The following is a 57,671-nucleotide window of genomic DNA, read 5'->3' on the forward strand; positions in this document are numbered from 1 at the left end:
GAAAACGGGCTTGCGTTTGGAGTCAAATGTACTTGCATTTTAGGTGAAACGTCCTTGTGTTTGGGGGTAAACGTTTCGGCGTTTGAGATGAAATGTACTTGCGTTTTTGGGATGTATGGTTTTTGAGGGGAATTTGAGGGGGGGTAGTGGATTTAGATGGTTGTTTGGGTGGGTTTGTTTTCTAGTTGGTTGAATTTGGTGGATTGTTTTGGGATGTCTTTTTGAGGGGTTTGCTTTGGGATTTTTTGGGTGGTTGTGTTGGGCTTGCTTTTTTTACTTGCTTTTAGTGTGGGTGTTTATACTATTATGTTTCTTTTTGGAATTTGGTAAGTGGTTCTGCTTGCGGATTTTGAGCGGATGGGCGGCGGGGCGAGAAAATAATGTGGTTTTGGAGAGGGAGTGGGGGAGGTGACATTTTGGTAGAATTTACATCTTAGTAGATAGTGAGGGGGAAGATATGACGAAAGTTTTCTATGGAAGTATTTCCGAGTATATTAAAAATCCTCATCAGCATGCTTTTTGATATGCAGATGAGGATTGAATATTTTGTTTGAATCAGTTATCCTTGTCGATAATCCGGCCAAGGAATGTATCCGTATATGTGTGATTGATGTTTAGACGAATAGGATGATAGTCGGGTAGACTTTCTAAAAATTCCAGTTCGAAGACTAATCTTGGATCTTTGTCGTTGCTTTCAGGGTGGATTTCTGCTTTGGTCCCAATTCTTGCAATACGGATCAGATACAAGTCTTTAACCCCTTTCCCTTTTATGTAAGGCATGAAATAGTACAACTTGTTCAATGCAATGGTAGAAGGGAATGATTTCGTCTTACCGGTATAATATATTTTTGTCGGTTCTTCATTCAAGAAATAATCTTGATTGTCTTCCTTGACAAATCCTATCAACAAACGTTTGTTCCTGTCGAGCACATAATTCTTTTTAGGCTTATTGAGAATCAGTTGTTCTTTTTCAAAAGCAAACAGGTCTAAATCCAATGTCGGGCGTGATTCGCGTAAAGTATGTATCGGTCGTGAGGATACAGGTGCTTCATCATACATGAAACGGTATAAACTCTTCCCAATCAGTTCGACGATTCCGCAAACCAATGCATTTCCCATGAGGAAGGCTCTGCGTCCGTCTGATACTTCCGGATGATAAGTGTGATTGTCCGGAAACATGTTGAGCCGTTCTAATTCTATGGGAATCAGTCGGCGGTATCTTCCGGAGGGGGTCAGCACCACATGTTTGAAACGAGAAGGAGCGTTTCCGCCCTCTCCTGTTATCATGGTTCTTGAAGGTTTGTCAAGTGGGTCGGGAAAAGCCATTCCACCTTCTGAGAAAGTATATTTGAACCCTTCTTTAGAAACGCGGTCTATTTTTTTTGCTCCTTTCTCATAAATCCATTTGGGCAAATCTTTTTCAGAAATGAAGAACTCCTCTGGAATAAAGCTTTCGTTCACAAGAATATCACCTAGGGTTTGATTCGTCCCTGTATAAACAGGTGAGGCATCCACAGAAAAAACCTGACGATGCGTCATCATGCCTGCGTTTCCAAACGGGCTTGCCTTTCCTTCTTTGTTGAAGTTATCTGAAACTTCTTTTATGGAACCTTCTATTTCAAAATCCGAGATTCCCGACTTTTGTTCAAAGGGGAAAGCCTGTGCCATTACTCCGTCGTACAGAACCCAGTCTTTCATTTTTTGGATGCGGTTGGCTATTGGAGAATTCTCAAGATAGCCTACAATGTAGATTCTTCTTCTTCTTTGTGGCATCCCGTAGTCGGCAGCATTTATGACTCGCCATTCTACAATATAGCCTAAGTCGGCTAATGAGGCTAGAATAATGGCAAAGTCGCGTCCACGCTGGGAGGCTGGAGAGTTCAATAGGCGGTCAACGTTCTCAAAAAATATATAATTGGGTTTTGCATCTCCCTTTTCTTGCAAGATGCGGTAGATTTGCCACCATAGCACTCCCTTTTTACCTTCAATACCTCCCGAGCGGCTGAGTGAAGCGGCCACAGAGTAGTCTTGACAAGGAAATCCACCGACCAGCAGGTCATGGTCTGGAATTTCAGCTGTTTTTACAAGATTAATGTCCTGGTTTGAATGTCCTTTTTTCCCAAACCGGGCCTGATATACTAAAGAGGCATCTTGATGTTTGGTAGAAGGTTCCCATTGGTTGTTCCAGATTGTTTCGTAAGCGTCGGACGCTCCTTCCAGGCCGATACGGAATCCACCTACACCAGCGAATAGTTCTACTACACGAATTATATGATTATTTTGAGCCATTGTTGTTTACTATTTGTTTTACGTAATCATTATTAAACCAGTAACAGAACTTTTTAGCCCACTTTCCGCTGGGAGTTGGAGCTAAATCTGTTGATCTTTGAGCTTTTGGACGTACATGGAATTTTTTCTTGTCCTGTCCTTTCCACCAATATTCCTCAGATATATGGTCTTCCAATATGTTCTTTTTTATGTGCATCCAGTATGTCTCTGCCCATTCCAGATCCTCTGGAGGCATTGTCCAGAAGAATACATTGTCTAGTATATAATCTCCTTTATTGGCTGTCTGTTCTTTAAATATTACAAACATGAAACGGCTTGAAAACAATTCATACAGCCGGGATTCATACCAGTTGTCACATTCCGCGACTTCCATGTAGTCAATGTTTTCAAAAGACATCGCTTCTTTTATATTTCCGTTATGTTGGACACGTATTGTCTTCATTGTCAATCCAGCCTTCATGAACTCTTCAGAACGGTTGACATTGGCACATTTCCCGGTTGCGGCGATAGCATTGGCTATTATCGCAAATTTGTTTTTGGGATTATTGGAAATGTCTATTTTTTTTCCTTTGGCGATTACCTGGTAGTTTTTGCCAAGGTAAGGTTTGAACCGGTTTAATATGATTTCTTCAAAATTATGTTTGTCAAGCTCCCTTTCTGAAACAATTTGTCCGGTAGGAAACTTGAAATTGGAAACCGCCTTTTTACCGCTATCCGTTACATATTGCAGGATAGTCCGCATATAAGACATCTTCAAGCTGAAAGCCCTGCGGGGTGCTCCTTCTTCTGAAAAAGGCTGTTTCATCAGGCTGTCGCCTTTTTGGCCTTTCCTGCATGCACCGAGGTACATAGTGTCTCCTTCTGAAAGTAAATGGGCTTTGCCACATTTGATTTTTTCCAGTATGGTTTCGTAGTCATGCTTGATGATAAGCAAGTCTTTCTCAGGAAGCTTCCAAAGAACGGAGAAAATAAATTTCAGATCGAGGTTGTCACAATTTTTCTTGTATAAATAAAAGAGCAGCAACATCAACTGACACTTCAGATAAAAGTGTGATTGTTCAAAATCTTCCTTTACGACCTCGCAGTAATTTATCATATTACACACCAAGCGTTCCTTGATGAGGTAAGTGTCGTTTTTACCCAATTTGAGGGGAGTACATTTTAATTCCATACCGGCAGACGAGAAATCTGCTTCCGGATTGTTGTTGGTTTCCAGAAGAAAATAAAGGTTCTCCACCATCTGGCCGATGCTGCCTTTTCCTTTCTTTGGTGAATAGTTCTCTTTGACGAATTCGCGCAAACTTCTGCCTAGCAATCCTTTGCTGTATTCAAATATACTGATGGCGGAAGTCTTGTCGTATGATAAGTTATTTATAGGGTTTGCTATTTTATTTGTTTGGTCCATTTTGGGTCTTTTATTTGATATATTTCTCCGAATATTTTCATGTATGGAGAAAATTATTTTAATTTTTTTCTTCAGCCTCTTAATCGGTTGTTTAAGGCTTTGATTCGTTCTTAATTAAAATTCAATTAATATCTTCCGTCTTCATATTGGTGTGCAAAATAAATAAAATGGGGGCAAATAAAAGAGGAATTTCTTAAGTTTGTTTCTGAAGAATTCTGAATTTGATCAGACGGTTTTGTCTGGTAATGTCAGATAAATATAGCATTGTTTATACGCTAGAACCTGTGGCAGATTAGTTTAGGAGTATAAATTCTTAAGGAATCGATTCTTTGTATGCTAAATCTCTGTATCTTTATCCTGAATTTAGGTAGTATGGCTACGACGTTTTAATTTGAAGACAAGATTGGCGTATGGACAAACTGACGAAGGAACAACGGCACCGTTGCATGTCGGCAATACGTGGCAAGAACACGAAACCTGAGATAGTGGTGCGTAAGTTCTTGTTTGGACGGGGTTTCCGTTACCGGCTGAACCATCCGCGTCTGCCTGGACATCCGGATATTGTGCTTCGTAAGTATCGTACGGTCATTTTTGTCAACGGCTGCTTCTGGCATGGACATGATAATTGCAAATATTATCGCCTACCTAAAACGAATGTGGATTTCTGGCGGAAGAAAGTGGAACGGAACAAGAAGCGTGATGTGGAGGAACAGCGTCAGCTGGCCGCAATGGGATGGCATTGCATTACAATCTGGGAATGTCAGTTAAAACCGAAGTTTTGTGCGCAGACACTTGAATCATTAGCTTTTACATTAAATCATATTTTCCTGGAAGACCGCAAAATCAAAACTTATAACACATCGGAAGATGAGGATATGCCGATGGCTGCTGAACCTGAGGTGGAATATACGAATGGTTGAGATTGTCTTTCAAGATAAAGAATACTATTTATCGGTTGGAAAGAGATAATAGGTTTCGATGTAGAATCTTGTATGAAGTTCTCACTACCATCAATGATTTCAGAAGACATATTGAAAGTAACCACTTTTCTAACTCAGAAAATTGGGGAACGTTCCCAAATCAAGGTCTATTTCTTTGTTCGTAGACCAAATTCCCAACTAACTGCTTGCAGATATCGAGATATTTTGCGAATATTGTATATAAGGATTGAGGAACTCAGCCCGAGGTACAAGCATAGCCAGATAAAGGCAGCAACCCATGTGAACAGTGAAATGCTGCAATTTTACTGGTCGTTGGGAAAGGATATTGTTGCACTTCATGCGGAGAGCCGATGGGGCGAAAAGTTCCTTGTAAACTTGAGTTCGGATTTGCGTGTTAAACTTCCGGGGGTAAAGGGACTTTCGGAAACGAGTATTGAATACGCTAAGAGATTTTATCTTCTTTATAATATAATAAGTATTTTACAATTCACCCTCAACTTGGGGGTGAATTACAGGATAGCGCTATTTCAGAATATGAACTGTCCAAGCTCTATCCGGCAGACTTTAAGGGTACATTGCCAAGCATCGAAGAGATAGAAAATGAATTAAAATAGCCTCACGAGCGGATTAGTTTCCTATCTCAATCACCGAAGAGACAGGAAGCTGCTTTGTTCCGTTTCTTCTCCCACAAGAGAGACAAGAGCAGAGCGGAAACTCATCGTCAAGATGTGAAAGAAAGGGGGGTATCCGAAAGCTATCTTTTAGAATCCCTTGGAGAAGGTGGATGAGATAACAACAATAGAAATGTCGGTTTAAATGACGGTATAAATGTCGGTATAATACAAATTTCCGTATCTTTGCTAACTAACCCACAAAACCTCAAGAATTATGGACATACAAACAATACTATCCAACCTGAAGATTGACCAGTTGAACGCCATGCAGGAGGCCGCCATCGACGCCTGGAAAGACGGCAGCGGCCTGATCCTGCTTTCGCCCACCGGTTCCGGAAAGACACTGGCTTACCTGTTGCCGCTGGTGAGCTCGCTGAAGCAGGGAGTGGAAGGCGTACAGGCCGTGGTGCTGGTACCTTCGCGTGAACTGGCTTTGCAGATTGAGCAGGTGTTCAAGGCCATGGGAACCGGTTTCCCGGTGATGAGCTGCTACGGCGGACGTCCGGCCATGGAGGAACACCGCACCATGAAGGGCATCTCGCCGGCCGTGATTATCGGTACGCCGGGACGTATGAACGACCACCTGAACAAGGAGAATTTCGAGGCCGGTACGGTGCGTACGCTGGTCATCGACGAGTTCGACAAGTGTCTGGAGTTCGGCTTCCAGGACGAGATGGCCGAGGTCATCGGAAAGTTGCCTTCGTTGCGTCGCCGCTTCCTGTTGTCGGCCACCGATGCGGAGGAGATTCCGCGCTTCACGGGGATGAACCGCACGCAGAAGCTGGACTTCCTGAATTCGGAGGAGACGGTATCACAGCGGTTGAGGCTTTATCGGGTGACCTCACCGGAGAAGGATAAGCTGGAAACGCTCTACAAGCTGCTGTGTACGCTGGGCAACGAATCGACGCTGGTGTTCTGCAACCACCGGGAGAGTGTGGACCGGGTAGGGAAGTACCTGCACTCCATGAAGGTGTATTGCGAGACGTTTCACGGCGGCATGGAGCAGGACGACCGCGAACGGGCGTTGTATAAGTTCCGTAACGGGAGCTGCCACATCTTCGTATCGACTGACCTGGCGGCCCGGGGACTGGATATTCCGGACATCCGCAATGTGGTGCATTATCACTTGCCGGTGGCCGAGGACGGGTTCATCCATCGCAACGGACGTACGGCGCGCTGGGAGGCGGATGGAAATGCCTTCCTCATTCTGCATGCCGAGGAACGTATCTCCGACTATGTGCCGCAGCCGCTCGAGGAGTTCGTGTTGCCTGAAAAAACACCGCAGCCTGCCTTGCCGGAATTTGTCACCTTATATATAGGAAAGGGCAAGAAGGATAAAATCAACAAGATTGACATCGTGGGCTTCCTCTCCAAAAAAGGCGGACTGGGCCGGGAGGACGTGGGTCGTGTGGACGTGAAAGACCACTATGCGTTTGCGGCTATTTCGCGGAAAAAGGCCAAACAAACGTTAAAACTTATACAAAATGAAAAGATTAAGGGGATAAAAACTTTGATAGAACTGGCAAAATAATAACTTTGTGTCACATCAGCCCTCCGGCGGTGAGGGCTGCTTCGCATTTTGCTATGTCGCGCGAGTGTCCTCCCTGCCATGGCTTTCCATTCTCATGTCAATATGTTATCAAAACGACCTTTACTTGCATAATTTGAAAGTTAAAATCCGATAAGTGTGTAAAATTATCACGAATTCTTTTGGAAGTCTCAAAATAATCACTAAATTCGCAAGTGTTACCTAAAAATGAATGTTTAACCAAAACAAACTTCCAATGAAGAAACATAATTTTAATGCGGGACCGTCTATTTTGCCTCGCGAAGTGATCGAAAAAACAGCTCAGGCTATTCTTGATTTTAATGGTTCAGGACTTTCGTTGATGGAAATCAGTCACCGCGCGAAAGACTTCCAGCCGGTGGTAGACGAAGCGGTTGCGCTGTTCAAGGAACTGCTGCATATTCCGGAAGGATACTCGGTACTGTTCCTGGGTGGAGGTGCAAGCTTGGAGTTCTGTATGGTTCCCTATAATTTCCTGGAAAAGAAAGCGGCTTACCTGAACACGGGTACATGGGCAAAGAAGGCCATGAAAGAAGCCAAGGCTTTCGGCGAGACGATTGAGGTGGCTTCTTCCGAAAAGGATGGCTACACGTATATCCCGAAGAATTACGAAGTGCCGGCGGATGCGGATTATTTCCATATCACGACGAACAATACAATCTATGGTACGGAATTGCATGCCGACCTGGATGTGAATGTGCCGATGGTGGCCGATATGTCGTCGGATATCTTCTCTCGTCCGGTGGATGTGTCCAAGTATATCTGTATCTACGGAGGTGCGCAGAAGAATCTGGCGCCTGCGGGTGTGACTTTCGTCATCGTAAAGAACGATGCGCTGGGCAAGGTGTCCCGTCATATCCCGACCATGCTGAACTATCAGACACATGTAGACAAAGGTTCTATGTTCAACACGCCGCCGGTAGTGCCTATTTATGCGGCTCTCCAAACATTGCGCTGGCTGAAGGAGCAGGGCGGTGTGGAAGAAATGCAACGCCGTGCCAAACAGCGTGCCGACATGCTGTATGCGGAAATCGACCGCAACAAGTTGTTCCGTGGCACTGTGACCGTGAAGGAAGACCGTTCGTACATGAACATCTGCTTCGTCATGGCGGATGAATACAAGGACTTGGAAGCCGACTTCCTGAAGTTCGCTACCGAAAAAGGTATGGTGGGCATCAAGGGTCACCGTTCGGTAGGTGGCTTCCGTGCTTCTTGCTACAATGCCATGCCGGTAGAAAGTGTGCAGGCACTTATCGACTGCATGCAGGAATTTGAGAAAATGCATTAATTGTTGTTATATCTGAGAATAAGGGCGTGGGAGATACCAAAAACACGTCCTTGTTTTCTTTAAAATCGAATATTATGAAAGTATTGGTTGCGACAGAGAAACCGTTTGCCAAAGTGGCAGTCGACGGTATCCGGAAAGAGATAGAAGGTGCAGGCTATGAATTGGCTTTGCTGGAGAAATATACCGACAAACAGCAGTTGTTCGATGCGGTGAAGGATGCGAATGCGGTGATTATCCGCAGTGACATCATCGACAAGGAGGTACTGGATGCGGCAAAAGAACTGAAAATCGTGGTGCGTGCCGGCGCGGGATACGACAATGTGGACCTGGAAGCGGCTACGGCGCACGGGGTTTGCGTGATGAATACCCCGGGTCAGAACTCGAATGCGGTGGCCGAACTGGCTTTCGGTATGATGGTGATGGCGGTGCGTAATTTCTACGACGGCAAGTCGGGCACGGAGCTGAAGGGCAAGAAGCTGGGTATTCATGCGTATGGTAATGTGGGACGCAATGTGGCCCGTATCGCCAAGGGATTCGGCATGGACATCTATGCGTACGATGCGTATTGCCCGAAGGAAGCGATGGAGGCCGACGGCGTGAAACCGGTGGATTCAGCCGAAGAACTGTATGCCACTTGCAACGTGGTGTCTCTGCACATTCCGGCTACTGCCGAAACCAAGAACTCGATTAATTATGCGCTGGTGAACCGGATGCCGAAAAACGGTCTGCTGGTGAATACGGCCCGCAAGGAGGTCATCAACGAGGCGGAACTGATCAAGCTGATGGAAGACCGTCCGGACTTGAAATATGTGACGGACATCATGCCGGTGGCCAATGAAGAGTTTGCAGCCAAATTCCCGGGACGTTATTTCTCTACGCCGAAGAAGATGGGTGCACAGACGGCTGAGGCGAATATCAATGCCGGCATCGCAGCGGCCCGTCAGATTGTAGGCTTCCTGAAGGATGGTTGTGAGAAATTCCGTGTAAATAAAAAATAAGGCTTTATGCGTTTCGGACGTTAGTATTGTTTTTCAAACGAAATTTCAAGCATTATGGCAATAGTAAAACCATTTAAAGGGATTCGTCCGCCGAAGGAACTGGTGGAGCAGGTGGCTTCCCGTCCTTACGACGTGTTGAACTCGGCGGAAGCGCGCGAAGAGGCGAAAGGCAACGAGAAATCATTGTATCACATCATCAAGCCGGAGATTGACTTCCCGGAAGGTACCGACGAGCACGACCCGCGGGTGTACGACAAGGCGGTGGAGAATTTCCGGATGTTCCAGGAAAAGGGCTGGCTGGTGCAGGACGACAAGCCGTGTTATTATATTTATGCCCAGACCATGAACGGCAAGACGCAGTATGGCCTGGTGGTGGGGGCTTACGTGCCCGACTACATGAACGGAGTAATCAAGAAGCATGAGCTGACGCGACGCGACAAGGAAGAAGACCGCATGAAGCATGTGCGGGTGAACAATGCGAACATCGAACCGGTGTTCTTCGCTTACCCGGAAAGCAAGGTGCTCGATGCGGTGGTGGCGAAATATACGGCGCAGAAGCCGGTGTATGATTTCGTGGCACCGGACGACGGCTTTGGCCATCAGTTCTGGGTGATTGACGACGACAAGGACATCGCCACAATCACGGAGGCATTCAAGGAGATGCCTTCGCTCTACATTGCCGACGGACATCACCGGAGTGCGGCAGCGGCGCTGGTGGGGGCTGAAAAGGCGGCCCAGAATCCGAACCACCGGGGCGACGAGGAATACAATTACTTCATGGCGGTGTGTTTCCCGGCCGAGCAGCTCACCATCATCGATTACAACCGCGTGGTGAAGGACTTGAATGGACTGACGCCGCAGGAGTTCCTGGAGGCGCTGAAGAAGAACTTCGTGGTGGAGGAAAAAGGAACGGACATCTACAAGCCGACGGCCCTGCACAACTTCTCGCTGTACGTGGACGGCAAATGGTACAGCCTGACGGCCAAACCGGGCACGTACGACGACCACGACCCGATTGGGGTGCTCGACGTGACGATCTCCTCGAACCTGATTCTGGACGAGATTCTCGGCATCAAGGACTTGCGTTCGGACAAGCGCATCGATTTCGTGGGCGGTATCCGCGGACTGGGTGAACTGAAGAAACGGGTGGACAGCGGCGAGATGAAGATGGCGCTGGCGCTCTATCCGGTCTCCATGAAGCAGCTGATGGACATTGCCGATACGGGCAACATCATGCCGCCGAAAACCACTTGGTTCGAACCGAAACTGCGTTCGGGATTGGTGATTCACAAACTGGAATGAGATGCATAAGCTGGAGTGGTGAGATGCTCCTTCAGAAAGAAATCAAGGGCTGTAGCCTCGTGAAAGAGGAACAGCCCTGATGATATACGTTATCATTTTTATAAATCCTCTTGTTTTTAGTCTTGTATCTTATGCAGACGGCTAAAACAGGAGGATTTTTTTGCGGATATGCGGGAGAGAATCCGTCGGAAAGGCGATGAAAAAAACGCACTTGCGTTCGGGTTGAAACGTAAGTGCGTTTTGTCTGAAACTCTTTGGCGTTTGGATTGAAACGCAAGTGCGTTTGAGTCGAAACGTCAAGGTGTTTTTTAGGGTCGGGAAAGTGAGCCTCACGTGGTTTTGGGGAGGCTCTTCTTTTTCAAGATAGTCTTATTTCGGCAAGGTCACAGGGAACAGGTCGTTCGGACGGTGTTCGCGCAGGATGACCTGCTTCATCTGGTCTACGAGCTCCGGATGCTGGGCAGCCACGTCGTGGTCTTCGTGGATGTCGTTTGCTAAGTTATAGAGATGAGGCACGCCCTTCTTGACCACCATCTTCCAGTCGCCCATGCGGAGACCAATCTGGTCGGTTTCGTGGAACTCCCAGTAGAGGAAGTCGTGCGATTTCTGGGCTGCGTCATTACCCAACAAGGTGGGGGCGAAGGAGATGCCGTCGAAGCAGTCGTCTTTCAGTTTCTTGTTCAGGTATTTCTTCGGGAAACGCTTGTCGCCCACCAGCTCGCAGAACGTCGGCATAATGTCGTAAAAGGCCAGCTGATGGTCGTTCACGGTACCGGCTTTCACCTTGCCCGGCCAGCGGACGATAAACGGGATGCGGATGCCGCCTTCGTAGCACTGGCGCTTCAGGCCGCGCAGCTTGCCGTCGCGTCCGAAGAATGTCGGGTCGGCTCCGCCTTCTTCGTGAGGACCGTTGTCACTGCTGAAAATCACAATCGTATTCTCGTCGAGACCTTTTTCCCTCAGTTTGGCCAGGATTTCGCCCACGTAAGTATCCAGTCGGTTGATCATGCCGGCAAACTGGGCATGGGTGTGTACGGTGGCGTTGTAGCGCGAACCTTCCTGTCCGCCCCAGGTCTTGTCTTCAAAAAACTTCTGCTTGTATTTCTTCAGAAGAGAATCGTTGGGCTGGGTCAGCTCGGCATGCGGTAGGGTATAAGTGAAGAAGCCGTAGAAGGGCTGGGAAGCGTCCTGCTTGTCGAGCCATTCCATCGCCTTGCGGTGGATGAGGTCGGCCGAGTACTGGGTGCGCTTGAAGTAGTCATCACCGTACATCGGGTAGCGGATGTTGTCTTCCAGGATTATGCGGGTCACGGCCGTATCGCCTGCGGCCCGACTGTAACTGTTCAGGAAGTTCGGGTAGTAGAGGTGAGCCTGAAACTGACACATGTAGCCGAAGTATTCGTCCACGCCGCGTTTGTCGGGAGTGGAGGTCGAGCCTTCGTAGCCGCCTGCCCATTTGCCGAACATGCCAGTGGTATAGCCGTTTTTCTTCATGATTTCCGGCAGGATGATGTGCTGCGGGTCGTACGGTTCCTGTCCCGTCACGGCATATTCCTTGTTCTGTCCGTACCACACTTCGCCGCTCCAGTATTCCTTGTTGCCTCTCACGTGGCCGTGTCCGCTGTGCTGGCCGGTCATCAGACTGGCGCGCGACGGCGCACTCACAGGACTTCCGGCATAGGCCTGGGTGAAGCGCATGCCTTCGCGGGCCATCTGGTCGATGCAGGGAGTCTGGATATAGGGTTGTCCGTAACAGCCTAAATCGCCGTAGCCCATGTCGTCGCAAAGAATAAAGATAATGTTGGGTTTTTCAGAAGTGGGGTTTGCTGCCTGTACTTGAGGAGCTGCCAGAGCCGCCAGCCCCATGCAATACGTCAGTCTTTGTAATTTTTTCATGCAATTAGTTTCTTAAAGGGGTTAATGTTGTGACAAAGATAGTGTTTTCGGGGCAAAAATGAGCGAAAAAACACTAAATTTGCGTCCTGAAAAAGAGAAAAAGCCATGCAAGACGATACCTATAAAACGATTGGAGCGCAAGCCGAGGCCATTTATACCGAGAAGCGCAGTAAGTTTATCGCCATCGCGCTGCCGGTGCGCACCCTGACCGAAGTCAAGTCGCTCCTGGAAGAGTACCAGAAGAAATACTACGACGCCCGCCATGTGTGCTATGCCTACATGCTGGGACCGGAGCGGAAGGATTTCCGGGCGAACGATAACGGGGAGCCTTCGGGAACGGCCGGCAAGCCGATTTTAGGGCAGATCAACTCGCACGAGCTGACCGATGTGCTGGTCATCGTGGTACGTTATTTCGGAGGTATCAAGCTGGGCACGAGCGGACTGATTGTGGCGTATCGTACGGCGGCAGCATTGGCGCTGGAGGAGGCTCCGGTGATGGAGAAGACCGTCGACGAGGAGGTGGCCGTGGCGTTCGAATATCCTTTCATGAACGACATCATGCGCATCGTCAAGGAGGAATCGCCCGAGATACTGGAACAGTCGTACGACATGGACTGTCTGATGCGGCTGCGCATCCGCAAGTCGATGATGGGCAAACTTCGTGCGCGGTTGGAGAAGGTAGAGACCGCCCGTTTCGTGGACGAATGACCGTCTGGATGCGACTTCGCACCCGTCCGTCGATAAGGAGGAAGCTCTGCGCCCGGCGGAAGGAAATCGAAACCATCCGTTTCGTGGACGAGTGAGTTGTGGAATCGTAAGAAAAGCACTTTTTGCTGTGGCTAACGTATTGATTTTTGGCTGTTTTCTGCGTTTTTTTAATAAAATTTATTACCTTTGTTCAAACCTTATAATCTTCCCTTATGAAACGTCTGGTCGGTCTTATCTGCTTGGTGTGTCTCCTTTTCAGTTGCAAGGAGGAAGCAGACCGTGGACTGGAGCCGCAGTCTGCCCAGCCGTCGATGGTGGCGGAAGAAGCTTCGCCCGACAGTGTGGCCACCGTCCTTCCGTTTGAGCGCAAACCGTTGACGAGTGCCGACATTATTCTGGTCAAAGAACTGCTTTTCGATAAATATACCCTGAAGGATGAATATCCGTATCAGGACACGGTGCGGTCGTTCAAGTGGGAGGTGATGCGCAAGTGTCTGGCCTTCATTGAGAATCTGCAATACGAGGCTGCCCGCTGGGCCGTTTTCCAGAACTACAAGAACCGGAATCAGGAAGCGCCGCTGGTGCGGAGCTATGTGCGCAACGTGTACCGCCGCATTGCCGATACGCTGGGCGTGGAACGCTACCAGTCGGTGCCGCTTTACCTGCCCACCGATACGCTGGTGCCAGAGCGCTACGGGCGCGACGGGGCCTTGGTTTCCATGCGGGGCGAGAGCGGAGGATTCTACCGGGTGTCGCCAGTGAGCATCGAAGGAGAATGGCTGGTGCCTCGACGCTATGTCAAGCTGTTGGCCGACAGTACGGCGTTTCATCACGTGGTGGTGGTAGATAGGGGCGACCAGAACATTGCCACGCTGGAACGGCTGGAAGAGGGTACCTGGGCCATCCGCAGCATGAATCCGGCCACTACGGGCATGCATCGTCCGCCGTATGCGCAGGAAACCCCTCTCGGCATGTTTGTGTTGCAGGAGAAGAAGTCGCGTATGGTCTTTCTGAGAGACGGTTCCTCGGCCACCGGAGGCTATGCGCCTTACGCGAGCCGTTTCACCAACGGGGCCTATATCCACGGCGTACCGGTCAACGTGCCGCAGACCGCCATGATTGAATACAGCTGGTCGCTGGGGACCACGCCCCGTTCGCACATGTGTGTGCGGAATGCCACCTCGCATGCCAAATTTATCTACGACTGGGCCCCGACGGAGCGGGCATTGGTCATCGTAATCGAGTGATTTCTATAAAATTAACTCTCTTTCTGGGAAAACGTGACCGAAAAATCCGTACCTTTGCGGCCAAATATTCTTAAGTGGTCACAATCATGCGAAATCCGATATTGAAATTTCTTTTCTCCGCACTTTTCTTGTCTTTCCCTTGCGCGTATTTCACGGCGGAAGGGGAGTCTGTGTCTCCTGAAAACCCGGCAGCTGCGGTGAAGGCGGCCGACGAGGTGACGTCGCTCTACCATGCCATGCAACTGGAGGGAGTGGTCAACTGGAAGGCGTTCAAGCAGGCCGTGACGGGCTACAACCGCATCAAGGGACGGAAACGTGAGGTGCTGACCCTGATTGATTTCTCGAAACCTTCCACGGAAAAACGGCTGTACGTGTTTGACATGAAGCATCGTCGGATGCTCTATTCATCGGTCGTATCGCACGGCAAGAACAGTGGAGGGAATTACGCCACTTCGTTCTCCAACGAATATGGCTCCTATAAAAGTTCCTTAGGTTTCTACCTGACGGCCTCTACCTATCAGGGGAAAAACGGTTATTCGCTGGTGCTCGACGGACTGGAGAAAGGCATCAACGACCGGGCCCGTGAGCGGGCCATCGTAGTACACGGGGCTGCCTATGCCGACCCGTCTGTGGCTAAGCGCGGCGGTCGTCTGGGGCGCAGTTTCGGCTGTCCGGCCCTTCCCACCGCGTTGGCACGTCCCATTATTGATACAATAAAAGGGGGCAGCGTCATGTATATCTATGCCGAAACCCCCTCTTACCTGGCCCAGAGTTCGATTCTGAACGACTCCGATGTTATCGTAAATCAATGATTTCTGCTTGCGGATATTTCTGCTTGTTGAAGCGGAACGTCGCATCCGGCAGGTTCACGCCCGTTTGGTACGACGAAATCTGAAACTCCTGTTTCTCGCCGTTCTGCAGCTGGATGGCAATGTAGACTGGCGAACCGTTTTCCTTCACATTCAGGGTGATGCTCTTCACGTCCTGTGAAGCCTTCGGAGTGAGCACAATCTCCTGTCCGCGTTTTCCCTGGCGGGTCTTGGCCCCCACATAGCGATAGTTGAAACTCTTCTTGTAGGAAGTCAGCAGAGCATACGGATTGATGCTCTGCACTTCCTCCGGGGTAGGGGTGGACACGTTCACCTCTTCGTTCTGTGCCACATAGCTCCACTGCGTCTTGCCGTCGAACCACGTCTGGATACCTCCGCTTTCCAGATAGAACTTATTGCCTTTCAGCAACAGTTTGCCGCGTTGCGTACCTCCGAACGTCAGGCTGATGCCGCCCGCCTGTCGGTAGGTAGCCGCCATCTTATTTAAAATGCTTTCCGCTTTGGCATCCTGCTGAGCTACGGCCTGTAGCAGTGCGGTGCCTAAGAGCAGAACAATCAGAAAAATCTTTTTCATATCCAGTCAGTTTATAGGTTGTACGAATCAGGCAGCCCGTCAGTCTTTCAGGCTACTCATTCTCATTTGCAAGTCATTTTCGTCCAGGCAAAGTACCTCGCGTGCCTTGCTGCCGTTAGCCGGTCCCACGATGCCCGCTTTCTCCAGCTGGTCCATGATACGTCCCGCGCGGTTGTAGCCGATGGAGAACTTACGCTGAATCAGGGAAGTAGACCCCTGCTGGTGATAGATAAGCAGACGGGCCGCTTCTTCGAAGAGCGGGTCGAGGCGGTTCATGTCCACATCGGCCGAACTGCCGCTCGCTTCTGCATTCTCGTCCACGTATTCCGGCAGCATGAAGGCCGTAGGATAACCCTGCTGCTTGCCGATGAAGGCCGCGATGCGTTCCACTTCCGGTGTGTCGACAAAGGCACACTGCACACGCACCGGATCGTTGCCTTGCAGGTAAAGCATATCACCCTTACCAATCAGCTGCTGGGCACCCGGACGGTCGAGGATGGTACGAGAGTCCATCATGGAAGCCACACGGAAGGCCACACGCGCCGGGAAGTTCGCTTTGATGGTACCCGTGATGATGTTCGTGGTCGGACGCTGGGTGGCGATGATGGCATGGATACCCACCGCACGGGCCAGCTGGGCGATACGGCAGATTGGCAGTTCCACTTCCTTTCCGGCCGTCATGATCAAGTCACCGAACTCATCGATGATGATGACAATGTAAGGCAGGAAGTGATGTCCGTTCTCCGGATTCAGCTGTCGGTTGATGAATTTCGCGTTATATTCCTTGATGTTACGGCATCCCGCACTCTGCAGGAGTTTGTAACGGTTGTCCATTTCCACACACAGCGAGTTCAGTGTCTGCACTACCTTGGTCACGTCGGTGATGATGGCGTCGCTTGCATCCGGCAGTTTGGCCAGAAAGTGACGTTCAATCGGCGCATAGATGGCAAATTCCACCTTCTTCGGGTCGATGATGACGAACTTCAGTTCGCTCGGATGCTTCTTGTAGAGCAGGGAAGTCACGATGGCATTCAGACCGACGGACTTACCTTGACCTGTGGCACCGGCCACCAACATATGGGGCGCTTTGGCCAGATCCACCATGAATACCTCGTTGGTGATGGTCTTACCTAATGCTACCGGCAGGTCGTAGGTGGTTTCCTGGAACTTCTTGCTGTTCAGGATAGAACTCATCGGTACAATGTGCGGGTTCGCGTTTGGCACTTCGATACCGATGGTACCTTTGCCCGGAATCGGCGCGATGATACGGATACCCAAGGCCGAAAGGCTCAGGGCGATGTCGTCTTCCAGGTTACGGATTTTGGAGATACGCACGCCTTCCGCCGGGGTGATTTCATACAGTGTGATGGTCGGACCCACACTCGCCTTGATGGAACTGATTTCAATGCCGAAGCTGCGCAGCACCTTGATGATGCGGTTCTTGTTGGCATTCTGTTCCTCCATGTCGATGTCCGGCTCGTTGTTCTGGTACGTGTTCAGCAAGTCGAGGGTAGGGAAGTGATAGAACTCCAGGTCCAGTCGCGGGTTATACGGCTGGGTGATGTCCCCTTTATATTCCTGGTCCTCTTCTTTCGTATCGTTGCTCACCTCAAACGCCGGCTCTTCTGCTTTTTCCTCCTTCCGAACCGGCTCCACCTCAAAAGGGTGATCTTCTGCTTTTTCTTCCGGTTCAATGGGCAGGTCGATGGCTTTGGAAGTTTCTTCCTTCACTGGAGCCGCCGGTGCCTCCTTTGGGGTCTCCTTTGCAGGAGTCGGTTCCGGTTCTGTGATCGTATCCTTTTCTTCTGTCGTTTTTTCTTCTTTTTCCGGTTCTTCTTTATGCTTCCGGCGCGTCCAGCTCTTCCAGAAACTTTCTTTCTTTTCCTTTTTCTCCTCTTCGGTCTGTTCCGCGTCCGTCAGGGGTACTGTAATGGTTTCTGCAGCCACTTCCTCTTGGCGGGATACGTTGTCCGCCTTCGGTGTTTCTGCCTGGGCAGAAGCCCCTTCCGTTTTCAAGGTAGGATGCAAGGCCTTCCGCACTACCCCCATGGTCTGTTGCGTAAGCGCTACCCCGAAGAGAATCGCTACTGCCAGCAGTACCAGAATCAGTCCCGGTGTACCGATTTGCGAGCAGATCCAGCGGCTCACATTGTAGCCGTGCAGTCCGCCCGGATAAATATAGGAGTCCTCCATCAGTCCCCCAAAGGCGAATCCCAAGGTGACGGAGAACCAGATCATCACCGTGGCACAGCCTAAGAACCAGTTGCGGATGCGGAACTGATACGCCTTCATCAGCTTCATGCCCGTCACCACCAGGAAAATGATGATGCAGAAGGCCGAAAATCCAAAACAGTCGTTGATGAGGAACTGTGCAAGCTGCGCCCCTCTGGCCCCCGCATAGTTTTGGATGCGGTTGCCCGTCTCCAGCAGTTCCGAGGGATTAGGATGCGTCAGGATGCTTTGGTCATTCCCTCCCGTAAAGAAGAAAGAAATAAAAGCCAACAGCATGTACACCCCGAAAATGACGCACAGCAGCCCTATGATGAATGAAGTAGTTTCACTTTTTAATGCAGTCCATGTTTTTCCGGCCATGGCTACCGCTTTTTCACTTTTGCTTGTATCGTTTTTTTTTGTTTGCATGGTGATTCATTTAGCTAAACATTCATGCAAATGTACGAATAAAAGTAGAACTGAGAAATTTTTTTTGTACCTTTGCGCTTCAATTAGCGTGAATATGGAAGAAAAGAACTCTCAAGTGATATTCGATAAAAATGCGGTCGAGTTCGTGACAGTGGCCGCCGAGTTTTGTGGATTTATGGAGCGGGTTTCCGACCTGAAACGCCGTGATTTTGTCGACAAGTCCCTGAAACTCTTACCCCTTTTATACCTGAAAGCCTCGTTGCTTCCTGCGTGTGAGCGGATGGACGAGGCCGATCCTGAGACTTTTGTCACCGAAACCGATTACGAAGTGCTTCGCGGGTCGATTGCTTCGCTCTTGGGCGAATACGACGATTACCTTGAAGTCTTCCTCGACGATATGGCTTACAGCGATACCCCCATCCATCAGAACATTTCCGAGAACCTGGCCGACATCTACCAGCCCCTCAAGGATTTTATCTGCGTGTTCCAGTTAGGATTGGAGCAGACCATGAACGATTCGCTGGCCATCTGCCGCGAGCTGTTTGCCGAGTTTTGGGGACAGCGTTTGGTCAATGTGATGCGAGCCTTGCACGATGTGAAATACCGTCAGATGCGTCACGGAGAGCCCGAAGAAGACTCATCTTCCCTCTACGAAGATGATTGTACCGAAGAAGAACTTTATGAAGGCCTGGACATGGGCGAGGAGGAATAACCCTTAAATGTGAGAATGGAAATGGTAGAACTACAGAGCAAAATAGACAAGAAAGAGGTTGCCGAACTGCCCAAAGTGTCCTTCCCGGGTCGCATTTTTGTGATACATACCGAGGCCGATGCCCGTAAGGCCATTGATTACCTGAACACCCACGTGCTGGTGGGCGTGGATACCGAAACCCGTCCCTCGTTCCGGAAAGGTGCCGTCAACAAGGTGGCCCTGCTGCAAGTGTCTACCTACGACACCTGCTTCCTTTTCCGCCTGAACCACTTGGGACTGCCCGATTTCCTCGAAGAGTTCCTGCAGAACGACGTGTTGAAAATCGGTCTCTCGCTGAAGGACGACTTCGCCATGTTGCGTCGCCGCAACCGCAAGGACCCGCGCACCGGCAACTGGGTAGAGTTGCAGGACTATGTCACCGCCTTCGGACTGGAGGAGAAGAGCTTGCAGAAAATCTATGCCCTCCTGTTCCATGAAAAGATATCCAAGAGCCAGCGTCTCTCCAACTGGGAAGCCGATACCCTGACCGAGGCACAGCAGCTGTATGCCGCCACCGACGCCTGGGCCTGTGTACGCATCTACGAGTACTTGGAAGAACTTCGCCGGACCGGAAAATACCGGGTGATACGCCCCGAGGCCCCCGAAAATATTCTCGACGATTAACAACTTAAACCATACAAATGAGCTATAAGAAAGTATTTCTCAAACCCGGAAAGGAAGAATCGCTCAAGCGTTTCCATCCCTGGGTTTTCTCCGGTGCCATTGCCCGCGTGGAAGGAGAGCCGGAAGAAGGTGAGGTGGTCGATGTCTATACCTCCAAGAAAGAGTTCATTGCCTGCGGACATTTCCAGATAGGCAGCATCGCCGTACGTGTGCTGTCGTTCCGCCAGGAGCCCATCGACCATGACTACTGGGTACGCCGTCTGCAGGTGGCCAAGGACCTCCGCTGTGCGTTGGGCCTGATTGGCAATCCCCGCAACAATACCTACCGTCTGGTACACGGTGAAGGCGACAACCTTCCCGGACTCATCATCGACGTATACGACCATACCGCCGTCATGCAGGCACACTCTGCCGGTATGCATCTCGACCGCATGGCCGTAGCCGATGCCCTCGAAGAAGTGATGGGCGATGTCATCCAGCACATCTATTATAAGTCAGAAACTACGCTGCCTTTCAAGGCCGACCTGTTAGCTACCGAAAACGGCTTCCTCAAGGGAGGCAGTCCCGAGAACGTGGCGATGGAAAACGGACTGAAATTCCACGTAGACTGGCTCAAGGGACAGAAAACCGGTTTCTTCGTTGACCAGCGTGAGAACCGTGCCCTGTTGGAGCGCTATGCCAAAGGCCGCAACGTGCTCAACATGTTCTGCTATACCGGCGGCTTCTCGTTCTATGCCATGCGTGGTGGAGCTAATTTAGTACACTCTGTGGACAGTTCCGCCAAAGCCATCGACCTGACCAACGAGAACGTAGCCCTCAATTTCCCCGGCGATACCCGTCACCAGGCGTTTGCGGAAGATGCCTTCAAGTACCTCGACCGCATGGGCGACCAGTACGACCTGATCATCCTCGACCCGCCGGCCTTTGCCAAGCACCGTGATGCCCTCCGCAATGCCCTGCGCGGCTACACCAAGCTCAACGCCAAGGCCTTCGAGAAAATCCGTCCGGGCGGCATCCTCTTCACCTTCTCCTGTTCGCAGGTAGTCAGCAAGCAGGATTTCCGCAATGCCGTGTTCACTGCCGCCGCACAGAGCGGACGCAGCGTGCGCATCCTTCACCAGCTCACGCAGCCCGGCGATCATCCGGTCAATATCTACCATCCCGAAGGCGAATACCTCAAGGGACTGGTACTTTACGTCGAATAACCCTCTTACAGAGAGATTCACCCCTATATCAGAAGCTGTTTCCTGCCGGGAGTGCCGTGCCGGAAACAGCTTTCTTTTTGGGTCTCCGTGAGGTCGGCCGTAATAAGAAATCGCCCTGACCGGTCTGTGGTATTCCGGTCAGGGCGATTTCCTATTTTCTTTTTCCGCTGCGAGCCTTTTATCCGTCAGCCGCAGGGAAGTATCAATATGCATTCTTTTCGCCGTGCAGGGCGTTCGCTACGGTCTTGTAGATGATGAACAGGTCCAGTCCGAAGCTCCAGTGCTCGATGTACCAGATATCGCCTCTCACGCGGCCTTCCATGTCCTTCAGTTCCTTCGTCTCCCCACGATAGCCGGTCACCTGGCTCCAGCCCGTGATACCCGGTTTCACGAAATGCCGTACCATATATTTGTTGATCAGCTTCGAGTACTCCTCCGTATGCTTCAGCATGTGCGGACGCGGTCCCACGATGCTCATATCCCCCTTCAGTACGTTGATGAACTGCGGCAGCTCGTCGATGTTCGTCTTTCGCATGATGTTTCCCCAGCGCGTCTTGCGTGGGTCATCCTTGGTGGCCTGCAAAGTATCCGCCTGTGCATTTACCTTCATGCTGCGGAATTTGTAGCAGTAGAATTCCTTGTCGTTGAGCCCGTTTCGTTTCTGTTTGAAGAACACCGGTCCCGGCATGGTCAGTTTCGTGATAATCGTCACGATGATCAGGATGAACGGGAACAGCGTACACAGGAAAAGCAGTGAGAACACGATGTCGAACGTCCGTTTCAGGATCTGGTTGCTGATCTGGTCCAACGGGTCCTCCCGCAGGCTCAAGTACGGCACACTGCCCAGCATGTTGAAATACATCCTTCTGTGCAGGTACGTACGGATGTTCGGCACGCTATAGAAATGCACCAAGTGGTTTTCGCAATAATCAATGATCGGGCGGATAATGTCGTGCTCTTTCGAAGGCAGACAGCAGAACAGATAATGGTTCCTTCCGTTCTTCTCCAGATAGTTGATGACCTCTGTCGGAGTGCCCAAGTACGGACATTCTTTGGGAAAGTTCGGATTCGGCTGGAAGTCAAAATACCCGTTCACCCGGTAACCCGCCCAGGTCTGGTCCGTCAGTTCGTGATACAGTTCCAGGTTATTGTCCGCACTTCCCACCAGTACCACGTATCGTACGTTCCGGCCTTTCTCACGGTATTTCTTCAGTATCCTGCGCAAGATAATTCGGAAGTTACCGATGCAGAAAAATAAGATGCCTAAATACGACAGGTAGAAATACGACCAGACATCCATGAAGTTTCCTACCTCCAGCACCACTCCCGAGAGGATGGCAAACATCACCATGGTCTTGAATACCCGGGTTACTATCTGGTAGGTATAGATTTTTCGTTTGTAAAGAATAACCCCGATTTGCCGTGACGAAATGAAATAGCAGAGCATTATGGTGAGCAGAACCTGGTAGGGGGGTACATCTAAGATTTTGTGCCATGCCGTGTCTTTCACCAGTTCAAAGAAAAGATAAAAGAGTCCTCCCGCCAGTAAAGTCTCGCAACATGTCACGAAAAAGCTTACCCAGTCGTTGTATGAATCATACTTTGTTTTCATATTGTTTAGTTAGTTTAAGGATGTAGTTTGTAAATTAAGACCATTTTTTCCTTTTTTCCAACTGTCAGGATGAAAATTTTCTGAATATTCTTAGAATTTTGTGAGTTCCAGGCGGGCATAGTCCGATTCCAGCGTCATCTTCTTTCCGTTGCACTTCACAATGTCGAACACCGTCTCCTGCTGGTTGTCGATGCCGAAGTGCTTCAGCTGTTCCACGGGCGCATTCTCCCCGCTGTCGCCCGTCGACTGTCTCACCTTGAAATCCTTCACCACCAATTGCGTCTCGTCGTTCCGATACTCCGTCCGTCCGATGTAGGCCCCATAGCCTTTGCTGCCCTGCTTCTCGGCCACCTCCGTCACCATGCGCGTAATGCTGTAGTACAGCCGTTCGCACTTCACGGTCTCTCCCGTTTCCTTCACGGTGAACTCGTCCAGTATCCAGAGCCCTTCCACGTCCGTATTGATGGGCGCTTTCTTACATCCGCTCAAAGAAGTGACCATTCCGAGGGCCACCATGATTATGTAGATCCATTTCTTCATTTTCCCAGTCCTCCTGTCTTTCTGATTGTAATCATTCCTCCGGTACTGTTTCCCAAGTAATTTCCCCGGTCCATTCCGAAGGTCGCACTCACGCTCCATCCTTGGGCCCATTGCGGCAGATAAGTCACCTCTGCCATGCTGCTGAACTGCTTCCGTACCTTGTCCAAAGGAGCCTCATAGGTTCCCCAGTGACGTGCATACGAGGCTAAGATTCGCCATTTCCATTCGTCCGAGGGCTGGCCGGAGATACCCACATGCTGCGCCTTCATTCGGTTGCTTTTGAAGGTGATGCTTCCATCCGCATTGTAAGCCGGTCCCGCCAAGAGCGGATTGCCGATGCCCTGGCCGTAGTGCTGCCATGCCTTGTAGATGTAGTTGTTGTAGTAGCTGTCGCCGCCGCTCATCTGCAAGTCCGAGAACGAGCCCCAGAAACCGTCATACAGAATCGGGCCGGAAGAGTCCTTGGTGCTGATGCCTTCCCAGAGCACGGCCGACACCCATTTGTTTTTCGGCAGATACAGTTCGATGCCCAGTTGTCCGTCCTTCCATCGTCCGTACTCCCAGAACATCTGCGAGTGGTCCTCAAAGTAATGGTCCAGTGTGGCCCGGATTTTCCAGTCGCCCCAGTAATAGTTCAGGGCAAAGTTCCAGCTTCCCAACATGTTTCCCTCCACGTTCACCTGTTCGCCTGCCGGCGTGTCGCTGCCTCCCGCTGTCGGGAAGAAAGCATGCCAGTACGCCTTCACGCCGTCGGGCATGTCCACCGTCAACTGGGAAGTTCCGTCCGGCAGTTTCTGGTATTGGTCGCCGCCGAACTGGGTCGCCATGAACAGGCCGAACTCAAATTCTACGGGTAGTTTCTCCTTGTTTCCTAAACGGAACATCAATGATTTGCTGTGATACAATGCGTTCTTAGTATAAGTTTGGTTCACCCCGCAGAAATCCTTTTGCCAGTAGCTGTCCGTAAAGCTTCCGTAAGCCAGATGCCCTTTGAAGGCCACCCAGTTCCGTGTGCCCGGAATGGACAGGTAATCCTTGATTTCCGCCCTTACTTGTGGAATCGGCCGCATGTTCGGTCCTTCCGCCATCCATCCGCTGGTCAGTTCACTGTTCTTTTCCAAGGGGAATCCCATGCGTTCCTTGCTTCCGATGCTCAGGGTCAGCATCTTCCAGGAGATGTCCGCATACGCCTGCTGAATCCAGAAGTCCGATGTCTGTTTCACTCCTCCTGCCAAGTCCAGTCCGGCATCTATCCGCCATCCCCTGCGCAGCTGTCTGTGCCATTCCAGTCCGGCCCGCAGGTAGCCGCTGTTCGGCTTTTCACTCTCCATGCCGAACCGGTTGGCCGTCAGCCAGAGCGGGGCATACGTGCCCGACGACACTGTCCCCGCCATCTCCACGCGGTATTGGAAATCCTTGGCACCCTCTTGTGCCAATGCCGGCGTTGCCAGAGAAAGAAGTATAAATGTTTTTAATAAGTTCATGCTTTATTCAATTTTAACGGCAAAGGTAGGAAAGAAAGCTGTATAAAGTGTGCTTTTGTACGGAAAACTTTAGTCTCTTCTGAAAATATCCCGGGTATACACTTTTTCCTTCACGTCATCCAGACACGGGTCGTAACGGTTGGCCAGGATGGCTTGGCTTTGCTGCTTGAATGTCTCTAAGTTGTTTACCACCTTCGAGCCGAAGAACGTGCTTCCATCTTCCAGTGTCGGTTCATAGATGATGACCGTGGCCCCTTTCGCCTTGATACGCTTCATTACCCCTTGGATACTGCTCTGACGGAAATTGTCACTGTTCGACTTCATGGTCAGTCGATACACCCCGATGATGCACTGCTTCTCTTCTGAAGGGTTGAAATCCCCGTTGTTGAAATAATCGTAATACCCCGCTTTCTTCAGCACCTGATCCGCGATGAAATCCTTGCGCGTGCGGTTGCTCTCCACAATCGCCTGAATCAGGTTCTCCGGTACATCCTGATAGTTCGCCAACAGCTGCTTCGTATCCTTCGGCAGACAGTAGCCCCCGTAACCGAAGGAAGGGTTGTTGTAGTGCGTGCCGATACGCGGGTCCAGACAGATGCCCTGGATGATGGCCTGTGTGTCCAGTCCCTTCACCTCCGCATACGTGTCCAGCTCGTTGAAGTACGATACCCGCAGCGCGAGATACGTGTTGGCAAACAGCTTCACCGCCTCCGCCTCCTTCATGCCCATGAACAAGGTATCAATGTTTTCCTTGATAGCCCCTTCCTGCAAGAGTGCGGCAAACTCGTGTGCTTTTTCTTCCAAGTTCTCTCCTGCAATGGCCTTGATAGCTTCATTTTCCTTGTCCCGTCCGTTTATCAGTTTCGGATAGCCCACGATGATGCGGCTGGGGTAGAGGTTGTCGTACAACGCCTTGCTTTCGCGCAGGAACTCCGGCGAGAACAGCAGGTTGAATTCCTTTCCGGCGAGGGCAGGAGTGGTGCGGTATTTCTCCGCATACTTCACATACAGGTTCCGGCAATAGCCCACCGGGATGGTACTCTTGATCACCATCACCGCATCCGGATTCACTTCCAGCACCAGATCGATGACTTCCTCCACGTGCGAAGTGTCGAAATAATTCTTCACCGGGTCGTAGTTCGTCGGTGCTGCAATCACCACGAAATCCGCGTCACGGTAAGCCGCAGCCCCGTCCAGCGTAGCCGTCAGGTCCAGCTCTTTTTCCGCTAAATATTTCTCGATGTATTCGTCCTGAATCGGGCTGATACGGCGGTTGATTTTCTCCACCTTTTCCGGGATGACATCCACTGCCGTCACGTGATGATGCTGTGCCAGCAAGGTGGCGATGGACAAGCCCACGTAGCCTGTACCGGCTACTGCGATATGTAGGTTTTTCATGATCTTGTAAGTTAGTTATGGCACAAAGGTAGTTAAAAATTTATTTTATACGCAATCATTCCTATTCCTTCGTGTATCAGCCGCATCCAGTCGTCCATCACGTGGAAGTCCGGAATCCACGACTGCCACGTCCATTTTCTTGAAATGTTCACGTCGGTGGCATAATACGCCGGGTAGAAATTCAGTTTGCGGCAGCTCAGCAACGTTCTGCGCATGTAGATGGCCGAATTGATTACGATTGTGTTCTCGCTGCGCATGTCCGGCACTAATTTTAGCGAATAGTCGATGTTCTGGAAGGTATTCAGTGCCTTTGGTTCGATAATCACATCCTTCCTGCTTACGCCCCACACCTTTTCCAGTTGTTCCAGATACACTTCTGCGTTTCCCTCTTCTCCAGAAGCTCCGTCGCCCGTTATTACCAGTTTCTCCACTTTGCCTGACTTGTATAACTCGATGGCATCCACCTGACGGTCTGCGGCAAACCCGTAATCCGTCCGTTCACGTATCTTGTCATAATCTGTGAACCCGCCAGGCAGTAACGCATATTTGTAGTGCCCGATAGAATCAAACTCCGAAATGTACGGCTTCACGTATGCCGTAAGACAGAGGTTGTAGAAGTATCCGTTACTCTACAGTTTGTTGTATCGTGTCGCAAATCCTAAAATCTCAGCAAAACAGACCAATGGAACAATGAACCCCGTCGCCATGGAGATATGGTCTGCAATGAACCCCATCAACATGGGGGCTATCGCTCCTCCTACGATGGACATAATCAAATAGGAAGAGGCCTGTTTTGTCTTTTTGTCAACGTGCCGCAAAGATAGTGAAAAAATTGTAGGGAACATAATCGATTCACACAAAAAACAGAGCAGGAGGAAATACCATCCTACTTTGCCGGGCAGGAAAATCACCGCGGCCATGCAAATCAGGCCTCCTGCCGCACAGGCTGCGAGTACCTTTTCGCCCTTCACGAACCGCATCAGCCAGCTGCCGCCCATGCGTCCGAGCATGAACAACCCCATGCCGCCGAACGAGAGCCACACCGAAGCCGTCTGGGCGGTAACCCCTGCATTTTCGGTGGCATAGTTGATGAAGAAACTGTTGATGCCCGTCTGTGCCGCCACATAGAGGAAGAGCGACAGTAGTCCCATGGTGAACGAGGCCGTTTTCCAGAGCGAAGTCCCGCTTTTCCCGGTCTCTGCCTCTTTCTTTTCCGCTTCCTGACCGATTTCCGGCAGTTTCACCCGCGAGAAAACCACGGCGATGAGGAGCACTACCGTACCCAACACCGCATAGGGAGTCGCCACGTCGCCATCTCCGGCAAAGAGGAAGAAACCGCCAATCAGCGGTCCGCAAATCCAGCCCAGTCCGTTGAACGACTGCGCTAAGTTGATACGCCGTTCGCTGCCTTCCGGTTCGCCGAGCACCGTGACATACGGGTTGGAGGCCGTTTCCAGACAGGTCAGTCCGCAGCCGATGACGAAGAGGGCCAGGAGGAAGAACTCAAACGACTGAATCCGTCCGCCCGGAATGAAGAGCAAGGCCCCGATGCCATACAGCACCAGTCCCGTCAGTACCCCTGTGCGGTAACCGAAGCGGCGGATAAGCCGTCCGGCGGGCAGGGCCATTACGAAATACCCTCCGTACACCACCGCCTGAATCAGGGCCGAGCGTGTACGGGTAATCTCCATTGTATCCTGAAAATGCTTGTTCAGCACGTCTAAAATGCTGTGTGCCACTCCCCACAGAAAGAAGAGCGACGTAATCAAAATGAAAGGAACCAGGAAACTTCTTCCGTCCCTGGTTCTTACTAATCCAATCTTTTCCATATCAGCTTCTACTGATTTCAAGTCCTTTGTTCGACAAACTCATCTCTACGAAGCGTGCCCGGCCGTTGGGGCGGTTCTCCGTCAGTATCCGGCGGATTTGTAGGGCCGCATCCGGATCTTTGGCCACCATGTAGAGGTAGCCCCCTCCGCCGGCACCCGGCAGCTTGTAACCCAGACACAGGTCGTCAATCCGTTCCGTCAGGGCCTGTACGGCCGGCGGATTCGTACCCTCGTCGAGCAACTGGTTCTGTTTCCAGGTCTTCCGTATGAGCCGTCCCATTTCCTCGAAGTCATTCCGCAGGATGGCATCGTACATGTCCATGGCGTGTCCCTTCATCTGTTCCAGCAAGTGCAGGTGACGGTTCGAGTTGAGGAACATACCCCGTACAATCTCCGCCAAGATGCCCTTGGCCGTGCGGGTGATGCCGGTATAATATAACAGGTGGCATTTCCGGTATTCGTCGCTGGTGAAGAGGTAGTCCGGCAACCAGCGTACCTTCGGTTCCTGGTGCCAGCCCGGCTGTGTCTGCAACAGTTTCACGCCGTGCAGCACCCCGCCATACTGATCCTGCCAGCCCCCGCCGGTGGTGAGCAGCTGTTCCAGTATCAGCGTGCGACTGCCGATGCCCTGCTTGTCCCAGTTCAGGCCGCAGAAGTCGTTCAGTGCCCCTAAGACCGTAGCCGCTAAGATGGAGCTTGTGCCCAATCCCGAACCTGCCGGGATGGCCGACAGCAGCGTCACTTCGATACCCGTACCGAAGGCCTTCAGCTGTGCCTCCAAGGATTCAAAATGCTCCTGTGAGAAGTTCGGATGGAAACCGGCCAAAGTCAGGGCCGCTTTCGGAATGGAGAACGGCGAGCCAACCTTGCGGTAATCCTGCAACTCTTCGTAGGTGGAAACCACCTCCATGGCTCCCAAGTCGATGGAACGCAGGGTGATGCGATAGTCTTTCGACGGTTTCACATACACCTGAAGCGGCGGTTGCCCGTTCAGTTCGATGGCCAGGTTCACCACGTTGCCCCCTTCCATCAGGCTGTAGGGAGGAGTATCCGTCCATCCTCCGGCAATATCGATGCGCACCGGACTGCGGCTCCATACAATCTGGTCGGCATAGACCGACAACTGCGGATGCTGGCTGTGGTCCATCGTGCTGGTCAGTCCCTGGCGCATGAGTCCGAAGGCCCGGTCTTCCATGGCTTTCGCTTCCGGTTTGCCTTCCAACTCCAATACCCGGGCGCGGAACATTGCGTCGCTGATGCGTTTCAGCAGGGGAGACCCCTCCGGCAGTTCCTTGGGCAGGTCGAGGTGCCATTTGGCAAACTCTTCGGCCGCTTCCTGCAAGTCTACCTGATAGAACACGCTCCGTTCTTCGTTTTTAGCCAACAGGTTCCAGTTCTCCTTGCGGAACTCGTCCCGCTGGGCAAAGAGTCGCCGCAGGTTGGCATACGCCGAGATTTCGTCGGCCGATACCTTCCGTGCCTGCTGCCAGAGTGTGCGTCCGGCTTCTCCTTGTCCGCCGTCCGTCATCCATTGCAGCATCGTGCCTAAATCTTCTATCGAGTCCGTCACCGGGAAGATGGCCGCCGACTGCAAGTCCTCACAGCCCCGGATATCCTCCGCGGTCAGTCCTCTTTCGGCCAGCCATTCCGTCACCGGACGGCCTAAGTAGAGGGTAGAAGCCTCTTTCAGGCTCCCCTTGAATTTATCGTTGAAGCCGTAGGGGCGGGCCACAAATTCCGTGTCACCCATCGGCACCACGTCGATGCACACCCCTTGCGGTACGTTCAGTTTCCAGTCGTTGCGCGGCACACCTGTGATGATGTTCTGGCTGTGCAGCTGCCAGTCCTTGGCAATGAAGCTGTTTTCAATCCAGGTTTCCGCGTTCTCTGCCGTCAGCGAAATCTGCAGTTCCGCGTTCTGTACGAACATGGCCGGATGCGCCTTCACTTTGTAGTGCATGATGGCCCGCTGGTCCATCACACAGTTCTGCACCGCCAAGGTCGACGAAATCATCTCCCGGCTCGTACCGTAGTGATGGAACTCTCCGCCCGGCAGCGGCAGGATGGCCACCTTCAGGCTGTTCAGTTCCTCGTCGGCGATGCGTGGGTGAGCCCCCAATGCCAGTCCGAACTCCGAGTACATGTCGTAGAACTTCACGCCCCCGTCCTTGTCGGTCGAGTGTTTCACCATCAGTTCCACGGCCCGGTCACTCAGCAGCCAGATGCCGATGTCCATCAGGAAGAGGTAGTCCTGCATCAGTCCCGCCATTTCCTCCACGCTCGGTTTTTGCAGCATGAAGTCCAGCTTCTCCGGTTCCTTTCGTGAAGACACGAACACCCCGTGGTTCTTCGCCAGTTCCGGGTCCACCCACAAACCGTAGCACACCACGTCCACGTCCGGGATGGCCTGCAACGGTTCCGTGGCCCGGATGAACACGTCGCCACTCGCAATCAGCGTGTGCAGTCCTTCCGGCGCCTTGTCCATGATTTCCTCGTACAGCGGCAACTGCAAGGACAGCAAGTTCTGTGTCAGTCGTTGCCCCCGAGCCCAGCGGAACACCGGAATCGGCGTCAGAATCTTGCCCGACGGCGCATAGCCCGGCAGACGGCGGCTCTGACCTCCCGCATGCAGCAGGATACGCTTCTCCTTCGCCAGCCAGTCGTTCAGTCCGGCTGTATCACCTTCTTCCTCCCGGCACGCATTCAGCAGCCAGGCCGTACCTCCTCCGGAACCCAGTTTCCGTCCCACCGGGTCCGAGGTGCAGAACCACTCCTTGTGGTCCGCGTGCATAATGTCGTGAAAACACTCCACCAGATTCGGTGGTAAAGACAAAAGTTTTTTCATCGGTTTATTTTTTTAGACAGAAGAACAAAAGCACTTAATTTTATTTTTTGTCTTTATGTGCTTATGTCCGAAGAGAGCACACTTTTTTAGTATTTACTCTCTACAGTTTAAATATTCGTTCCATCAGTTTCCATTTCTCCTGTGAGGTAGCCCCCGGTGCCGCCTTCTGGTACTTCGCCATGTGTGCTTCCCATTCCGCCTGACGGGGCAGGGTAGCCAGTCGCGCATAGTCCCGTTCCATGTCGAAGTCGTCCGTGGTATCCATGATCATGAACAGGCGGTTGCCGTCGATGTAAATCTGCATGTCGGTGATGCCCACTTCGCGGATGCCCGCCTTTACCTCGTCCCACACGTGGGCATGTTCTGCCACGTAGGCCTCAATCAGCTCCTTGTCGTTGTAGAGCTCCAGTGTCTGACAATATCTTTTCATCTCGTGATTGTTTTTATACCGTCTGGTGATTGATGCAGATGCCCTTCAGGTACCATTCATACAAGCGATGGATACCCTCGTCGATTTCCACCTTGTGGTGCCATCCTAAGCTGTGCAGCTTGCTCACATCCGTCAGCTTGCGCAGCGTGCCGTCCGGTTTCGATGCATCCCAGCGCAGTTCGCCCTTGAAGCCGATTTCCTTCATAATCTTCTCGGCCACCTCGCGGATGGACAGTTCCTTGCCCGTACCCACGTTGATGTGGCAGTTACGGATTTCCGTGATGCCGTCGGCATTCTTCACCGAAGCGTCGTACGTTTGCTTGAAATCCACGTTCAGCAACACATGCACACTCGCATCCGCCATTTCCTCGCTCCACAGAAACTCACGCAGCGGCTTTCCGGTACCCCAGAGGGTCACCGCTTCGGCGGCTATGCCGTAGTGCGCCAATACCTCCGTAATGTCTTTCTCGTCCGAGGTCCCGTCCACCACAAATTTCTCGCCGTTGCGCATCACGCTCACCGGACGCAGGCTGATGTCCTTGCGCACCGCTTCCCAGTCGCCCTCGTTCAGGCATTTGGCCAGGTAAATCTTGCGGATCATGGCCGGCAGCACGTGGCTGTTCTCCAGGTGGAAATTGTCGTTCGGTCCGTAGAGGTTCGTCGGCATCACCGCGATGTAGTTCGTGCCATACTGCAGGTTAAAGCTCTCACACATCTTCAGTCCCGCAATCTTCGCGATGGCATACGGTTCGTTCGTATATTCTAATGGAGAGGTGAGGAGCACTTCCTCCTTCATCGGCTGCGGAGCCTCGCGCGGGTAGATGCACGTACTGCCTAAGAAGAGCAGCTTCTTCACCCCGTGGCGGAAACTCTCGCCAATCACGTTCTGCTGAATCTGCAAGTTCTGGTAGATGAAGTCCGCCCGGTAGTGCAGGTTGGCCATGATGCCCCCCACGTGTGCGGCAGCCAAAATCACCGCATCCGGCTGTTCCTGATCAAAAAACGCTCTCACCGCTACCGGGTCCAGCAGGTCCAGTTCCTTGTGCGAACGTCCCACCAAATTGTTATATCCCCTCTGCTTGAGGTTGTTCCAGATGGCAGAACCCACCAGTCCGTGATGTCCTGCCACATATATCTTTGCTGATTTATCCAACATAATCAAAACCTCCGTTTCTTATTTGTAGAAAAATCCCGTTCTTTATTCTTAGTTTTTATTATTGATTACTTCACGATACCCTTTTCCAGGTACTCTGCCAAGTTGGTGCGGATTTGTTCGCCCGCCTTTTCTACGGCCACCTTCGCCATGTCCGCATCCACCATGATTTTCACCAGTTCCTCGAAGGTCGTCTTCATCGGGTTCCAGCCTAATTCCGCTCTGGCCTTCGTCGGGTCTCCCCAGAGGTTCACCACGTCCGTCGGGCGGTAGAAGTCTTCGCTCACTTCCACCAGACACTTGCCGGTGGCCTTGTCGTATCCCTTTTCGTTGATACCTTCTCCCTTGAATTCCAGTTCGATGCCCGCATGCTTGAACGCCAGGTAGCAGAATTCGCGTACCGAGTGCTGTACTCCCGTGGCAATGACGAAATCCTCCGGTGTCTTGTGCTGCAGGATCAGCCACATACATTCCACGTAGTCCTTCGCATAGCCCCAGTCACGCAGCGAGTCCAGGTTGCCCAGGTACAGCTTCTCCTGCTTCCCCTGTGCGATACGGGCTGCTGCCAGCGTAATCTTGCGGGTCACGAATGTCTCCCCGCGGCGTTCCGATTCATGGTTGAACAGGATGCCCGAGCAGCAGAACATATTGTACGCCTCGCGGTATTCCTTCACAATCCAGTAACCGTAGAGTTTGGCCACCGCATACGGGCTGTAGGGGTGGAACGGTGTGTTCTCGTTTTGCGGCACTTCCTCCACCTTTCCGTAGAGTTCCGAAGTCGATGCCTGGTAGATACGGCAGGTGTCCGACAGTCCGCACAGACGTACCGCCTCCAGCACGCGGAGCACTCCCGTGGCGTCCACGTTGGCCGTAAATTCCGGCGAGTCGAAGCTCACCTGCACATGGCTCTGTGCTGCTAAGTTGTATATCTCGGTAGGGCGTACCTTGCTCACTACCTGCAGCATACTCATGGAGTCTGTCAGGTCTGCATAGTGCAGGTGGAAGTTCGGTTTTCCTTCCAAGTGTGCGATGCGTTCGCGGTAATCCACTGACGAGCGACGGATGGTGCCGTGTACGTCGTATCCTTTTTCCAATAAAAACTCGGCCAGAAATGACCCGTCCTGTCCTGTAATACCTGTAATCAGGGCTGTTTTTCTTTCCATATTGATTTGTAATATCGTAAGTTATCTTCTATTCATTCTTTGCGAATGAAAAATTCGTGACTGCAAATATCGCTTTTTTTTGTGATTTTTACACCTTTCCGCGTAGAAATCATCCCCTTAAAACGAGAATCTAAAGCCATAGATTTTGCTTATAATACTTTAGTTCCATTGATTTTTGATAATGAGATAGAACTTTTAAGTAATATGGACTAAAATGGCGTAAAAGGTGAAACCGGACAGGCTCTATTATTGTCAGTCGCTCAGGTATACATCCAGCGTTTGGGCCAATCTGAAATCTTTCAATTGCTTGATAATGCATCTCCTGAAAAAATCCAATATCTCGTTGTAGCATTCCATGATGATTTTTCCATCCATACTTAGCACTATTTTTCGCGTATAGACTGGAATCTCGAACCATCCACAGTTATCCAGGTAGTAGTAATGTGTTTTTTCATCTTCTTGAAAGCACTCGAACTGTTTTTGTTCCAGCAGATTCAGTCTTTCCTGAGGTGATAAAGCCGACAGCTTTTCCAAGACAAAATCACTTTCTCGGTTTTCCCCAGTATAGCGCAGGTCGTAGAAATGCTTTAGAAAAGGGAGCAGTTCCTTGTCACAGATTTCTTGTTTTAGAGAGTAAGTATAATAGTCTTTTTTTTCTTTTCTGTCATACTCTTTTCCCAGTCGGAGTGCTTCTTCCAGTTCGGTTAGGATATCTGCCTCTGTTCTCCTTTCATTTACATATTTGTTGATTCTGTCTTTGCAGACGCAGGCCTCCAGTTTCAGCCCTATTATCAGAAATTGTCCCATTTTTGAATTTGCAAGTTTTTAATAGTTTGTTGGTCATTCAAGAATGATTGCCACACCTTATGGCAGTCATTCTTCGCTGAAATTGCAATAATCAGTGAGTTTGTATCCAATACAATGTTTCTCATATTTATTTGTAAGGGGTACGTTCATGCAGTTGGTAGAATTTCTCGACTTTTTCCTCATTCAATTCTCCATTTTCCCACAAGCGGTCAATTTCCTTTTGCGCTTGCTTGGCGAAATGGTCAGAAATAACTTTTTTAAGTTCTGCTAGTGCTCCATTGATTCCCGCAGAAGAGGAAGTGTCATTTTATTCTTCAGAGTTTACTACAAACTCTAATATGCTGTTGATTGTTGCAAGCATATCTGGTAGATTTGTCTTTACCACATTGTATACAATTTCAGCATCCAAGTCAAAATAGTGATGAGCGATTATGTCACGAATACCCATTGCTCCTTTCCAGTCAATCTCCGGGAACTTAGTCAGTAATTCTTTATTGGTCAGTTTATCAATACCCTTTATGCTTTCGCCGACGGCAATCAGCAGCATACAGGTGCTTTCCAGACGTTCCATTCCTGCGGGAGTCAGATAATAGTACTGGTAAGAATCTATTTCTTTGGAATTTGAGATTATTCGTTCTAAGGTTTGTTTTATTTTTTGCAGCAAGTGCACGACATGGTCTTTTTTATACATAGATTCCCTCCTCCTGAATATCATGCTTCAGCAGAGCATCCATATCCTGACGAAAGCGAACAACGTCAACATTGCACCCGAACAGTTGACGTAATTCTTCCTTGATGTGTACCAGACTGAAGATGCTGGGAACTTCCAGATCCACACAGACATCCACGTCACTGTCTTCGGTCTGTTCGCCACGGGCTACGGAACCAAATATACAGATGCGGGAGATACCATAAAAAAGTCCACGCTCCTGCTTATATTCGCTCAATAGTTTCAGATATTCTTGTTTCGTTTTCATAATAAAAATCTTCATTGATAAAAATAGAGTTTTTTCTTTAGAAAAGCAAATTCTTTTCTATTTTTCATGCCAGATTTACTCTTGACTGTTACTTGCCGCCTCGGGAGACAAAATAAGAAAGGTAAAAACGAGCAGTTCACTTCGTTTTTACCTTTTCCCTATTCACTTATAACTTTCAGTTACCTTCCTTTATACATCGAGTCGTAATATTTCTGATAGTCTCCGCTCGTTACGTTGTCCATCCATTCCTGGTTGTCCAGATACCAGCGTACCGTCTTTTCGATGCCCTCCTCAAACTGCAGGCTCGGTTCCCAGCCTAATTCCTTTTGCAGCTTCGTAGAGTCGATGGCATAGCGCATGTCGTGTCCCGGACGGTCGGTCACGTAGGTAATCAGGTCCATGTCGGCCCCTTCCGGTCGGCCCAACAGGCGGTCCACCGTCTTGATTACCACCTTGATGATGTCGATGTTCTTCCATTCGTTGAAACCGCCGATATTGTACGTCTCCGCAATCTTTCCATTGTGGAAAATCACGTCGATGGCCCGTGCATGGTCCACTACATACAGCCAGTCGCGCACGTTTTCCCCCTTGCCGTATACCGGCAGCGGCTTGCGGTGACGGATGTTGTTGATGAACAGCGGAATCAGCTTCTCCGGGAACTGATACGGTCCGTAGTTGTTCGAGCAGTTCGTCACGATGGTCGGCATGCCGTACGTGTCGTGGAAGGCCCGTACGAAATGGTCACTGCTTGCCTTGCTGGCAGAGTAGGGGCTGTGTGGGTTGTATTTCGTATCCTCGTAGAAGAAATCCTTTCCGTAAGCTAAGTGATGTGTGGAAGACGAAGCTGTGGTAGTGAACGGCGGTTTGATGCCTTCCGGATGCGTCAGTTTCAGGGCACCGTATACCTCGTCGGTAGAGATGTGATAGAAGCGCTTGCCTTCGTATTTCTCCGGCAGACTTTCCCAGTACACCTTGGCCGCCTGCAGCAGGGAGAGCGTACCCATCACGTTCGTGCGTGCAAAGGTGAACGGGTCCTTGATGCTGCGGTCCACGTGACTCTCTGCCGCCAGGTGGATGATGCCGTCCACGTGATACTGCTGCATCACCTCCTGCATCTTCTCGTAGTCGCAGATGTCCGCTTTCACGAACACATAGTTCGGCTGGTTCTCAATGTCCTTCAGGTTTGCCAGGTTTCCTGCATACGTCAGCTTGTCTAAGTTGATGATGCGGTATTCCGGATACTTGTTTACGAAGAGGCGAACCACGTGGCTGCCGATGAATCCGGCACCGCCGGTAATCAGTATGTTACGTTTGAATGTAGTCATGATGATAACGATTTAATACAGTGAAACCTTATAGTCGAATGGAGAATCAAAGTCTTTCAGCAATGGATGCTTGGTGTCTTTCTCGCTCAGAATGGCATGTTCGGTTGGAATGCGCCAGTCAATATCTAATGAGTTGTCCAAAATGCTGATGCCTCCGTCTGCTTCCGGATGATAGAAGTTGTCACATTTGTACTGGAAGATGGCTGTTTCACTCAGTACGGCGAAGCCATGTGCAAAGCCCCGCGGTATGAAAAATTGACGATGGTTCTCTTTCGTCAGTTCCACGGCCACATGCTGCCCGTAGGTAGGACTCCCTTTGCGGATGTCTACTGCCACATCCAGCACAGCACCTTTTACGCAACGTACCAGTTTGCTTTGTGTATACGGCGGACGCTGGAAATGCAGCCCACGCATCACGCCATAGGATGACATGCTTTCATTGTCCTGCACAAAATTGATTTTTCCTACCTTTTCTTCAAATTCCCGTTGGGAATATGATTCAAAGAAATACCCTCTGGCATCTTTGAAGATGCGGGGCTCGATAATCACCACGCCCTCTATTGCTGTTTTGATTACTTCCATTTAACTATTAATTTTTAATTCAGAATGTTTTTCATTCTTCATTATTTTATTCATTAATCAAGGTTTGCTTCTCCCGTCCGTTCCACTTCGTCAATCACTTTCAACAGATATTGGCCATACTGGTTTTTCAACATCGGTTGGGCTTCTTCACGCAGTTTGTCTGCGGTGATCCATCCTTTGCGGTACGCAATACCTTCCAGACAAGCCACTTTCAACCCTTGGCGTTTTTCAATCACTTCAATGTAGGTAGAAGCCTCTGCTAATGAGTCGTGCGTACCTGTATCCAGCCAGGCAAAGCCACGTCCTAAAGTTTGCACTTTCAGCTCCCCATCTTCTAAGAAATGCTGGTTCACGGTGGTGATTTCCAGTTCACCGCGAGCCGACGGCTTGATGTTTTTAGCTACATCCACCACCTTGTTCGGGTAGAAATACAATCCCACCACTGCATAATTTGATTTCGGATGCTGCGGTTTTTCTTCGATAGACAGGCAGTTCCCCTCCTTGTCAAATTCCGCCACTCCGTAACGCTCCGGATCACTCACCCAGTAGCCGAATACCGTGGCCTTCTTTTCTTCTTCTGCCGTACGTACTGCTTCACGTAGCATGGCGCTGAAGCCGTTCCCGTGAAATATATTGTCTCCTAATACCAGGCAAGCAGAATCATTGCCAATGAATTTTTCTCCAATGATAAAAGCCTGTGCCAGTCCGTCGGGGGAAGGCTGTTCCGCATACTCAAATTGTACTCCGAAGTTACTGCCGTCTCCTAATAATCGTTTGAACCCCGGCAAATCGTAGGGAGTGGAGATAATCAGAATCTCCCGGATACCTGCTAACATCAGTACCGAGATAGGATAGTAAATCATCGGTTTGTCAAATATCGGGAGCATTTGTTTGCTCACTCCTTTGGTAATGGGGTAGAGGCGGGTACCGCTGCCTCCGGCTAATACAATTCCTTTCATAATATACTGTTTTTGATTTATTCCACTTAATATATAGGCATTAATACCCAATCTTTTGATGTGGATGAAACTTTATTTACCAAATAGTAATTTACTTAATATTTTACTTCTATAAATCCATTTTTCTGCTAGGAATATTGGAATAATAATACCGGTAATAGTGCTTATTATGACAAAAATGAAATATGGTACATAGTTTAAAATTCCAAAGTTTATATACAGGACTCTAAGAGGGACCTGAATATAGTAACTGAGCAGGAATATCTCCATGCTGTATTTCCCAATAGTATCAAATATTTGGTATAATTTATTTTCCTTTGAAAAAGAAACTATTAAATAAGATAGTCCAAAACTTGCTATAATTCCAGAAAGGGTAGTGATTGTATCAACAGATATATTTAGAACTTCATTATTTGGTGAAAAGAATTGTAATATTATTAGTAGAAAGAATGAACCTATATATACATACTTGTTCTGCAGAAAATATTTAATGGTTTCGTAGTATTTTGCTAATAGCCCTCCTGCAATAAACCATAATAAAAAATGTGAAGGATATTGTATAGCTTTTAATTCCATCCATTGTTCTGGATATGGGGCTATATATATCAATATACTTATGATACTGATATAAATTATTCCTATTCGTTTTATAATAACACAAAATAAAGTTATTACGAATAGCGTCCATAAGAACCACACTCCTCCACTTGGACTTTCACAAATGAGTATTTTCCAGATATCTTGTATTTGAATAGGGTGATTTGCATATTGATTAAAAAAGATTTTAAGGATATAAACTACGATGGAGTAAAAGAAATATGGAATCATTAAGCGTTGAAATCTTTTTGATATTTCTACTCTAGTATTTATTTCCTTTGTTAATTTAGGAAGGAAAAGAAAACCTGAGCATAGCATAAAAAGAGGCATATGGAAAGAATAAATAAGATTTTCTATAAAAAAAGCAAACGACTCTTTCCCCCCTACAAGGTAAAACTCTTTTTCTGCATCAGGAAAAGCATGCCCTATTATAACAAGCAACATGCCAATCCCTTTTGCTATATTTATTTCGTAAAAATATTTTTTAGGTGATGTCATATTATTTATTTTTTAGCAATTCAAGGAAATATTTCTCATGTTCATCTATAAGTTTCTCCCAAGAATATTCTTTCCGTATAATTTCAAGATTTTTCTCAATAAAAGACTTTTTATGTTTTAGAGCTAATGATTCAATGTTATTCAGTAACTCTGTAACTGCATTATGATCAGGATAATATAATGCATTCTCACCTAAAACAGCTTTATTGAATATATTATCGTTTGCCAGAATAAAGCAGTCTGAAGCCATAGCTTCTAGCAGGGAAGGATTGGTTCCTCCTACACTATGTCCATGGAAATAGGCATAAGAGAAATGACGAATAGAGTTTAATTTATCAAAATCATAGATACCTCCCACGAACCGTATCGATTTTTCATTCCCGTATTTTGCGACTAGTTCTTTACCATGTGGCGTATTGGTCTTTCCTACAATCACCAGTGGTCGTTTCCCTTTCTCTTTTGAAGCGAGATATCCTTCTATTGCCATTATGATATTATTTTCCGGTTCCAGACGTGCTACGAGCAAATAGTAGTTATCGATTTCCAGTTCAAATTCCTTTAGAAATTCTTCATTGTAGTTATCATGAATATCTGCCCCGTATGCTAAAAATTTGCTTTCTTTTCCATACTTTTCTTGATAATAGTCATGAATACCCATATTGTCGGCAATCAAGTAATGGCTATGCTTTACAGTCATTTTTTCTTCCCAAAAAACGAATTTCTGTACCCATTTATTGAATTTCGTTCTCTTGTATTCCAGTCCGTCCATGTTGGTAGTGAAGATGGGATACTTGATTTTTTTTACGTTAAACCATATGAAAGCAGGAACAATACTGGTATACCCCGCTTCATAGATAATATCGAAGTGCTCGTTTTTTAGCGCATCTTTTAAAGATGCAAAATCATAAAAGAAACTGCCCACAGAACTTCCCATCCATGTCTCAGGGCTATAAATATGCTTGATACGCACCCCTTTATAGGTATCCTCTTTATATGGATGAAAGTGAGGGGAGTAGACTACTACTTCATGACCACGTTTGGCTAAGCCTACTGATATATATTCTGCAAATTGTTCGAAGCCCCCATAATTATTAGGGATGCCTCGAGTGCTTATGAATGCTATTTTCATAGAGATGTTTTAATTTTTCTATAAAAAAGTTTGAATGGAACTGTTATAACTAAACACCATATTAGTGTATAGGCATAATGTGGAAAATATCTTTTTAGATTCTGTTTAAATCCAGTAGAATCAAAGGTTTCAATTTTAGCAATATATTTATTGAATAGTAATGAAGGTAGAAAAGTGTACATTATGTCTTTTAGGATATGCTGTTTGCATTTAAAAGAAATATGTTTTTGCTTATAGCAAGTTTCTATAAGTGATGGATATTCTATGGTGAATGCTTCAAATTTGTTATGTCCTCCACGTTTGGGTATTCGTTGTACGTCAAATAATATTTGGTCATTAATAATAAATGATTTAGAATTGTATTGAGTTAGAAAAATTGAAGTATGTGGAAAAAGTTTGTTTAATTCTATTGCTCCTATTTTCTCAAATTCTTCTTTCCATATACAAAAACCATTGCTCCAAGAAGACCAATATGATAAGGAGTACATAAATGATTCAAATGAATCAAATGGAATTGATTTTAATTTTCCTAATAATCCATTTGTATAAAACATAAGTGGTTTCTTATCATGTACAGATTTAATTTCTTGTATCATTTTTTGTAGGCTACCTTTCTTCAAAATTGTTTGACTATTATGAAGTTTTAAGAATTCCCCAGAAGCATAAGTCAGTACATGATAGGAGTTCATAAACCCTTCACATCTTGTGTGAAAGTATTTGAGGTTTGGTTTTTGGAACTCTCGTATTAGTGGTTCGATAGCTTTTTGTGGATCATTGTCTGAAATGATAACTTCATATTCCTCAAGAGGAACATTATTATTGTCCTTGAATATGCTATTTAATGTCTTTCTTACATATTCTACTCTGCCGTAGCAGGGAATGCATATAGATAGGATAAGGGACATTTGAATTGTAATATGTGTTAATTATATTTTGTGAACTATTAAATTCTAATTATCTAGTAGTGCATTAAATGATTCTTCTAATAGGGTAGAACGATGTCTCAAATTGAATCTGTTTTTTACGTGTTGGGTTAATTGAGGTTATCTGTCGTTAATATTAAAACTTCAATAATATTTAGTCTTGAATTGTTGTGTATACCCAAAATACTTTGAAGATTGTTAATAGTATAAAATAAAATTCAATATGCTGATTTTGTCTGAGACACAAATGTAACCCCTGGACGTAATTCTTGTACTTTATAATTTACCATCAGATACGTAGATGTCTATTGGTTGCCATATCCATTACGTGTTTTTTGTTAGTAAATAGTATTTAATGTATTTCAGTTTATTCTTTAGAGATAGGGAAGAATTAAAAAATACTTCAGTGAGTGAGTTACTTATAGGTATTTCTCTATTTATATATTTTATAATTTCTTTATTGTCATTAATTTGATTGGCAAGATATAAAGCATATGTTTTATTACTGATCGCATAAGCTTGGATTAATGAATATAAGCAGGAGAGCTGTTTATTCTTTCGAACTATTTCCAGGCATTTTTTTGTGCTCATAATATAATCTCTTATTTTCTTTAGAGATGGAGTGGCAATAATGCTATCTGCTCTCATACGATATTTATATAGAGCTTGGTTGATAAATACGGCTTGCCCACACACTTCGATAACTTTAAATGTGAAAATTTGATCTTCGTAATATATGCCAGGGTCAAATAAACATTGATTTATATATTCTTTTGAATAAAGTTTGTTCACTACATGGCAACCTAATTTATAAGATAATATTAGTTCATATATCTCTTCTTTATTATAAATTCGGCTTTCATCTGTTTTTAAATTGTTGAATGAGGCTGATTTCCCATTTCCCCAAAATTGTAGCATATCACAAATAACCAATGGCACATTGAACCTTTTTGCTTTGTTATATAGCTTTTCACACATATCTGAATCAATCCAATCATCGCTGTCTAGAAACATAATGTATTCTCCAACTGCGTGTCTTATTCCTGTATTTCTTGCAGAACTTAAGCCTTGATTCGGCTGATTAATGATAGTAATAGATGGATATTTTTTATATTTATTCAGTATTCGTGGACTGTCATCTGTTGAGCCATCATTGATTATGATGATTTCAATATTTTTTAGTGTCTGATTTAAAACACTGTTTAGACATTCTTCTAGATAATCAGCTACATTATATACTGGAACTATTATACTAATTTTTATGTTTGATTCCATTTTTATTTGGTGTTATATAAATTGGTATGGTAGGTTTTTTGTCCCATGAAGAATGGCATTAAAAAACCATGCTAGTGATATTGCAATTAAAAAAGTAATGATCAATATATTCCTTGTACGTTTATTTTTAGGGGAGCACTGGGTTAGCATATAGACTAAAAATCCCAACATGATGAAACGAAAGTTGGCGAAATAGTAATTGATTCTGGATAGAGTTATTGAAGCTGTTGAAAAGTAATAAAGAAATGAACCAAATAAAAACAGATTGAAGAATATATTAATATTTATTTTATTGCTATAGAATGTCCGTAGTTCCTTTAGATGATAAACTATAATTAAGTCTATAGATAGATAAATGAGAGATGCCATTCCTAAGCTGGTGTTTCTTGCCGTTAATTGTAAATTATCCGAATTTTCTGCATATGATGATACCCTATCGAAAGCTGTTAATACTGTTCCTATGCTGGGAAATAGCACATTTAGGATGAAATAGCTTAATATCCCCCCACCTACAAATGAAGATAGAACAATGATAGCAGGCCATTTCCTTGTGCTGAATATTTCACGATGTACAATAAAATAAGCAGGCAGCATCAAAAAGATACTTTTATGGAAAAGGCTAATGGCAGTAATAGATAGGAAATAAGGGAGAAATTTCCTTTTCTGTATAAATGGTATCGTGCAGAGGTACATATAGAAAGCCGTCATCTGTCTCATCCCATTTAAGGAATCAAAAAAGGTGGATGATGTAATGTAAAAGAACAAGACCCAACCGGCCATAGAACGGTAAATTTTACAGAATTTGAAAAGAAAAGAAGATTGCAGGAAGGCTATGGATAAAAACAGAAAACAAGGATGCATTCTATGTTTGGCAAAAAAGTTTACGATAGCAGAAAAACCGGGTTCAAAGGAAACGTAGTTTCCGATATGAGCAATAAAATCGGCTCTTGGTGATGATTGTCCCAAGTATACTTCTCTATATAAAAGATAATCTACACCCACGTCATATCGTAATCCAATAATCAGAGTGAAATAGATAATTCCGACCCAGTAAAAGGGGTGTATTGATATATTCCTTCCGATTGTTGTATGGTATTTTAGCCCATATCCGGATAAAGGGAGTATGAGGAGTAAGCTTAAATATACGAATAAGCCAAGTAGCATAATATACGATTTAAATTAATAAGTTCTATTATCCTATATATGTGAGAAATAATGGAATTTATTGTTGATGTTATTAAATTAAATGGCGTGATTAAGAAATAGTATTCTGTACATCTATATACTTGTAAACTTCCAATTTTAGAGCACCCCCTTTTAGACGGGTGCCAGCAGGCACCCGTCTAAAAAAGAGTTCACAAATTTAACGATTATTATTTGCATATTGTCATGGGAAGCAGGTTTTCGTAATCCGTTCTTCCCTTTTTTAATTCTTTGAGCAGCCTGCAGAAGTAATCCCTGAAGGAGACTCCTGCCTGTTTGCAGGTTTCTATAAAGGTATTATAGATTGCGGAGTTCTGTATTCCCTTCACACTTCCGAAGAACAGGCTGTTCTTTCGTTGGACAGTGATTGGTCTTATCGCTCTTTCCACCGCCATATTGTCTATTGAGTATTCTCCATCGTTTCTGTAGGCGAAGATCTGATTCCAGAAGTTCTTCAGATACTTAAGGGCCTTGCCCATAAGTTCACTTCGGCTCTCATCCGGATTTGCAAGCAGATCATAAAGCTCTGTCCTTATCTTATCAATGATTTCCGTCGTTTCCTTACTGTTTCTTCTGTGGTAAATCTCGTCTGAAGTGAGTTTTTCCCGGCGGTAAGTCTCTTCCATGCCGTATAACTTTGCTATCAGCTCAAAGAAGATTCTTGCCTGCAGACTTCCTTGGTCGTAGGCATACTTGAACTTAGCTCTTGCATGAGCCAGACAACAGAGATGCTCTATATCCATAAGTTCGTTGTCAAGATACAGATAGAAGGGGAGAGGATTGGCACCGTCCTGAGGGCAATCTTCTTGAGGGCAGGTATCAGCTTATTGAGTTGCATTGCACCTTTGTCAGCCCAGTTCAGCAGGTTCTGTGGAGAAGTGTTCAAGTCCATATCCGACAGACGGTTCTTAGCCTCCTTGTATGCAGGTGTTGACATCTTTCTAATCATCTTTTTCATCATGCTTTCCTTTTACAGTCTTTTTACGGTCAATGCCTTTGAGGCTTTTAGATGAAGCGTAGGTCTGGGTGTTCATAAGTGAAAGACGCTCGACAAGGGCGTTATGCTTTTTCTCAAGCTTTTTGTATTCCTTGTCGCGGAGCTTGCATTCAATGGCAGCCTTCTCAGCCTTGCTGTTTGCCTTAAGCAGGGCATCTGTAAGGGAATCAATCTTACGGTTGGCGTCCTTCAGGTCTTTTCCTATTTCATCAAGTCGTGCTATCATTTCATCAAGCTGCTTGCTCTTGTTCTGATTCTCTTCAAACAGGAACAGGGCGAACCTCTTTATCTGCTCATTATCCATACCTTCAAGGGGTGTATGCTCCTTTTCAGGCCTGTTCATCATCTCTTCAAGATGCTTCTGTCTGAGTATGTGTTCTATAAGTTCCTCTGTTTCCATGTTCTCTGAATTTTTACCCCGTGGTATCGACCGCGGATTATCTCACATATACGCTGAGCCTTGCATCTCATATCATGAAGCTCAGGAAGGTAGTAGAAGTTGTGAAGACCGTTGATGCTCAGCATAAGCCCTCCAGTTTCTCTACCAGCGTTTTCAGCCCCTGATAGTCTAAGCCTTTCTTCTGAATGCACAAGCCTTCACGTGTTTTTATCGTCACCATGATGCTTCCTTTATGGGGAGTTGTACGTTTGGACTTGTCTTTAGCAACATCCTGCCGTTCTTCATTGCCTGTCCGAATCAACTCTTCCGGAATTCCTTCCACTTCTACAGGTACAACCTTCTTTTGTGTCTTCTTGAACCAGTCATAGAATGCCGTGTATGGAATATTGTTGCTAATGCAGAATGAGTTGATGGAAACCCCTTTGGGCTCACCCTCGGTTTTGTATAGGAACCACAGTCTTTCAAAGTCTTTTTCGCTAAACATAATCTTTCAAGTTTTAAGTTTAGCACGAAGGTATGGGAAAGAGCCATGCTAGTCAATACGCCAATTTTGGAAGTTTACTGGAAAAAATAATAATTAACGTTTCTCTGAATTACAGTGAATCATTTTTTTTATTGTATAAACAATGATTCTTTTAATTGTATAAAAAGGCGTTTTTTTTAATGCTTTCCAGAGAATATCATATCTGGTTTTTATTCCTTTATGCGTCAAAGAATACATAAAGCATCTATCGACTGAAAAATATGCATAAGCATGTAATGCAGTAGCTTTATATTGTTTCCCAAATGTTTCGTAGATGGCCAAGTCATGAGTTAAACGTATTAAGTCTTGTTGGTAAGATCTGTTGAATATCATTCCGCCTTCATGCTTTCTATATACACTCATGCAGTCACTCATACCTTTTACCTTACCTTGGTGTGCGCAACTGAGAAATAATACGATATCTCCATATATAAAATCTTTGTTATTCTTTGCATTTTGATAGAATTTACTGAAGAATATATCTTTTTTTAGCAATACAGAAGCAGTTGGAACAATCCATTTTTTATAGATTTCAATTCCTGTATAATCTTTATCTTTGATAGTTGAAAAAGGCCTATCTATTATCTTCCCCGATTCAAAGTGTTCTGTCGCATTATGAAAACACATAGTATATTCGGGATGTGATTCCATAAAATTCACTTGTTTTTGAAGTTTATAAGGATCAATCCAATAGTCGTCACCTTCACATAAGGCAATATATTTTCCTTTGCATGCTGCATTCACAATTCGTGCTAAAGAACCATCATGTTTTGAATATTGATTTTCTGTTTCAAAAATCGGTTTAATAATATCTGGATATTTTTCAGCATATTCCCTTATGATAGCAGCAGTATTATCTGTAGATGCATCATCATGCACAATGGCTTCAAACTTAAAGTTTGTTTTTTGCATTATGAACCCTTCTAATGCATCACGAATATATTTTTCATGGTTGTATGCAAGGCATCGGATACTTACTAAAGGTACTTCTATATTGTTAATATTAGTCATATTTTTAAAGATTGCTATTCAATGATGTCTTTAAGTATCATAATTGTTGAACCCTAAGAAGTTTATGTAGGATGTATAATAAAATCTTATCAAATGATTTTCAAGCTTCATGGTTCCCTCCTTAAAATATTATTATAGGCTTTCTGGTAAACTTCCAATTTTAGGGCACCCCTTTTTAGACGGGCGCCAGCAGGCACCCGTCTAAAAAAGAGTCCACAAATTTAACGATTATTATTTGCATATTGTCATGGGAAGAAGGTTTTCGTAATCCGTTCTTCCTTTTTTTAATTCTTTGAGCAGCCTGCAGAAGTAATCCCTGAAGGAGACTCCTGCCTGTTTGCAGGTTTCTATAAAGGTATTATAGATTACGGAGTTCTGTATTCCCTTCACACTTCCGAAGAACGGGCTGTTCTTTCGTTGGACAGTGATTGGTCTTATCGCTCTTTCCGCCGCCATATTGTCTATTGAGTATTCTCCGTCATTTCTGTAGGCGAAGATCTGATTCCAGAAGTTCTTCAGATAGTTAAGGGCCTTGCTCATAAGTTCACTTCGGCTCTCATCCGGATTTCATATCTATGAAGACAATAAATCATATCCTTTATAAGTGAATTCCTACTGAATTTTCCTTCCCATTTTGATTCATATTTGTCTAACCATTCATTGATGAATGGCATACCACCCTTGTAGTATTTATTGTCAAATATATAATAAAAGAAAACGTATATATTTTTCCAAAATTTAGAATTATCAGCCTTATAACTTAACCAATTTTCAAACCAGTTGTCAATTTTCCAACGTGTAATACGTGGAGAAATACCAAAATATTTATCTTTTTTCATCTTCTTCCTTATAATAATCAGATTCTAGCCCCCAAATCTTACGAAATGGTTGTTCTTTCATATCTCGTTTAAAATCCTCAAGATAACTTTTGAAATTATATTGAGGGTGATAACCTAATTCACGTTCTGTTTTAGAATAATCTAAAACAAACTGTGTAGAAGAAGGCTTATCAGGACAATATATAATCGGACACTTCTTTCCTTTTGGGGAGAAAATATCTGCTATTGCTTCTATACGTTCACGTAGTGTGCTACCACCGCTACCAACATTATAGAATCCCCCATCATGATTTGCTTCGGTTGCTTTCTCTATGATTTGTAGAAAATCTTTAATACAGATTGTTTCAAGAATGCGATCTGGATCCCCCCAAATTTCAAGAGTTTCACCTTTCATTGCTTTATAAATAAGGAACCTGTCAGACACCATGACTTTTTCTCCATCTATATAAGTATAAGGATTTGGATGATAAAGATAAATTCGAGATAAACGGAATATAAATCTTTTCAAACCATATGTCTGATAATAATGTTCTATTAAGTCACATGCTGCATTTTTACATATTACATAAACAGCATGATCTCCTTTATATGGTGTAAGGTGAGTTGGCTCTGCAGGTATTGGTTCTTTATGTCCAAATAAATGATATACATCAAAGAGTGATTGAGGGAATATAATTCTATCTACTTTAGCTTTTCGACAGTATTCTAATACATTCATAGTTCCTTGAATAATTGAAGAAATGTACAGATTTCCGTTAAAGCCTTTCATCGAAGCCGGTAATGCTCCTGCAAAGTTTAATACCGCCCAAATGTTATCTTGAGGAAGACGATTGAATGATGATTTATCTGCAATATCAAGAGTTAGATATTCGATATCCTGTTCGTTATAAAAGCCGTTATCAGAATGACTATGCCCTACAGCTATTACATCATATCCACATTTTTTCATGTGTACAGCAACATGAGCTCCAAGTGAACCAGTTGCACCTAAAACAATAACACGTTTACCGTTTTTTATAGTCGACATATATAATTAGATTTATATTATTCTATTCTCTGATTGATATATAATGTAACCATTCTTTGAAGCATTTCCCTTACATTCTTTTAAGTCTATGGATTCAATTGCTCCATCTACATACCAAGGCTGTAAATGAGCTTTCTTGAATAATGGAAGCAACTGTTCTGTCTGCTTGGTTAAAAAAACAATTCCTGAGCATTTGCTATCTCCTAAAACAGGTTCATGAAAAGTTCTTATAGCAACATCTATCATTGCTCCAATGTAGTCATATCCAGTACTAAGATAAACCAATCTATTTGATATTTCATCTCCCCCTCCTCGTGGATTAATTTCAATCAAATAGATTTTTCCATCTTCTGAAATTTTTAATTCGGAATGTGATGCTCCTGATACATATCCAACAGCTTCAAGTATTTTGGGAATAATATTCCTAATCTTTTTTTGTATGTAATCTGGTAAATTTGAAGGTTGGTGATGCCCTAACTCTACAAAGTGAGGAGCACCAGAAGAATCCTTATCTGTAATTTGTATTACATAATGTTTTCCCTGAAAGGAGATAGACTCAACAGAAACTTCCCTACCTTGTATGAATTCTTCAACTAAAACAGGAGTATTGGAAGCTTCTAACGCATAGTTTACAGCATTTTGAAATTCCTGATTGTTATCTGCGAAAGAAACTCCATTTTTACCACTCCCAGTTACAGGTTTTACCACACATGGAAGAAAATGTGGTTTTCTATCATTACTGTTGAACATGTATGAATGTATTGGATGTAGCTCTTCAATACACTCCGTTAGCAGCCTTGTTTTGTACTTATTTTGAAGATTGGTTATGATATTATAAGGAGTACATTCTAAGTTCAATTTGTAAGCAACATATGATGCAATATTTGCTGTAAGTTCCGAGCCGTTGCTTATTACACCATCTACACATATTTCCTTGCATTTTTCAACTATAGTATCCTTATTTATAATTGATATTTCATAATATTCATCGATTAATTCCGGTGGAATACAACCACGATTATATGAAAATGCAATTGTATAAATGCCTTTCTCTTTTGCTTTAATATATAATTGCTTTTGTCCTTCTGCAGTTCCTATTATGGCTAATTTAATACTCTTCATTTTATTGAATTATTTAGTTATAATCTTCAGCCATTTCTTTTGATTATAGATGTTTTTATCAATGTCACTTTCGTTTTCAAATCTAAGGACTAAGGTTCCAATAGCATCATTTGCACCTCTAAAGGCTGATATCTTATCATTTTTTTTTACCCATAAATCTACTTGTTTTACATATCTGTTGTAGAATTCTTGGTCTATATCTAATTTTTCAAAATATCCGTCTTTATCTGCATGAAGTATTATTTCTGCCCAATGGCCGTTGTATGGTTTTTGTTCAATGTCTATGACTTTGTCTCCTACGGCAGCTCTTACTGCATTAGCTATTAAATCTATTCCAGTAGATAATCTTAACATTTCTGATAAACGATTACCACCACCACGTGGAGACACTTCCATAATATATGGTTTGCCGTTTTTGCCTACTCTTGTTTCTACATTATATATGGATGTCTTCATTCCTAATAATGTTAGAAGTCTTTGTAATTCTGATGTAAGTTCAATTTCTTGTTTTTTCGACATTGTTGATGGCCAACTAAATGCGGAAGGTGTATATGGGTTTGCTGCTTGTACATCAAATCTTTGTGCTGAAAACGAAATGAACTTTAATTCTCCATCCACAGAAAAACTGTCACTATCAGAGGAACAACCTTCTTGCTCTATGAATTCTTCAATAATGATCCTATTGGAGAATGAATGCTCAAATGCATGTTCTATGGCTTTCTTTAATTGTTCTATATTATCTACTTTTGTTACGCCTTTACTACCGGCTGAGTCTGTAGGTTTTATTATTAATGGCCATTCAAAACCTTCTAAACCATTTAACGCCTCTTCTACAGAAGAGAAGCCTTTTGCTTTGGGAGTATTAAAGCCGTGTTCTGTTAAGAAAGCTCTGAAACGGTCTTTGTTTTGCAAAATACAAACAGATTCATACGGACCAAACGCTGGTAAACCCATTTTTTCTTGTACATATGCGGCTGTGACTACTCCTGGATCTACCGCAAATGACATTACACCGTCAATCTGAAGCTCTTGTGCTAATTTTAGTACAGCATCTTTATCGATAATGCTGACATTGTGGTATTCATCAGAAAATTTATGGGCAATGTTGTTCGGTAAATAATCGCAGGTGATTACGTAATACCCTTCTTTATGCGCAGCTTCTATCACGGGTATTAAATATCTTAATCCTCCTAATAAAAGAAGTCTTTTTTGTTTTTTCATTTATTGATGATTGTTTTAAGTACTCTTTCTATATCTTCTTCCTTCAAAGCATGATGCATCGGAAGGCAGATTACGGTGTCTGCCATTTTATGTGACATTGGAAGGTTTTCGGGGTTTGCGCTTTCCAAGCCTCGATAAGTAGAGAATGTACTGATAAGTGGGTAGAAATAGCGGCGACCAAGTACATTCTGTTCCTTCATCTTGAAATAAAGCTCATCACGGGTCATCCCGTATTTTTCTGCATCTACAAAAATGGGGAAATAAGAGTAATTGTGTTTTACTCCCGGCATGTCGTCAAAGAAAGTAATGCCTTCTACATTTCTCAGAGCTTCTCGATATTTGATGGCTACCTGATGGCGAGCTTCAATGGCAGCGTCTACCTGACGAAGATTGAGCAGTCCGTATGCGGCACGAACCTCATCCATTTTACTATTGATGCCAGGGGCTACCACAGTAACTTCATTGGCAAAACCGAAGTTCTTCAAATAATCAATGCGCTTCTTAGTTTCCGCATCGTGCATTACCAATGCTCCACCTTCAATGGTATTGTAAACTTTGGTGGCATGGAAACTGAGTGTAGACATGTCACCTGCATTCAGGATACTTTCTCCGTTTACTTCTACACCAAAAGCATGGGCTGCATCATAAATTACTTTTAAACCGTATTTGTCAGCGATTTCCTTGATGCGTTGAGTATTGCAAGGCTTTCCATAGACGTGTACAGGCATAATGGCCGTAGTTTTAGGAGTAATGGCTGCTTCAATCTTGTCTGGATCCATATTGCCGGTTTGGGGATCAATATCTATAAATACAGGCTTGATGCCATTCCACCATAGGGAATGGGTGGTGGCCACAAAGCTGTATGGAGTCGTAATAACTTCACCTGTAATGCGGAGAGCTTGCAAGGCTGTAATCAAGGGAAGAGTTCCATTTGTGAACAAGCTGATATAGGGTACTTTCAGGTATTCGCACAAGGCTTTTTCCAACTCCTGATGATAGTGACCGTTGTTGGTAATCCATTTGCGATTCCAAATATCTTTCAACAATTTATTAAGTTCTCCTAAGTCTGGTAAAAGGGGAGAAGTTACAGTAATAATTTTTTCCTTTTCCATAATTATTGATGTTTTTATTTTCGTTTCAAAATAGAATACAACTCTTTCAATTCGTCAAATTTGAAGATCCAAGCTGATCCGATATAGTAAATGATGCCAGTAAGTATTCCACCTGTGAGTTTCATAATGTTATTTTCGCAGAATGGAAGTACTCCAAAGTCGATGATTACCCACATTGTTAGGACAAGTACAAGAGTTGGAGTGAGATCTTTCATTTGGCGAATGAACCCAACATTGATTAATTTCCCTGTATAATACGTGTTGATAGTCAATGCGATGAGGGAGGACGCTATCTGCCCATAACACATCGAAATTAGCCCGAGAGGGATAGTAAGGCAAAGTATAAAAACTCCGAGTATCTTTTTTATAATTTCCAATCTCAAAAATAAATCTGAACGTCCTTCCACTTGTAGCAGGTTTAAATTGATGGCATGTATGGGATACCACATGGCGGAAAAACAGATAATTTGCAGAATGATTGCAGCAAAATGCCATTGTTCTTTTAACAAGAGTAAAATAAAAGGTTCTGCTACTGCTGATAATCCAACCATTAGTGGGAATATTATAAATGCTGATATCTTGAGTATTTTACGGTATGCATGTGCCAATTTCTCTTTGTCATCTTGTATTTTGCATAATACAGGATAGGTAACCCTTTGCAATATTCCAGTGAGATTGGATGAGGGAAAGTCAGAGAATTGCTGAGCACGCGTATAATATCCTAATTTGGAAGCTGTAAATAATTTCCCGATTACGATAAGATAAATGTTTCTATAAAGTGTATCCAGCAATCCTGATGCTAATAATTTACTTCCGAATGAAAAAAGTTCTCGGAACGAGTTTTTTGAGAATCTTCCTCTTGGATACCATTTAGCAAATATCCATAAAAGGAGTGTGTTTAAACTTAAATTTGTTAGTTGCTGAGTGACAATAGACCATACACCAAATCCGATGTATGCCATTATTATACCTGTTATACCCGAGAGAATTGCAGCCAATAGGCTGGCTTTTGCTTGTGTCTTGAAATCAAGGCGTATAGTAAGTAGGGCACGTTGGACAACAGCTAGAGAGTTAAATATGACTCCCAGTGATATGACGCGCATAATAGAAGTCAGTGAAGATGTCTGATAGAAATCTGCAACCCATGGTGCAGCAATATAGAATATCAGATAGATAAATAAACCTACTACTATGTTAAAGTAAAAAACGGTTGAATTATCTGTCTCAGTCCGGTTTTGTTTTCGAATTAGGGCTTGAGAAAATCCGCTGTCAATCAGTGTTTGAGCTATAGCAATAAAAATGGTCAGCATACCTACTAATCCATAGTCGTTTGGAGTAAGTAGACGAGCCATTATAATCATAATAAAGAATTGAATTCCCTGTACAGAGAATCGTTCAATGCTGCTCCAGATTACACCACTAATTGTTTGTTTTTTTAGTGATTCAGGCATGGTCTCTGACAATCTTAACAAATATTGCCGTAAATTCTTAGAAAACTTTAGGTCATGCTTCGCCGTTACCACTCCCAAACCGTCCTGTCAGAAATGATAAACCGTATGCTATTATAATATCATACAAAAGTAATGTTTATTTGAATTGTATGCAACCTTTTTAAGGGCTTTTATCGCCCTCTCGGGCACTTTTTATATTTTGACAAGATAAAACGCAAGGGCATTCGTAACAAAACGTAAGTGCGTTTTACTTGAAACACAAGGACGTTTGGACCAAAACACAAGGGCGTTTGGGGTGAAACGCAAGTGCGTTTTTCGGGCAAGGGAAAAGGAGTGAGGAAGGGGAAGCTTGTCAGGGTTGTCGGGGTTGACAGGTAGTTTGTAAACTTCTATAGGAAAGGGTGTGGAATAAACTTATTTTACTTGTTTCCACACCCGTATATAAAAAGTTTGCAAGAAAGGGTGGCAACCCTGCCAACCCCGACAAGGTTAGGTCCGGCGATGGGCGTGCAGACGGTCTAAGTCGGCAGCCAAGGCACGGACGAAATCACGGAGTAGCTCGTCTTGTTTCTCCCTGTTGTCCAGGAGTATACGGTGGTAGACCGTTAGAATTCGGCCCACAAAAATCAGGTCCGTAGAGAGCCCTTTTTTACCTTCAGGTAAGTATGCGGGCTCATCGGAGCCAGTTGGCAGAGTTCGCGTTGGGTGAGCGTTCGGCCATGGGAAAGCACATGATGGCGCCAAGTTTCCAACATCTGTCCTAATTCTGGAAATTTTTTGTTCTTCATAATCATTTTTGTTTAAAATAATTAATTATATATTAAAAAATTGCACACATAAGTGCAATGTATGCTTGTGAAATTTGTCAATTCAGCTTACATTCGTTTGAACGAACCAAAAATCGGCTTCCGATAAAAAAAAATTGACAAATATACAAAAAGCTATGAAGAAAACATTGCTCAGCCTTTTCAAAGGCTATTCCGACACGGTACCTGTGCCGGTGACTCTCAGTGAAGTGGTCCGCTTGATCAGAGAGGACAAAATGTTGGCCGACCATACCGAAAAGTACCGTTATTACCGCTCGCAGGGGCAGCGCTGGGCTGCCGACCGGGAGAAGGCCGCCTGTCCGTGTTTCGCCGTGGCGGTACGCTTTGAAAAGGGCAAACGGAAGGCTGACATCGGCGGATGGACGGGGCTCACCATGGTGGACTTTGACCATTTGCCCAAGGAGCAGGTAGGGGAAGTGTTCAACCGGGTCTGTGGCGAACCGCATACGCTGTTGGCCTATACCACCATCAGTGGGGAAGGAGTGAGGGTGGTGTGTGGCTACGAGTTAGAGAAGGAGACGAGCGATACCGATAGGGGGACCTGCTATACACGGGTCTTCAATGAGGTGAACACGCACTACGGGCAGCTGACAGGCTGTAGTTTTGACCCTGCCTGTAAAAATTCCACCCGGCTGAGCGGGCTGGCATACGACGAGCAGGTATATTTCTGCCCGGAGGCCGAACTTTTCCGCTTCCATCCGAATCGGTTGTTGAGGGCTTCTCCGCGCAACGGGCGGGTGGAACGGGTGGTAGCCCGTATCCGGGAGGAATTGGAGCGTCAGGGGGTGGTGTATGCCCCGCATCACCACAACGAGTACATCATGCGGATGGGCTATCTGATGAATGAATTTGGGTTGCCGCTGAAGCAGGCCGTTGCTTGGGCCGACGGGCGTTTCCCGGAGTACGACGGGGATGTGGCGGCGATTTTCCGTTCGTGTTATGCCGACACGGAGGCGCACGGACGCCGGGAGGCGGAACTGCACCACATGAGGAAAGGAAAGAAAGGGGACTCCCGTTCGCCGCTGGCCGGACCCGACGAGATTGAGCAGTTTCTCACCACACAGGCGGAGTTTCGGAAGAACGTGGTGACCGGAAAAGAGGAAATGCGCTATCCCAATGCCCGGGAGTTTGTGGAACTGACTGACCGCTTAGTGAACTCACTCTGGAGCCGCATGACCAAGGAGGGGCACAACGTGCGGCTGTGCGACGTGCATTCGGTATTGGAGTCGGAGTTCGTGCCCGAGTTCAACCCCTTCGTGCAGTATTTCCAGTCGCTGCCGGAGTGGGACGGGACGACCGACTACATCGGCCAATTGACGGCCACTGTACAGGTGGAGGGCGACGCGGCCCTGTTTGACACCTGTTTCCGCAAGTGGCTGGTGGCCTCGGTGGTTTCGTTGATGGTGAAGGAGGTGACGAATCACGAAATATTGGTGTTGGTGGGGCGGCAGGGATGCTACAAGACCACGTGGCTGGCGCGTTTGTTGCCACCGGAACTGCGGCGGTATTTCTGTGTGCGGTCGAACAACGGGCGGCTGACCAAGGACGACAACTTAGCGCTCTCGGAATTCGCCCTGATCTGCTTAGAGGAGATTGACGAACTGCGCCAAAGTGAGCTGAACCAGCTCAAGGCTTTAGTGACTTTGCCGGCGGTGAACGAGCGAAGGGCTTACGCCCACTACAAGGAAAATCGGCCGCACATTGCGAGTTTCTGTGGCACGACCAACCACTCCGAGTTTCTGAACGACCCGACGGGCAGCCGCCGCTGGCTACCGTTCACGGTGAAACACATTGACGACCCTTACACGCACCCCGTGGACTATGCAGGGGTGTATGCACAGGCCTTGTCACTATGGAAGACAGGGTTCCGCTACTGGTTTGATGAGAAGGAAATCGCGCAGGTAAACGCGCGCAACGAGCGGTTTGAAACGGCCAGTCTGGAAACCGATCTGGTATTAGCCTCTTTCCGGGTGCCGATGCCCGGCGAGGAGTGCCTGTTTTTGACGGTAGGCGAGATTTTGCAGCACATCAGTGGGAGCATGAAAAATCCTCTCAGTGCCGTCAAGGTGGGGCTCGCCCTGCGCAAGGCCGGGTTCGAGCACCTCCGTGTAGGCGGAAAGAGAGGATATCGGGTGGTGATGTACACTTGTGAGGAAGTGAACCGTAACCGCCGTGCATTGGGGCGGTTTACGGAAAATCCCAGTGCCTGAAGACTTACTCCTGCGGTTTGCGCAGGGCTTCCTTCAGCTGTTGCCAATAAGGTTTTCCCAACAACTGCCAAGCACCGGTGAAAACGACCGCCAAGAAGATAAAGCCAATGACAATGACCTTTTTGCTGGTGCCGGAAGGCTGGAGGGGGACTACCGCTGGTTCCACTACGGCAAATACCGGTTTTTCTTCCTGCACCTTGGCGCGGGCCACCTGCAACTGCTGGGCCACCTGGCTGTATACCTGATAGGCTAAATTCATGTCATTCTGCAAGCGTTCGCGTTCCGCCATGGTGCTCTGGAAGACCATGTTGCTGTTGGCATCCACATAGTGTGCATAGTGCCGCTGGGCGTCGTAGTATTCCTGCTGGCGTTCCTTGTACAACTTCTCCAAATACTCACAGTCTTCCTTGGCCTTGCGGGTCCGGTAGGCAATGATGTATTGCTGGAGCTTGGATACTACTGTGTCGGCCATCGTGGCAGTAACTTTTGGGTCCTGCAAGGTCACGGTAAGAGTAATAATACCGCTCTTTTTATCAGGTTCTGCTAAAATGGCCTTTTTTAAACCTTCCAGTTTTGTGGCGTCTTTTTTGTTGAGTTCGATAACTCCTGTTCGGATGCTGTCGGCGGTTGATTCTTCTTTATCTCCAAACAAGGATTTGAGTCCACCGATGGCCATGCTTGGGGCTTTCAACACGTATCCTATCCACGAAGATTTCTCTTCTTCCAGATAGGCGGTGAGGGTGGTATCGACTTTTTGATCTTGATTGACGACACGTGCATCCAGCAGTTCCAACAAGAAAGGAGTAGAGGCCACGATATCCGGCGCCAAGGTGGCATTGAGGGCATCGGGGCTGTTGGAGCCTACATTGGCTCCTAAAAAAGAGGCGGCCATACTGGCCAAGCCGCTACTTCCAGAGTTCCCGCCACTGACTTCGGGAGAAAGGGTCACACTGACGGTATATTGCTTGGGGATTCCAAGTGCGATGAGAATTCCGATGACGAGGCCGACACCCGCTGCCTTGTAGAGCGTCTTGCGAATAGCAATAATCTGTCGGAGAATGCCCATCCAGTCAATGATCAATTCATCATTTTCTGCGGGGGTTGGCTGGTGCTCCGGCTGGGTATATTGTTTGTTTTCTTCCATTTTCTTTATTTTTTAGACATAAGCACAAAAGAACAAATTTATTTCAACAGGTTCGAGAGGGTGGCAAACATGGTGGCCAGGGAAGCAAACGAAGAGGTGTAGCCAATGATTTCAGCAGC

The 57,671-nt window shown here is 46.4% G+C and carries 51 protein-coding genes and 3 pseudogenes (1 of these 54 running past the window's edge); 13 read left to right on the forward strand and 41 right to left on the reverse strand.

What is annotated here, in order from left to right; all coding sequences use genetic code 11:
* Positions 1–555 precede the first annotated feature (555 nt).
* The gene (dcm, locus tag H6A28_RS06765; protein ID WP_204479460.1) at positions 556–2,289 is read right to left on the reverse strand and encodes a DNA (cytosine-5-)-methyltransferase; all 1,734 of its coding nucleotides are present in this window, start codon (positions 2,287–2,289) and stop codon (positions 556–558) included.
* Positions 2,276–3,694, reverse strand: coding sequence for a Sau3AI family type II restriction endonuclease (locus H6A28_RS06770; protein ID WP_204476776.1), 1,419 nt, complete (start codon positions 3,692–3,694; stop codon positions 2,276–2,278). Before H6A28_RS06770 ends, dcm begins: the two co-directional genes overlap by 14 nt.
* 410 nt (positions 3,695–4,104) lie before the next feature.
* On the opposite strand from H6A28_RS06770, the gene H6A28_RS06775 reads away from it, so the two are divergent.
* Complete coding sequence (locus H6A28_RS06775; RefSeq protein ID WP_204476778.1) at positions 4,105–4,614, forward strand: very short patch repair endonuclease; 510 nt, start codon at positions 4,105–4,107, stop codon at positions 4,612–4,614.
* Between the two features lie 92 nt (positions 4,615–4,706).
* Here H6A28_RS06775 and H6A28_RS15385 read toward each other — a convergent pair.
* Positions 4,707–4,861: pseudogene (locus H6A28_RS15385) on the reverse strand (IS982 family transposase); the annotation flags it as partial.
* Between H6A28_RS15385 and H6A28_RS15130 the strand changes: the two are divergent.
* From H6A28_RS15130 to H6A28_RS06800, 5 genes are all read left to right on the forward strand, one after another.
* Positions 4,849–5,232, forward strand: coding sequence for a DUF1016 N-terminal domain-containing protein (locus tag H6A28_RS15130; protein ID WP_430641269.1), 384 nt, complete (start codon positions 4,849–4,851; stop codon positions 5,230–5,232). The pseudogene H6A28_RS15385 and the gene H6A28_RS15130 overlap by 13 nt on opposite strands.
* A gap of 291 nt (positions 5,233–5,523) precedes the next feature.
* A complete protein-coding gene (locus H6A28_RS06785) occupies positions 5,524–6,840 on the forward strand; it encodes a DEAD/DEAH box helicase (protein ID WP_204479462.1) in 1,317 nt (438 codons plus the stop codon).
* Positions 6,841–7,093: 253 nt separating this feature from the next.
* The gene (serC, locus tag H6A28_RS06790) at positions 7,094–8,164 is read left to right on the forward strand and encodes a 3-phosphoserine/phosphohydroxythreonine transaminase (RefSeq protein ID WP_204476784.1); all 1,071 of its coding nucleotides are present in this window, start codon (positions 7,094–7,096) and stop codon (positions 8,162–8,164) included.
* A gap of 74 nt (positions 8,165–8,238) precedes the next feature.
* The gene (locus H6A28_RS06795; protein ID WP_204479464.1) at positions 8,239–9,162 is read left to right on the forward strand and encodes an NAD(P)-dependent oxidoreductase; all 924 of its coding nucleotides are present in this window, start codon (positions 8,239–8,241) and stop codon (positions 9,160–9,162) included.
* A gap of 54 nt (positions 9,163–9,216) precedes the next feature.
* Positions 9,217–10,464, forward strand: coding sequence for a DUF1015 domain-containing protein (locus H6A28_RS06800; RefSeq protein ID WP_204479465.1), 1,248 nt, complete (start codon positions 9,217–9,219; stop codon positions 10,462–10,464).
* Between the two features lie 369 nt (positions 10,465–10,833).
* Here H6A28_RS06800 and H6A28_RS06805 read toward each other — a convergent pair whose 3' ends face one another.
* On the reverse strand, positions 10,834–12,330 hold the full coding sequence (locus H6A28_RS06805; protein ID WP_239465298.1) for an arylsulfatase: 1,497 nt from the start codon (positions 12,328–12,330) through the stop codon (positions 10,834–10,836).
* Positions 12,331–12,465: 135 nt separating this feature from the next.
* On the opposite strand from H6A28_RS06805, the gene H6A28_RS06810 reads away from it, so the two are divergent.
* The 3 genes from H6A28_RS06810 to H6A28_RS06820 all read left to right on the forward strand — a co-directional run bounded on the left by H6A28_RS06810 (position 12,466) and on the right by H6A28_RS06820 (position 15,127).
* Positions 12,466–13,068 (forward strand): IMPACT family protein, encoded by a 603-nt coding sequence (locus H6A28_RS06810; protein WP_204479469.1) that lies wholly within the window; start codon positions 12,466–12,468, stop codon positions 13,066–13,068.
* Between the two features lie 212 nt (positions 13,069–13,280).
* Positions 13,281–14,315, forward strand: a complete 1,035-nt coding sequence (locus tag H6A28_RS06815; RefSeq protein ID WP_204476805.1) for a L,D-transpeptidase — start codon at positions 13,281–13,283, stop codon at positions 14,313–14,315.
* Positions 14,316–14,401: 86 nt separating this feature from the next.
* Positions 14,402–15,127 (forward strand): murein L,D-transpeptidase catalytic domain family protein, encoded by a 726-nt coding sequence (locus tag H6A28_RS06820; RefSeq protein WP_204476807.1) that lies wholly within the window; start codon positions 14,402–14,404, stop codon positions 15,125–15,127.
* On the opposite strand, the gene H6A28_RS06825 is transcribed toward H6A28_RS06820, so the two are convergent.
* Entirely contained in the window at positions 15,111–15,719 is a 609-nt protein-coding gene (locus H6A28_RS06825) for a LolA family protein (RefSeq protein WP_204479471.1), read from the reverse strand. The two genes, H6A28_RS06820 and H6A28_RS06825, sit on opposite strands and share 17 nt — an antisense overlap.
* Before the next feature lie 39 nt (positions 15,720–15,758).
* Positions 15,759–18,359, reverse strand: a complete 2,601-nt coding sequence (locus H6A28_RS06830) for an FtsK/SpoIIIE family DNA translocase (RefSeq protein ID WP_204479478.1) — start codon at positions 18,357–18,359, stop codon at positions 15,759–15,761.
* Positions 18,360–18,453: 94 nt separating this feature from the next.
* On the opposite strand from H6A28_RS06830, the gene H6A28_RS06835 reads away from it, so the two are divergent.
* The 3 genes from H6A28_RS06835 to H6A28_RS06845 are packed head-to-tail and all read left to right on the forward strand — an operon-like array spanning position 18,454 to position 20,939.
* The gene (locus H6A28_RS06835) at positions 18,454–19,071 is read left to right on the forward strand and encodes a DUF5063 domain-containing protein (protein ID WP_204476817.1); all 618 of its coding nucleotides are present in this window, start codon (positions 18,454–18,456) and stop codon (positions 19,069–19,071) included.
* A gap of 21 nt (positions 19,072–19,092) precedes the next feature.
* Entirely contained in the window at positions 19,093–19,734 is a 642-nt protein-coding gene (locus H6A28_RS06840) for a 3'-5' exonuclease (RefSeq protein WP_204479479.1), read from the forward strand.
* A 17-nt stretch (positions 19,735–19,751) separates the two neighbouring features.
* Positions 19,752–20,939 (forward strand): class I SAM-dependent rRNA methyltransferase, encoded by a 1,188-nt coding sequence (locus H6A28_RS06845; RefSeq protein WP_204476821.1) that lies wholly within the window; start codon positions 19,752–19,754, stop codon positions 20,937–20,939.
* A gap of 202 nt (positions 20,940–21,141) precedes the next feature.
* Here the strand turns inward: H6A28_RS06845 and H6A28_RS06850 are convergent, their stop codons facing one another.
* The 33 genes and pseudogenes from H6A28_RS06850 to H6A28_RS07005 all read right to left on the reverse strand — a co-directional run bounded on the left by H6A28_RS06850 (position 21,142) and on the right by H6A28_RS07005 (position 54,159).
* Positions 21,142–22,551, reverse strand: coding sequence for an undecaprenyl-phosphate glucose phosphotransferase (locus H6A28_RS06850; protein WP_204476827.1), 1,410 nt, complete (start codon positions 22,549–22,551; stop codon positions 21,142–21,144).
* A gap of 90 nt (positions 22,552–22,641) precedes the next feature.
* Positions 22,642–23,091, reverse strand: a complete 450-nt coding sequence (locus H6A28_RS06855; protein ID WP_204479481.1) for a lipocalin-like domain-containing protein — start codon at positions 23,089–23,091, stop codon at positions 22,642–22,644.
* On the reverse strand, positions 23,088–24,575 hold the full coding sequence (locus H6A28_RS06860; RefSeq protein ID WP_204479483.1) for a capsule assembly Wzi family protein: 1,488 nt from the start codon (positions 24,573–24,575) through the stop codon (positions 23,088–23,090). The genes H6A28_RS06855 and H6A28_RS06860 overlap by 4 nt, the downstream gene beginning before the upstream one ends.
* A gap of 69 nt (positions 24,576–24,644) precedes the next feature.
* Entirely contained in the window at positions 24,645–25,973 is a 1,329-nt protein-coding gene (locus tag H6A28_RS06865) for a UDP binding domain-containing protein (protein ID WP_204479485.1), read from the reverse strand.
* 32 nt (positions 25,974–26,005) lie between these two features.
* Positions 26,006–26,563, reverse strand: coding sequence for an ElyC/SanA/YdcF family protein (locus H6A28_RS06870; protein ID WP_204479487.1), 558 nt, complete (start codon positions 26,561–26,563; stop codon positions 26,006–26,008).
* Positions 26,564–26,602: 39 nt separating this feature from the next.
* Positions 26,603–27,802: a sugar MFS transporter gene (locus tag H6A28_RS06875; RefSeq protein WP_204479489.1), complete on the reverse strand. Its 1,200-nt coding sequence runs from the start codon at positions 27,800–27,802 to the stop codon at positions 26,603–26,605.
* 1 nt (position 27,803) lies between these two features.
* On the reverse strand, positions 27,804–30,647 hold the full coding sequence (locus H6A28_RS06880; RefSeq protein ID WP_204479491.1) for a bifunctional fucokinase/fucose-1-phosphate guanylyltransferase: 2,844 nt from the start codon (positions 30,645–30,647) through the stop codon (positions 27,804–27,806).
* 100 nt (positions 30,648–30,747) lie between these two features.
* Positions 30,748–31,077, reverse strand: coding sequence for an L-rhamnose mutarotase (locus H6A28_RS06885; protein WP_204476194.1), 330 nt, complete (start codon positions 31,075–31,077; stop codon positions 30,748–30,750).
* Positions 31,078–31,090: 13 nt separating this feature from the next.
* Positions 31,091–32,233 carry a GDP-L-fucose synthase family protein gene (locus tag H6A28_RS06890; RefSeq protein ID WP_204479493.1) on the reverse strand — a complete coding sequence of 381 codons (1,143 nt, stop codon included), beginning with the start codon at positions 32,231–32,233 and terminating at the stop codon, positions 31,091–31,093.
* Between the two features lie 65 nt (positions 32,234–32,298).
* The gene (gene gmd, locus H6A28_RS06895; RefSeq protein ID WP_204476192.1) at positions 32,299–33,393 is read right to left on the reverse strand and encodes a GDP-mannose 4,6-dehydratase; all 1,095 of its coding nucleotides are present in this window, start codon (positions 33,391–33,393) and stop codon (positions 32,299–32,301) included.
* A 252-nt stretch (positions 33,394–33,645) separates the two neighbouring features.
* Positions 33,646–34,200, reverse strand: coding sequence for a hypothetical protein (locus H6A28_RS06900; RefSeq protein ID WP_204479495.1), 555 nt, complete (start codon positions 34,198–34,200; stop codon positions 33,646–33,648).
* Between the two features lie 307 nt (positions 34,201–34,507).
* Positions 34,508–34,891, reverse strand: a complete 384-nt coding sequence (locus tag H6A28_RS06905; RefSeq protein ID WP_204479497.1) for a HepT-like ribonuclease domain-containing protein — start codon at positions 34,889–34,891, stop codon at positions 34,508–34,510.
* Complete coding sequence (locus H6A28_RS06910) at positions 34,884–35,177, reverse strand: nucleotidyltransferase family protein (protein ID WP_204479499.1); 294 nt, start codon at positions 35,175–35,177, stop codon at positions 34,884–34,886. The genes H6A28_RS06905 and H6A28_RS06910 overlap by 8 nt, the downstream gene beginning before the upstream one ends.
* 179 nt (positions 35,178–35,356) lie before the next feature.
* Positions 35,357–36,502, reverse strand: a complete 1,146-nt coding sequence (locus H6A28_RS06915; RefSeq protein WP_204479500.1) for a dTDP-glucose 4,6-dehydratase — start codon at positions 36,500–36,502, stop codon at positions 35,357–35,359.
* 12 nt (positions 36,503–36,514) lie between these two features.
* On the reverse strand, positions 36,515–37,084 hold the full coding sequence (rfbC, locus tag H6A28_RS06920) for a dTDP-4-dehydrorhamnose 3,5-epimerase (protein WP_204479502.1): 570 nt from the start codon (positions 37,082–37,084) through the stop codon (positions 36,515–36,517).
* Between the two features lie 53 nt (positions 37,085–37,137).
* The gene (rfbA, locus tag H6A28_RS06925) at positions 37,138–38,043 is read right to left on the reverse strand and encodes a glucose-1-phosphate thymidylyltransferase RfbA (RefSeq protein WP_204479504.1); all 906 of its coding nucleotides are present in this window, start codon (positions 38,041–38,043) and stop codon (positions 37,138–37,140) included.
* Positions 38,044–38,115: 72 nt separating this feature from the next.
* Positions 38,116–39,138, reverse strand: a complete 1,023-nt coding sequence (locus tag H6A28_RS06930; protein WP_204479506.1) for an acyltransferase family protein — start codon at positions 39,136–39,138, stop codon at positions 38,116–38,118.
* 1 nt (position 39,139) lies between these two features.
* Complete coding sequence (locus H6A28_RS06935; RefSeq protein ID WP_204479508.1) at positions 39,140–40,267, reverse strand: DUF1972 domain-containing protein; 1,128 nt, start codon at positions 40,265–40,267, stop codon at positions 39,140–39,142.
* Positions 40,264–41,172 (reverse strand): glycosyltransferase family 2 protein, encoded by a 909-nt coding sequence (locus H6A28_RS06940; RefSeq protein ID WP_204479510.1) that lies wholly within the window; start codon positions 41,170–41,172, stop codon positions 40,264–40,266. The genes H6A28_RS06935 and H6A28_RS06940 overlap by 4 nt, the downstream gene beginning before the upstream one ends.
* 342 nt (positions 41,173–41,514) lie before the next feature.
* The gene (locus H6A28_RS06945) at positions 41,515–42,465 is read right to left on the reverse strand and encodes a glycosyltransferase family 2 protein (protein WP_204479511.1); all 951 of its coding nucleotides are present in this window, start codon (positions 42,463–42,465) and stop codon (positions 41,515–41,517) included.
* A gap of 12 nt (positions 42,466–42,477) precedes the next feature.
* Positions 42,478–43,629, reverse strand: coding sequence for an EpsG family protein (locus H6A28_RS15390; RefSeq protein ID WP_204479513.1), 1,152 nt, complete (start codon positions 43,627–43,629; stop codon positions 42,478–42,480).
* A gap of 209 nt (positions 43,630–43,838) precedes the next feature.
* Positions 43,839–44,933: pseudogene (locus H6A28_RS15395) on the reverse strand (IS66 family transposase); the annotation flags it as partial.
* Between the two features lie 250 nt (positions 44,934–45,183).
* Complete coding sequence (locus tag H6A28_RS06960; protein ID WP_204479515.1) at positions 45,184–45,549, reverse strand: hypothetical protein; 366 nt, start codon at positions 45,547–45,549, stop codon at positions 45,184–45,186.
* A gap of 93 nt (positions 45,550–45,642) precedes the next feature.
* The gene (locus tag H6A28_RS06965) at positions 45,643–46,599 is read right to left on the reverse strand and encodes a glycosyltransferase family 2 protein (RefSeq protein WP_204479517.1); all 957 of its coding nucleotides are present in this window, start codon (positions 46,597–46,599) and stop codon (positions 45,643–45,645) included.
* Positions 46,600–46,830: 231 nt separating this feature from the next.
* Positions 46,831–47,166, reverse strand: a pseudogene (locus H6A28_RS06970) (IS66 family transposase); the annotation flags it as partial.
* Positions 47,136–47,438, reverse strand: a complete 303-nt coding sequence (locus H6A28_RS06975) for a hypothetical protein (protein WP_204479573.1) — start codon at positions 47,436–47,438, stop codon at positions 47,136–47,138. The pseudogene H6A28_RS06970 and the gene H6A28_RS06975, both read right to left, overlap by 31 nt.
* The gene (locus tag H6A28_RS06980) at positions 47,425–48,465 is read right to left on the reverse strand and encodes an NAD-dependent epimerase/dehydratase family protein (protein ID WP_204479519.1); all 1,041 of its coding nucleotides are present in this window, start codon (positions 48,463–48,465) and stop codon (positions 47,425–47,427) included. Before H6A28_RS06980 ends, H6A28_RS06975 begins: the two co-directional genes overlap by 14 nt.
* A gap of 12 nt (positions 48,466–48,477) precedes the next feature.
* Positions 48,478–49,587, reverse strand: coding sequence for an ATP-grasp domain-containing protein (locus H6A28_RS06985; protein ID WP_204479520.1), 1,110 nt, complete (start codon positions 49,585–49,587; stop codon positions 48,478–48,480).
* Between the two features lie 9 nt (positions 49,588–49,596).
* Positions 49,597–50,808 carry an ATP-grasp domain-containing protein gene (locus H6A28_RS06990; protein ID WP_204479522.1) on the reverse strand — a complete coding sequence of 404 codons (1,212 nt, stop codon included), beginning with the start codon at positions 50,806–50,808 and terminating at the stop codon, positions 49,597–49,599.
* Positions 50,805–51,920, reverse strand: a complete 1,116-nt coding sequence (locus H6A28_RS06995) for a DegT/DnrJ/EryC1/StrS family aminotransferase (RefSeq protein WP_204479524.1) — start codon at positions 51,918–51,920, stop codon at positions 50,805–50,807. Before H6A28_RS06995 ends, H6A28_RS06990 begins: the two co-directional genes overlap by 4 nt.
* A 14-nt stretch (positions 51,921–51,934) precedes the next feature.
* On the reverse strand, positions 51,935–53,371 hold the full coding sequence (locus H6A28_RS07000; protein ID WP_204479526.1) for a lipopolysaccharide biosynthesis protein: 1,437 nt from the start codon (positions 53,369–53,371) through the stop codon (positions 51,935–51,937).
* 489 nt (positions 53,372–53,860) lie between these two features.
* Positions 53,861–53,992 (reverse strand): hypothetical protein, encoded by a 132-nt coding sequence (locus tag H6A28_RS15305; RefSeq protein ID WP_262896990.1) that lies wholly within the window; start codon positions 53,990–53,992, stop codon positions 53,861–53,863.
* Between the two features lie 5 nt (positions 53,993–53,997).
* Complete coding sequence (locus H6A28_RS07005) at positions 53,998–54,159, reverse strand: hypothetical protein (RefSeq protein ID WP_204479528.1); 162 nt, start codon at positions 54,157–54,159, stop codon at positions 53,998–54,000.
* A gap of 155 nt (positions 54,160–54,314) precedes the next feature.
* Between H6A28_RS07005 and H6A28_RS07010 the strand changes: the two genes are divergently transcribed.
* Positions 54,315–56,408: a BT4734/BF3469 family protein gene (locus tag H6A28_RS07010; RefSeq protein ID WP_204479529.1), complete on the forward strand. Its 2,094-nt coding sequence runs from the start codon at positions 54,315–54,317 to the stop codon at positions 56,406–56,408.
* A 4-nt stretch (positions 56,409–56,412) separates the two neighbouring features.
* Here H6A28_RS07010 and H6A28_RS07015 read toward each other — a convergent pair whose 3' ends face one another.
* Together H6A28_RS07015 and H6A28_RS07020 are read right to left on the reverse strand one after the other, a co-directional pair.
* On the reverse strand, positions 56,413–57,552 hold the full coding sequence (locus H6A28_RS07015) for a chain-length determining protein (protein ID WP_204479531.1): 1,140 nt from the start codon (positions 57,550–57,552) through the stop codon (positions 56,413–56,415).
* 38 nt (positions 57,553–57,590) lie between these two features.
* Positions 57,591–57,671: the 3' end of an SLBB domain-containing protein gene (locus H6A28_RS07020; RefSeq protein WP_430641270.1), read on the reverse strand. Its footprint extends 2,493 nt past the window's final position; the window shows 81 of its 2,574 coding nt (coding positions 2,494–2,574); its start codon lies beyond the right edge, outside the window — the gene reads right to left on this strand; its stop codon occupies positions 57,591–57,593.

It is taken from the genome of Bacteroides mediterraneensis (assembly GCF_016900355.1).
Lineage (GTDB): Bacteria > Bacteroidota > Bacteroidia > Bacteroidales > Bacteroidaceae > Phocaeicola.

Coding starts and splice junctions, on each gene's coding strand:
- H6A28_RS06930 (WP_204479506.1), bottom strand. CDS start 39,138: ATGACATCACCTAAAAAATATTTTTACGAAATAAATATAGCAAAAGGG.
- H6A28_RS15390 (WP_204479513.1), bottom strand. CDS start 43,629: ATGCTACTTGGCTTATTCGTATATTTAAGCTTACTCCTCATACTCCCT.
- H6A28_RS06875 (WP_204479489.1), bottom strand. CDS start 27,802: ATGGAAAAGATTGGATTAGTAAGAACCAGGGACGGAAGAAGTTTCCTG.
- H6A28_RS06785 (WP_204479462.1), top strand. CDS start 5,524: ATGGACATACAAACAATACTATCCAACCTGAAGATTGACCAGTTGAAC.
- H6A28_RS06980 (WP_204479519.1), bottom strand. CDS start 48,465: ATGTCGACTATAAAAAACGGTAAACGTGTTATTGTTTTAGGTGCAACT.
- H6A28_RS06770 (WP_204476776.1), bottom strand. CDS start 3,694: ATGGACCAAACAAATAAAATAGCAAACCCTATAAATAACTTATCATAC.
- H6A28_RS06775 (WP_204476778.1), top strand. CDS start 4,105: ATGGACAAACTGACGAAGGAACAACGGCACCGTTGCATGTCGGCAATA.
- H6A28_RS06995 (WP_204479524.1), bottom strand. CDS start 51,920: ATGGAAAAGGAAAAAATTATTACTGTAACTTCTCCCCTTTTACCAGAC.
- H6A28_RS06890 (WP_204479493.1), bottom strand. CDS start 32,233: ATGTTGGATAAATCAGCAAAGATATATGTGGCAGGACATCACGGACTG.
- H6A28_RS07015 (WP_204479531.1), bottom strand. CDS start 57,552: ATGGAAGAAAACAAACAATATACCCAGCCGGAGCACCAGCCAACCCCC.
- H6A28_RS06830 (WP_204479478.1), bottom strand. CDS start 18,359: ATGCAAACAAAAAAAAACGATACAAGCAAAAGTGAAAAAGCGGTAGCC.
- H6A28_RS06820 (WP_204476807.1), top strand. CDS start 14,402: ATGCGAAATCCGATATTGAAATTTCTTTTCTCCGCACTTTTCTTGTCT.
- H6A28_RS06915 (WP_204479500.1), bottom strand. CDS start 36,502: ATGACTACATTCAAACGTAACATACTGATTACCGGCGGTGCCGGATTC.
- H6A28_RS07010 (WP_204479529.1), top strand. CDS start 54,315: ATGAAGAAAACATTGCTCAGCCTTTTCAAAGGCTATTCCGACACGGTA.
- H6A28_RS06800 (WP_204479465.1), top strand. CDS start 9,217: ATGGCAATAGTAAAACCATTTAAAGGGATTCGTCCGCCGAAGGAACTG.
- H6A28_RS06850 (WP_204476827.1), bottom strand. CDS start 22,551: ATGAAAACAAAGTATGATTCATACAACGACTGGGTAAGCTTTTTCGTG.
- H6A28_RS06965 (WP_204479517.1), bottom strand. CDS start 46,599: ATGACTAATATTAACAATATAGAAGTACCTTTAGTAAGTATCCGATGC.
- serC (WP_204476784.1), top strand. CDS start 7,094: ATGAAGAAACATAATTTTAATGCGGGACCGTCTATTTTGCCTCGCGAA.
- H6A28_RS06940 (WP_204479510.1), bottom strand. CDS start 41,172: ATGTCCCTTATCCTATCTATATGCATTCCCTGCTACGGCAGAGTAGAA.
- H6A28_RS06935 (WP_204479508.1), bottom strand. CDS start 40,267: ATGAAAATAGCATTCATAAGCACTCGAGGCATCCCTAATAATTATGGG.
- H6A28_RS07005 (WP_204479528.1), bottom strand. CDS start 54,159: ATGAAGAACAAAAAATTTCCAGAATTAGGACAGATGTTGGAAACTTGG.
- H6A28_RS06855 (WP_204479481.1), bottom strand. CDS start 23,091: ATGAAGAAATGGATCTACATAATCATGGTGGCCCTCGGAATGGTCACT.
- H6A28_RS06885 (WP_204476194.1), bottom strand. CDS start 31,077: ATGAAAAGATATTGTCAGACACTGGAGCTCTACAACGACAAGGAGCTG.
- H6A28_RS06805 (WP_239465298.1), bottom strand. CDS start 12,330: ATGGGGCTGGCGGCTCTGGCAGCTCCTCAAGTACAGGCAGCAAACCCC.
- H6A28_RS06905 (WP_204479497.1), bottom strand. CDS start 34,891: ATGTATAAAAAAGACCATGTCGTGCACTTGCTGCAAAAAATAAAACAA.
- H6A28_RS06825 (WP_204479471.1), bottom strand. CDS start 15,719: ATGAAAAAGATTTTTCTGATTGTTCTGCTCTTAGGCACCGCACTGCTA.
- H6A28_RS06880 (WP_204479491.1), bottom strand. CDS start 30,647: ATGAAAAAACTTTTGTCTTTACCACCGAATCTGGTGGAGTGTTTTCAC.
- rfbC (WP_204479502.1), bottom strand. CDS start 37,084: ATGGAAGTAATCAAAACAGCAATAGAGGGCGTGGTGATTATCGAGCCC.
- H6A28_RS06865 (WP_204479485.1), bottom strand. CDS start 25,973: ATGAAAAACCTACATATCGCAGTAGCCGGTACAGGCTACGTGGGCTTG.
- H6A28_RS06985 (WP_204479520.1), bottom strand. CDS start 49,587: ATGAAGAGTATTAAATTAGCCATAATAGGAACTGCAGAAGGACAAAAG.
- H6A28_RS06845 (WP_204476821.1), top strand. CDS start 19,752: ATGAGCTATAAGAAAGTATTTCTCAAACCCGGAAAGGAAGAATCGCTC.
- H6A28_RS06860 (WP_204479483.1), bottom strand. CDS start 24,575: ATGAACTTATTAAAAACATTTATACTTCTTTCTCTGGCAACGCCGGCA.
- H6A28_RS06910 (WP_204479499.1), bottom strand. CDS start 35,177: ATGAAAACGAAACAAGAATATCTGAAACTATTGAGCGAATATAAGCAG.
- H6A28_RS06945 (WP_204479511.1), bottom strand. CDS start 42,465: ATGGAATCAAACATAAAAATTAGTATAATAGTTCCAGTATATAATGTA.
- H6A28_RS06990 (WP_204479522.1), bottom strand. CDS start 50,808: ATGAAAAAACAAAAAAGACTTCTTTTATTAGGAGGATTAAGATATTTA.
- H6A28_RS07000 (WP_204479526.1), bottom strand. CDS start 53,371: ATGCCTGAATCACTAAAAAAACAAACAATTAGTGGTGTAATCTGGAGC.
- H6A28_RS06900 (WP_204479495.1), bottom strand. CDS start 34,200: ATGGGACAATTTCTGATAATAGGGCTGAAACTGGAGGCCTGCGTCTGC.
- H6A28_RS06975 (WP_204479573.1), bottom strand. CDS start 47,438: ATGAAAAAAGATAAATATTTTGGTATTTCTCCACGTATTACACGTTGG.
- H6A28_RS06815 (WP_204476805.1), top strand. CDS start 13,281: ATGAAACGTCTGGTCGGTCTTATCTGCTTGGTGTGTCTCCTTTTCAGT.
- H6A28_RS06810 (WP_204479469.1), top strand. CDS start 12,466: ATGCAAGACGATACCTATAAAACGATTGGAGCGCAAGCCGAGGCCATT.
- H6A28_RS06835 (WP_204476817.1), top strand. CDS start 18,454: ATGGAAGAAAAGAACTCTCAAGTGATATTCGATAAAAATGCGGTCGAG.
- H6A28_RS06795 (WP_204479464.1), top strand. CDS start 8,239: ATGAAAGTATTGGTTGCGACAGAGAAACCGTTTGCCAAAGTGGCAGTC.
- dcm (WP_204479460.1), bottom strand. CDS start 2,289: ATGGCTCAAAATAATCATATAATTCGTGTAGTAGAACTATTCGCTGGT.
- H6A28_RS06960 (WP_204479515.1), bottom strand. CDS start 45,549: ATGTTTAGCGAAAAAGACTTTGAAAGACTGTGGTTCCTATACAAAACC.
- H6A28_RS06840 (WP_204479479.1), top strand. CDS start 19,093: ATGGTAGAACTACAGAGCAAAATAGACAAGAAAGAGGTTGCCGAACTG.
- rfbA (WP_204479504.1), bottom strand. CDS start 38,043: ATGAAAGGAATTGTATTAGCCGGAGGCAGCGGTACCCGCCTCTACCCC.
- gmd (WP_204476192.1), bottom strand. CDS start 33,393: ATGGAAAGAAAAACAGCCCTGATTACAGGTATTACAGGACAGGACGGG.